General features: G+C 74.3%; 54 protein-coding genes (2 of these 54 running past the window's edge). 42 read left to right on the top strand and 12 right to left on the bottom strand.

Translation table 11 applies throughout. From position 1 onward, the window contains the following. Positions 1–338, top strand: the 3' portion of a protein-coding gene (locus tag Q2K16_RS11250; protein ID WP_088643026.1) for an SCO2097 family morphological protein. It extends 58 nt beyond the left edge of the window; the window shows 338 of its 396 coding nt (coding positions 59–396); its start codon lies off the left edge, out of view; it ends in the stop codon at positions 336–338. Between the two features lie 216 nt (positions 339–554). Here the strand turns inward: Q2K16_RS11250 and Q2K16_RS11245 are convergent, their stop codons facing one another. From Q2K16_RS11245 to Q2K16_RS11235, 3 genes are all read right to left on the bottom strand, one after another. Continuing rightward, entirely contained in the window at positions 555–3,023 is a 2,469-nt protein-coding gene (locus Q2K16_RS11245) for a transglutaminase TgpA family protein (RefSeq protein WP_302745213.1), read from the bottom strand. Positions 3,024–3,149: 126 nt separating this feature from the next. Beyond that, positions 3,150–4,448, bottom strand: a complete 1,299-nt coding sequence (locus Q2K16_RS11240) for a DUF58 domain-containing protein (RefSeq protein ID WP_302745212.1) — start codon at positions 4,446–4,448, stop codon at positions 3,150–3,152. Between the two features lies 1 nt (position 4,449). After that, entirely contained in the window at positions 4,450–5,508 is a 1,059-nt protein-coding gene (locus Q2K16_RS11235; protein WP_302745211.1) for an AAA family ATPase, read from the bottom strand. A gap of 498 nt (positions 5,509–6,006) precedes the next feature. On the opposite strand from Q2K16_RS11235, the gene leuS reads away from it, so the two are divergent. Next, the gene (leuS, locus tag Q2K16_RS11230; RefSeq protein WP_302745210.1) at positions 6,007–8,871 is read left to right on the top strand and encodes a leucine--tRNA ligase; all 2,865 of its coding nucleotides are present in this window, start codon (positions 6,007–6,009) and stop codon (positions 8,869–8,871) included. 253 nt (positions 8,872–9,124) lie between these two features. Here leuS and Q2K16_RS11225 read toward each other — a convergent pair whose 3' ends face one another. Genes Q2K16_RS11225 through Q2K16_RS11215 form a run of 3 tightly spaced genes read right to left on the bottom strand, consistent with a single transcriptional unit; the run spans position 9,125 to position 11,796 of the window. Then, the gene (locus Q2K16_RS11225; RefSeq protein WP_302745209.1) at positions 9,125–9,820 is read right to left on the bottom strand and encodes a TVP38/TMEM64 family protein; all 696 of its coding nucleotides are present in this window, start codon (positions 9,818–9,820) and stop codon (positions 9,125–9,127) included. 16 nt (positions 9,821–9,836) lie between these two features. Next, the gene (locus Q2K16_RS11220) at positions 9,837–10,559 is read right to left on the bottom strand and encodes a type 1 glutamine amidotransferase (RefSeq protein ID WP_145920988.1); all 723 of its coding nucleotides are present in this window, start codon (positions 10,557–10,559) and stop codon (positions 9,837–9,839) included. Further along, positions 10,549–11,796, bottom strand: a complete 1,248-nt coding sequence (locus Q2K16_RS11215) for a MurT ligase domain-containing protein (protein ID WP_302746440.1) — start codon at positions 11,794–11,796, stop codon at positions 10,549–10,551. The genes Q2K16_RS11220 and Q2K16_RS11215 overlap by 11 nt, the downstream gene beginning before the upstream one ends. Positions 11,797–12,150: 354 nt before the next feature. Here Q2K16_RS11215 and mraZ point away from each other — a divergent pair, with 354 nt between their 5' ends. The 25 genes from mraZ (at position 12,151) to Q2K16_RS11090 (ending at position 39,199) form a co-directional block, all read left to right on the top strand. Then, positions 12,151–12,582, top strand: a complete 432-nt coding sequence (mraZ, locus tag Q2K16_RS11210; protein WP_088643033.1) for a division/cell wall cluster transcriptional repressor MraZ — start codon at positions 12,151–12,153, stop codon at positions 12,580–12,582. Between the two features lie 209 nt (positions 12,583–12,791). Further along, positions 12,792–13,901: a 16S rRNA (cytosine(1402)-N(4))-methyltransferase RsmH gene (gene rsmH, locus Q2K16_RS11205; RefSeq protein ID WP_302745208.1), complete on the top strand. Its 1,110-nt coding sequence runs from the start codon at positions 12,792–12,794 to the stop codon at positions 13,899–13,901. Continuing rightward, positions 13,898–14,497, top strand: coding sequence for a cell division protein FtsL (gene ftsL / locus Q2K16_RS11200; RefSeq protein ID WP_302745207.1), 600 nt, complete (start codon positions 13,898–13,900; stop codon positions 14,495–14,497). Before rsmH ends, ftsL begins: the two co-directional genes overlap by 4 nt. 359 nt (positions 14,498–14,856) lie before the next feature. Continuing rightward, the gene (locus Q2K16_RS11195) at positions 14,857–16,851 is read left to right on the top strand and encodes a peptidoglycan D,D-transpeptidase FtsI family protein (RefSeq protein ID WP_489671912.1); all 1,995 of its coding nucleotides are present in this window, start codon (positions 14,857–14,859) and stop codon (positions 16,849–16,851) included. A gap of 52 nt (positions 16,852–16,903) precedes the next feature. Further along, the gene (locus Q2K16_RS11190) at positions 16,904–18,466 is read left to right on the top strand and encodes a UDP-N-acetylmuramoyl-L-alanyl-D-glutamate--2,6-diaminopimelate ligase (RefSeq protein WP_302745206.1); all 1,563 of its coding nucleotides are present in this window, start codon (positions 16,904–16,906) and stop codon (positions 18,464–18,466) included. Continuing rightward, entirely contained in the window at positions 18,463–19,875 is a 1,413-nt protein-coding gene (locus Q2K16_RS11185) for a UDP-N-acetylmuramoyl-tripeptide--D-alanyl-D-alanine ligase (protein WP_302745205.1), read from the top strand. The genes Q2K16_RS11190 and Q2K16_RS11185 overlap by 4 nt, the downstream gene beginning before the upstream one ends. Beyond that, positions 19,872–21,008, top strand: coding sequence for a phospho-N-acetylmuramoyl-pentapeptide-transferase (gene mraY / locus Q2K16_RS11180; RefSeq protein WP_282266939.1), 1,137 nt, complete (start codon positions 19,872–19,874; stop codon positions 21,006–21,008). Before Q2K16_RS11185 ends, mraY begins: the two co-directional genes overlap by 4 nt. 242 nt (positions 21,009–21,250) lie before the next feature. Continuing rightward, the gene (locus Q2K16_RS11175) at positions 21,251–22,657 is read left to right on the top strand and encodes an FtsW/RodA/SpoVE family cell cycle protein (protein WP_302746438.1); all 1,407 of its coding nucleotides are present in this window, start codon (positions 21,251–21,253) and stop codon (positions 22,655–22,657) included. Then, the gene (murG, locus tag Q2K16_RS11170) at positions 22,657–23,763 is read left to right on the top strand and encodes an undecaprenyldiphospho-muramoylpentapeptide beta-N-acetylglucosaminyltransferase (protein ID WP_194823572.1); all 1,107 of its coding nucleotides are present in this window, start codon (positions 22,657–22,659) and stop codon (positions 23,761–23,763) included. The genes Q2K16_RS11175 and murG overlap by 1 nt, the downstream gene beginning before the upstream one ends. A gap of 31 nt (positions 23,764–23,794) precedes the next feature. Next, positions 23,795–25,267, top strand: a complete 1,473-nt coding sequence (gene murC, locus Q2K16_RS11165) for a UDP-N-acetylmuramate--L-alanine ligase (RefSeq protein ID WP_302745204.1) — start codon at positions 23,795–23,797, stop codon at positions 25,265–25,267. Beyond that, positions 25,264–26,088: a cell division protein FtsQ/DivIB gene (locus Q2K16_RS11160; protein ID WP_302745203.1), complete on the top strand. Its 825-nt coding sequence runs from the start codon at positions 25,264–25,266 to the stop codon at positions 26,086–26,088. The genes murC and Q2K16_RS11160 overlap by 4 nt, the downstream gene beginning before the upstream one ends. Before the next feature lie 240 nt (positions 26,089–26,328). After that, positions 26,329–27,444, top strand: coding sequence for a cell division protein FtsZ (gene ftsZ / locus Q2K16_RS11155; protein ID WP_145920978.1), 1,116 nt, complete (start codon positions 26,329–26,331; stop codon positions 27,442–27,444). Positions 27,445–27,550: 106 nt separating this feature from the next. After that, entirely contained in the window at positions 27,551–28,297 is a 747-nt protein-coding gene (locus Q2K16_RS11150; protein WP_302745202.1) for a YggS family pyridoxal phosphate-dependent enzyme, read from the top strand. Positions 28,298–28,487: 190 nt separating this feature from the next. Further along, positions 28,488–29,195 carry a cell division protein SepF gene (locus Q2K16_RS11145; protein WP_302745201.1) on the top strand — a complete coding sequence of 236 codons (708 nt, stop codon included), beginning with the start codon at positions 28,488–28,490 and terminating at the stop codon, positions 29,193–29,195. Between the two features lie 28 nt (positions 29,196–29,223). After that, the gene (locus Q2K16_RS11140) at positions 29,224–29,529 is read left to right on the top strand and encodes a YggT family protein (protein WP_088643046.1); all 306 of its coding nucleotides are present in this window, start codon (positions 29,224–29,226) and stop codon (positions 29,527–29,529) included. A gap of 43 nt (positions 29,530–29,572) precedes the next feature. After that, on the top strand, positions 29,573–30,373 hold the full coding sequence (locus Q2K16_RS11135; RefSeq protein ID WP_302745200.1) for a DivIVA domain-containing protein: 801 nt from the start codon (positions 29,573–29,575) through the stop codon (positions 30,371–30,373). A 70-nt stretch (positions 30,374–30,443) separates the two neighbouring features. Further along, the gene (locus Q2K16_RS33210) at positions 30,444–31,286 is read left to right on the top strand and encodes a hypothetical protein (RefSeq protein WP_302746712.1); all 843 of its coding nucleotides are present in this window, start codon (positions 30,444–30,446) and stop codon (positions 31,284–31,286) included. A gap of 11 nt (positions 31,287–31,297) precedes the next feature. Further along, positions 31,298–31,603 carry a DUF167 domain-containing protein gene (locus Q2K16_RS11125; RefSeq protein WP_302746437.1) on the top strand — a complete coding sequence of 102 codons (306 nt, stop codon included), beginning with the start codon at positions 31,298–31,300 and terminating at the stop codon, positions 31,601–31,603. Positions 31,604–31,625: 22 nt separating this feature from the next. After that, complete coding sequence (locus Q2K16_RS11120; RefSeq protein WP_302745199.1) at positions 31,626–33,128, top strand: potassium/proton antiporter; 1,503 nt, start codon at positions 31,626–31,628, stop codon at positions 33,126–33,128. Between the two features lie 223 nt (positions 33,129–33,351). Continuing rightward, on the top strand, positions 33,352–33,771 hold the full coding sequence (locus Q2K16_RS11115) for a TraR/DksA family transcriptional regulator (RefSeq protein ID WP_088643050.1): 420 nt from the start codon (positions 33,352–33,354) through the stop codon (positions 33,769–33,771). 66 nt (positions 33,772–33,837) lie between these two features. Next, positions 33,838–34,491, top strand: coding sequence for a signal peptidase II (lspA, locus tag Q2K16_RS11110; protein WP_302745198.1), 654 nt, complete (start codon positions 33,838–33,840; stop codon positions 34,489–34,491). Next, positions 34,488–35,429 (top strand): RluA family pseudouridine synthase, encoded by a 942-nt coding sequence (locus Q2K16_RS11105; protein WP_145920972.1) that lies wholly within the window; start codon positions 34,488–34,490, stop codon positions 35,427–35,429. Before lspA ends, Q2K16_RS11105 begins: the two co-directional genes overlap by 4 nt. Positions 35,430–35,431: 2 nt before the next feature. Then, a complete protein-coding gene (locus tag Q2K16_RS11100; protein ID WP_302745197.1) occupies positions 35,432–36,220 on the top strand; it encodes a hypothetical protein in 789 nt (262 codons plus the stop codon). Between the two features lie 364 nt (positions 36,221–36,584). Further along, positions 36,585–38,186: a MinD/ParA family ATP-binding protein gene (locus Q2K16_RS11095; RefSeq protein WP_302745196.1), complete on the top strand. Its 1,602-nt coding sequence runs from the start codon at positions 36,585–36,587 to the stop codon at positions 38,184–38,186. A 56-nt stretch (positions 38,187–38,242) separates the two neighbouring features. Beyond that, positions 38,243–39,199: a DUF2567 domain-containing protein gene (locus tag Q2K16_RS11090; RefSeq protein ID WP_302745195.1), complete on the top strand. Its 957-nt coding sequence runs from the start codon at positions 38,243–38,245 to the stop codon at positions 39,197–39,199. Here the strand turns inward: Q2K16_RS11090 and Q2K16_RS11085 are convergent. Then, positions 39,114–39,812, bottom strand: coding sequence for an LON peptidase substrate-binding domain-containing protein (locus Q2K16_RS11085; RefSeq protein WP_302745194.1), 699 nt, complete (start codon positions 39,810–39,812; stop codon positions 39,114–39,116). The two genes, Q2K16_RS11090 and Q2K16_RS11085, sit on opposite strands and share 86 nt — an antisense overlap. A 106-nt stretch (positions 39,813–39,918) precedes the next feature. Between Q2K16_RS11085 and hisD the strand changes: the two genes are divergently transcribed. The 12 genes from hisD (at position 39,919) to hisF (ending at position 48,260) form a co-directional block, all read left to right on the top strand. Then, positions 39,919–41,241: a histidinol dehydrogenase gene (hisD, locus tag Q2K16_RS11080; protein WP_302745193.1), complete on the top strand. Its 1,323-nt coding sequence runs from the start codon at positions 39,919–39,921 to the stop codon at positions 41,239–41,241. Next, positions 41,238–42,311: a histidinol-phosphate transaminase gene (locus Q2K16_RS11075; RefSeq protein ID WP_302745192.1), complete on the top strand. Its 1,074-nt coding sequence runs from the start codon at positions 41,238–41,240 to the stop codon at positions 42,309–42,311. Before hisD ends, Q2K16_RS11075 begins: the two co-directional genes overlap by 4 nt. Further along, a complete protein-coding gene (hisB, locus tag Q2K16_RS11070; RefSeq protein WP_088643058.1) occupies positions 42,308–42,919 on the top strand; it encodes an imidazoleglycerol-phosphate dehydratase HisB in 612 nt (203 codons plus the stop codon). Before Q2K16_RS11075 ends, hisB begins: the two co-directional genes overlap by 4 nt. 31 nt (positions 42,920–42,950) lie before the next feature. Next, positions 42,951–43,121: a hypothetical protein gene (locus Q2K16_RS11065; RefSeq protein WP_168222542.1), complete on the top strand. Its 171-nt coding sequence runs from the start codon at positions 42,951–42,953 to the stop codon at positions 43,119–43,121. Continuing rightward, positions 43,121–43,762 (top strand): imidazole glycerol phosphate synthase subunit HisH, encoded by a 642-nt coding sequence (gene hisH / locus Q2K16_RS11060; protein ID WP_302745191.1) that lies wholly within the window; start codon positions 43,121–43,123, stop codon positions 43,760–43,762. Before Q2K16_RS11065 ends, hisH begins: the two co-directional genes overlap by 1 nt. A gap of 39 nt (positions 43,763–43,801) precedes the next feature. Further along, on the top strand, positions 43,802–44,125 hold the full coding sequence (locus Q2K16_RS11055; RefSeq protein WP_302745190.1) for a hypothetical protein: 324 nt from the start codon (positions 43,802–43,804) through the stop codon (positions 44,123–44,125). A 16-nt stretch (positions 44,126–44,141) separates the two neighbouring features. Further along, a complete protein-coding gene (gene priA, locus Q2K16_RS11050; protein ID WP_088643061.1) occupies positions 44,142–44,870 on the top strand; it encodes a bifunctional 1-(5-phosphoribosyl)-5-((5-phosphoribosylamino)methylideneamino)imidazole-4-carboxamide isomerase/phosphoribosylanthranilate isomerase PriA in 729 nt (242 codons plus the stop codon). Beyond that, positions 44,867–45,283, top strand: coding sequence for a RidA family protein (locus Q2K16_RS11045; RefSeq protein WP_088643062.1), 417 nt, complete (start codon positions 44,867–44,869; stop codon positions 45,281–45,283). Before priA ends, Q2K16_RS11045 begins: the two co-directional genes overlap by 4 nt. A gap of 92 nt (positions 45,284–45,375) precedes the next feature. After that, positions 45,376–45,819 carry a MarR family winged helix-turn-helix transcriptional regulator gene (locus tag Q2K16_RS11040; RefSeq protein WP_302745189.1) on the top strand — a complete coding sequence of 148 codons (444 nt, stop codon included), beginning with the start codon at positions 45,376–45,378 and terminating at the stop codon, positions 45,817–45,819. 8 nt (positions 45,820–45,827) lie between these two features. Next, positions 45,828–46,259, top strand: coding sequence for an organic hydroperoxide resistance protein (locus Q2K16_RS11035; RefSeq protein WP_302746436.1), 432 nt, complete (start codon positions 45,828–45,830; stop codon positions 46,257–46,259). Between the two features lie 47 nt (positions 46,260–46,306). Continuing rightward, positions 46,307–47,305 (top strand): NADP-dependent oxidoreductase, encoded by a 999-nt coding sequence (locus tag Q2K16_RS11030; protein ID WP_302745188.1) that lies wholly within the window; start codon positions 46,307–46,309, stop codon positions 47,303–47,305. Between the two features lie 187 nt (positions 47,306–47,492). Beyond that, positions 47,493–48,260 carry an imidazole glycerol phosphate synthase subunit HisF gene (gene hisF / locus Q2K16_RS11025; protein WP_088643065.1) on the top strand — a complete coding sequence of 256 codons (768 nt, stop codon included), beginning with the start codon at positions 47,493–47,495 and terminating at the stop codon, positions 48,258–48,260. A 51-nt stretch (positions 48,261–48,311) separates the two neighbouring features. Here hisF and Q2K16_RS11020 read toward each other — a convergent pair whose 3' ends face one another. After that, positions 48,312–48,770: a hypothetical protein gene (locus Q2K16_RS11020; RefSeq protein ID WP_302745187.1), complete on the bottom strand. Its 459-nt coding sequence runs from the start codon at positions 48,768–48,770 to the stop codon at positions 48,312–48,314. A gap of 57 nt (positions 48,771–48,827) precedes the next feature. After that, positions 48,828–49,535 carry a membrane protein YczE gene (gene yczE / locus Q2K16_RS11015; protein ID WP_302745186.1) on the bottom strand — a complete coding sequence of 236 codons (708 nt, stop codon included), beginning with the start codon at positions 49,533–49,535 and terminating at the stop codon, positions 48,828–48,830. A 58-nt stretch (positions 49,536–49,593) separates the two neighbouring features. Here yczE and yczR point away from each other — a divergent pair, with 58 nt between their 5' ends. Continuing rightward, positions 49,594–51,054: a MocR-like transcription factor YczR gene (yczR, locus tag Q2K16_RS11010; RefSeq protein ID WP_088643138.1), complete on the top strand. Its 1,461-nt coding sequence runs from the start codon at positions 49,594–49,596 to the stop codon at positions 51,052–51,054. A 54-nt stretch (positions 51,055–51,108) separates the two neighbouring features. Next, on the top strand, positions 51,109–52,413 hold the full coding sequence (locus Q2K16_RS11005; protein ID WP_302745185.1) for a low temperature requirement protein A: 1,305 nt from the start codon (positions 51,109–51,111) through the stop codon (positions 52,411–52,413). 58 nt (positions 52,414–52,471) lie between these two features. Here the strand turns inward: Q2K16_RS11005 and Q2K16_RS11000 are convergent, their stop codons facing one another. The 3 genes from Q2K16_RS11000 to Q2K16_RS10990 form a co-directional block, all read right to left on the bottom strand. Continuing rightward, positions 52,472–54,298 carry an AMP-dependent synthetase/ligase gene (locus Q2K16_RS11000; protein WP_302745184.1) on the bottom strand — a complete coding sequence of 609 codons (1,827 nt, stop codon included), beginning with the start codon at positions 54,296–54,298 and terminating at the stop codon, positions 52,472–52,474. An 89-nt stretch (positions 54,299–54,387) separates the two neighbouring features. Beyond that, positions 54,388–55,473: a terpene synthase family protein gene (locus tag Q2K16_RS10995; RefSeq protein ID WP_302745183.1), complete on the bottom strand. Its 1,086-nt coding sequence runs from the start codon at positions 55,471–55,473 to the stop codon at positions 54,388–54,390. Between the two features lie 237 nt (positions 55,474–55,710). Further along, complete coding sequence (locus Q2K16_RS10990; RefSeq protein WP_302745182.1) at positions 55,711–56,340, bottom strand: TIGR03085 family metal-binding protein; 630 nt, start codon at positions 56,338–56,340, stop codon at positions 55,711–55,713. 160 nt (positions 56,341–56,500) lie between these two features. On the opposite strand from Q2K16_RS10990, the gene Q2K16_RS10985 reads away from it, so the two are divergent. Continuing rightward, positions 56,501–57,671: the 5' portion of an ABC transporter ATP-binding protein gene (locus Q2K16_RS10985; RefSeq protein ID WP_302745181.1), read on the top strand. Its footprint extends 704 nt past the window's final position; only the first 1,171 of its 1,875 coding nucleotides appear in the window; it begins with the start codon at positions 56,501–56,503; its stop codon lies beyond the right edge, outside the window.

Here is a 57,671-nt window from a genome sequence, read left to right as displayed (position 1 = left end):
AGGACCCCAAATTCGCCTCGGCCGTGCGCGCCAGCGACCCGCGTTTCCACACGCGGCGTCGCCTGCTCGTCGCTGCCGGCGTGGTGGTCGTCGGCCTGGCCCTGTTGGTCTACGGCGCGGTGATCAAGACGCCGCCACTGGCAGTGGCGGGGTTCGTCGTCATGCTGGCCGCGCTGGGCTATGCGGTGCAGTCGCACCGCCGTGGGCAGTCACCGGACCTGCACGTGGTGGGCGGCACGACGAGTCGTCGTCGCCCGCGTGGCCGCGGCGGCCGACGGCCGTCGTTGCTGGACCGCATGGAGGACCGGTGGCGGCAGCGCCCGGAGGGACATCGTTGAACCCCGTCCATCCCTGAGGTGGGCGGGCGACACCGACGACGGTAGGTGCCGGACGTGGTCCGGCCACCTCCGTCACATCACCATGTCCGCACCCCACCCCTTATCCACTCCTGTGGGGCGAGGTAGCGGCATCCACAGCAGTTGATACCGCTACCTCGCCCCACGAGCGACCCGACCCACCCGTCCTCACCGTCCCAACCCGGCCGGGGGCGCGGGTCAGACGCGGCGGGTGGCCAGCAGGCGGCGGGGGTTCCAGCGCAGCAGCATTCGGCGCAGCCGCCCGGAGGCCGTCACCAGCCGCGCCGAGCTGTCGCCGAGCGAGGTACGCCAGCGGAGCAGCACCGACGGTGGCAGCACGGCGGCGACCAGCCGGGTACGCCTGTCGGCCCGTGCGGCGAGGGCGTCGCGTACCGTCCGCAGCGCCGGGTGCAGGGGCTCGCCGGTGAGCGGGTCCCGGGCGTACCTGGCGCGTTCCTCGGCCCGGCCGAGCAGCCGTACCGCCGTGGCGGAGCCGGCGTCCTCGCCGACCGCCTCCCGGGCCAGGCGTTCGGCGGTCGCCCGGGGGGTCTCCGTCCGGTCGATCCGGACCCGGTAGTCGACCAGGGTGTCCAGCAGCTCGTCCCAGGCGGCGTGGGCGTCCGCGCGGGCCCGTTCGGCGTCCGCGCCCAGCACCGTCATCGGGATGCTCGCGCCCGCCCCGTCGTCGGGGGCCACGCCGGCCGCCACCGGAACTCCCCGACGGTGGCGCTGCCGGCGCAGCGCGCGCCGCCGCAGCGCCGGCAGGGCCAGCAGCACCGCCAACGCGAGCAGCGCGCCCACCGTCCACCAGGGCCAGGTCGGGGCCCGCTCGACGGGGCCGCCGGTGGTCGGGTCGAACCCGGCGTCGGTGTCCTTGTCGGCGGCCTCGTCGCGCTGCGGTCCGGTCGTGGCGCCCGGGTCCTCCGGTGCGGCGGGCGCGGCCGTGTCCGACGGCTCCGGGTCCGGGGCGTCGGAGTCCGGTGCCCACGCCGACCGGGTCGACCCCTGGACGCCGTACGCCGGGGTGGCGTCGAACGGCACCCAGCCGAACCGGTCGAAGTAGACCTCCGTCCAGGCGTGCAGGTTGCGGTTGGTCAGGACGGCGGTGTCCCCGTCGACGCTGCTGCCGTTGGTGAAGCCGAACGCCACCCGGGCCGGGATGCCCGCCTCCCGCACCAGCCAGGCCAGCGCCGCCGCGTACTGCTGGCAGTAGCCGACCTTGTTGGTGAGGAAGTCGACGATCTCCTGGCCGCTGGTGCCGCCCTTGGTGCTCAGCGAGTAGCTGAAGCCGTTCTCCCGGGAGAAGTAGTCGTAGAGCGCCCGGACCCGGTCGTAGTCGGTGGACTTTCCCTCCACCAGCCTGTTGACCAGCAGGCTGACCTCGCGTACCTCGGGGGTGCGGGTCTGTTGCAGCCGGATCGGGTGCTCGGCCGGCAGCGGGCGGGCCCGGCGCAGCGCCGCCGGGGTGTACGTCGAGCGCACGTACTCGAAGGAGTAGCGCTTGCCCCGGGAGTTGTCCCGGTTGGAGAAGACCACCCCGAGGTTCTGGTCGTACGACCAGTTGCCGTTGAGCCCGTCGAAGCTGACCGGGTCGGCGTAGACCGGCACGAAGGGCATGTTCAGCGACCGGTTCACCTCGACGGTCGCCCGGTAGGTCTGCTGCTCCACCCCCGCCTGGGCCCGGTCGGCCGGGTCGGGCAGGTCCCGGTTCACCGGCCGGCCGTTGGGCGGGCGCACCCGGAAGCCGTCCGGACGCAGCTCGTCGGCGACGCCGAAGCGCAGGTAGAACGGGTTCCGCTCGGTGGTGGTGACGGTGACCATGTCGGCCACCTCGGACTGGTTGAGCTGCCCGCTGAGCGCTGCGAAGAGGTCGATCCGGCCGGGGCCGCCGCCCTGCCCGAGGCGTCCGTTGCCGGTGCCGTTGCCGGCGGTGTTGAACTGGTCCAGCAGCCCGCCGGACATCCCCGGCACGGCCAGCGGCAGCACCACGGCCAGCACCACCCCGACCACCGCCAGCCGGCGACCGGCGGCGGCCAGCGGGGACGACTCCCAGACGTCCACGTCCCGGCCCTCGCCGGTGAACCGGCGACCGAACCGGCGGACCCGGTCGACGTTGTCGGTCACCAGCAACCAGAGGTAGCCGGCGGCGCCGACCACGAACGGCAGCGCGGGGACGCTGTCGACGTAGACCGCCACCGGCACCGAGTAGATGGCCAGCATGGGCAGCCCGGCCAGGGCCGGACGGCGCAGCCCGACGGCGAGCACGTCGACCACGATCGCCACCGAACCCACCCCGAGCACGCTGATGAACAGCAGCGGGGTGGTGTCCGGCACCTTCACCCCGTAGGAGCGCATGTCCTGCAACGAACTCTGCGCCAGCTCACCGAAGTGGGCAAGCGTCGCCGGGGTGGGCAGGAAGGCGACCAGTTCGCCACCGCCGGGGAAGAGCCAGGTCAGGGCGAGCAGCAGACCGGCGAGCATGCCCAGCACCTGACCCCACAGCGGGGCCCGGACCAGCCGGGTGAGCGCCGCCGCGCCGGCCACCACGGCGACCGCGATGGCCGACTGGATCAGCCAGGTCCACTGTTGGAAGATCGACGACAGCGGGGCCGCGGCGAGCAGGGTCGCCGCGGCGGCCACGAAGCCGATGTTCCGGGACGCGATCACGACGTCACCCTCTCTGTCGTCGGGCGTCGGTGGCGGGGCCGACCGCACGGCGGCCGGCGACGGCGGTACGCCCGTCGGCGACGCGGCGGACCGGCCGGTGGTGCCGGTGCGGGGCCGGCCGACGGCTCACCGGACGGCCCCGGCGACCGTCTCGGCGAGCGCCGCACGCAGCGCGAATCCCTGTGAACCGCGCCCGGCCTGTGGCCAGAGCGCCGGCAGTTGGCCGTCGTGGTCGACCCCGATGACCCGCCAGCCGCCCTGCAACAGGGACAGCGCGGCGGCGGCGTGGGCCTGTTCGGACTCGAACCGGGCCCGCTCGGGCAGGCTGAGCCAGGTGGAGCTGTGCAGCACGAAACCGACGCAGGTCGCCCCGTTGCCACGCAGCCCGCCGAGTAGTTCCGCCTCGCTGGTGGTCAGCGACCCGAACAGCGCGATGATCAGGCCCCCGTCGGCGCGCTGGCGGACCCGCTGCACCAGCGTCGCCACGTCGCCACGCTGGTCGAGCCGGACGTCGGCGAGGTGGTCGAGGAGCAGGCCGTCCCCGGTGGCCTCGGTGGCGTCGACGTCGACCCCGTCCCCGGTGACCAGGCGCAGCCTGTACCCGGCCTGGCGCAGGTGCACGGCGATGCTGGCGGCGGCGGAGACCGCCCACTCGAAACTGGCCGTCGGGCCGTCGCCCCGGTGCCCGTGCGCCCGGGTGTCCAGCACCACCGTGGCCCGGCTCTCCCACGGCTGCTCCTCGCGGCGCACCATCAGCTCACCGGTGCGGGCGGTCGACTTCCAGTGCACCCGGCGCAGGTCGTCGCCCCTGCGGTACTCCCGGGTGGCGGCGTCGTCCTCGCCGTGCACCGCCACCGACCGGGCCCGGCTGTCGCCGCTGCCGGCGTACTCACCCGGCAGCCGCACCGAGGGCAGCGGGGTGACCTGCGGGATCACGGTGAGCTGTTCGGTGCTGGGGAACGCCCGGCTCAGCTCGCACAACCCGAACGGGTCGGTCATCCGGATCACCAGCGGGCCCACCTCGTACCGGCCGCGCACGTCGGCGCGCACCGTGTACGCCACCGAGCTGGCCTGGTGCGCGCCGAGCCGTTCCAGCACCACCCGGGGCCGGCTGCCCAGCGCGTACGGCAGCCGGTCCTCCAGCAGCAGGGTGCCGGTGGGCAGCCGGGACATGTTCTGCAACCGCAGCACCACCCGGGAGCTGGCCCCGACGGGCACCCGGTGCGGGTCCAGCGAGCGGTTGCAGGCCAGCTTGTACCGGGTCCGGCCGACGTAGAGCGCGGCGAGCAGCGGCAGGACGGCGAGCAGCACCGCCACCCGGAGCAGGTCCCGTTCGCCGAGGATGCCGGCCGAGATCGCGGCGGCGATGGCCGCAGCCAGGAACGAACGGCCCCGGGTGGTCAGGCCACGCAGCCCGTCCCGCACGTCACGGCCTCCGCGGCTCGAACGGCGGGCGGCCGTTGCCGGCGGCGGGACGGGGCGAGTCGTAGCCGGTGGGGCACTTGCGGTCAGGCGGCAGGGCCAGCCGGTGCACCAGCTCGGCGACGATCGCGTCGGTGGTGCGGCGGGCCAACTGGGCGTCGGCCGTGGGGATGATCCGGTGGGCCAGCACCGGCACCGCGAGCGCCTGGAGATCGTCGGGGAGCACGTAGTCGCGGCCCTCCAGGGCGGCCACCGCGCGGGCGGTGCGCAGCAGTTGGAGGGTGGCCCGGGGGGACGCGCCCAACCGCAGGTCGGGGGCCTCCCGGGTGGCGGTGACCAGGTCGACGGCGTACTGCTTGACGGCGTCGGCGACGTGCACGTTGCGCACGGTGGCGATCAGGCGGCGTACCGTGTCGGCGTCGGAGACCGGGCGCAGCTCCTGGAGCGGGTCGGCGGCGCCGTGCCCGTCCAGCATGGCCAGCTCGGCGTCCGGGCCGGGGTAGCCCATCGCGATCCGGGCGGTGAACCGGTCGCGCTGCGCCTCCGGCAGGGGGTACGTCCCCTCCATCTCGATCGGGTTCTGGGTGGCGATCACCATGAACGGGGTCTGCAGCTGGTAGGTGACGCCGTCGACGGTGACCTGGCGTTCCTCCATGCACTCCAGCAGCGCGGACTGGGTCTTCGGCGAGGCCCGGTTGATCTCGTCGCCGACCACCAGGTTGGCGAAGACCGCACCGGGGCGGAACTCGAAGTCGTGCGTCTCCTGGTTGTAGACGCTGACCCCGGTGACGTCGCTGGGCAGCAGGTCGGGGGTGAACTGGATGCGCCGCACCGAACAGTCGATGGACCGGGCGAGGGCCTTGGCCAGCTTGGTCTTGCCGACGCCCGGGACGTCCTCGATCAGCAGGTGCCCCTCGGCCAGCAGGACGGCCAGGGCGAGCCGGACGGTCGCTGTCTTGCCCTCGATGACCTGCTCGATGTTGGCCACGATGGCCTCGCTGGCGGCGCGGAACTCGTCGTGCGGCAGCACGCCGCCCACCTCGTCCCAGGTCTGTTGTGTCACGGGCCTTCTCCTCGTCGCGACGGCAGCTCGGTAAAGAGCACCTGGACCCGTCGTTCGGTTCGCAACGGGAAGCCTCGTCTGCCGCAGGAATCGCACTGGTCTCTCAGGCTAACCATGTTTACGGTGAACGCCGAACCCTGCCGGAAGTCGGCCGGTCACGCAGCGGATATTCGTCAGGTCGGGGGACCGGACGCGGCCGGGTGGCCACGGAAGGTGACCGTGGTGCGGTGGATGTGCCGGGCGGTCGACAGACGCCACGGGGTACACTGCGGAACATGGCCGGAGTCTTCCTGCTTCTTACCGGGCCGTGCTGATGCGCTGACGCGCGACAGCACGGCGGCCCCTCCTGCGCGAGGGGCTTTTTCGTGCCTGCGGCAGGGTCTCCCCGGGCCCGATGCTTCCCCGACCCGCCCCGACCGCGCCGGTCCCGCCCGAGGGCACCGGTCCCCGACGACCGCGTCAGTGCGACACGACCGCGACGACCGCCAAGGAGAAGGCATGAGTGAGGCAGCCGCACCGGCGGGCGACATCCCCCCGTACCGGTACACCGCGGCCATGGCCGACGAGATCGAGCGTCGGTGGCAGGACACCTGGGAGCGGGAGGGCACCTTCCACGCGCCGAACCCGACAGGTCCGCTGGCCGACCCGGGCCACCCCCGGGCGGGCGCGGAGAAGCTGTACGTGTTGGACATGTTCCCGTACCCGTCCGGTGCGGGGCTGCACGTCGGGCACCCGCTGGGCTATATCGGCACCGACTGCTTCGCCCGCTACCAGCGGATGGCCGGGCGCAACGTGCTGCACGCGATGGGCTTCGACGCGTTCGGCCTGCCCGCCGAGCAGTACGCGGTGCAGACCGGCACCCACCCCCGGACGACGACGGTGGCCAACATCGAGCGGTACAGGGCGCAGCTGCGCCGGCTGGGGCTGGCCCACGACGAGCGGCGTTCGGTGGCCACCATCGACACCGACTTCTACAGGTGGACCCAGTGGATCTTCCTGCAGGTCTACAACTCCTGGTACGACCCGCAGGCGCGGCGCGCCCGCCCGGTCGCCGAGCTGACCGCCGAGTTCGCCGCGGGCGACCGGCCCACCCCCGACGGCCGGGCCTGGGCCGAGCTGAGCCCGGCCGAGCAGCGGCGGATCGTCGACGACCACCGGCTGGCGTACGTCTCGGAGGCACCGGTGAACTGGTGCCCGGGGCTGGGCACCGTGCTGGCCAACGAGGAGGTCACCCCGGACGGTCGCTCCGACCGGGGCAACTTCCCGGTGTTCAAGCGCAACCTGAAGCAGTGGATGATGCGGATCACCGCTTACGGTGACCGGCTGCTGGACGATCTGGACACGCTGGACTGGCCCGAGTCGATCAAGCTGCAACAGCGCAACTGGATCGGCCGATCGACGGGTGCGCACATCGACTTCCCGGCCGGGACCGCTGACTCCGGTGTCGCGGGCGAGGCCCGCATCAGGGTGTTCACCACCCGGCCGGACACCATCTTCGGCGCCACCTACCTGGTGCTGGCGCCCGAGCACGAGCTGGTCGACGCGCTGACGCCAACCACCTGGCCGGCCGGGACGCGGGATGCCTGGACCGGTGGGCACGCCGGCCCCCGGGAGGCCGTCGAGGCGTACCGGAAGGCGGCGGCGGCCAAGACCGACGTGGAGCGGCAGGCCGACACGAAGGAGAAGACCGGCGTCTTCGTCGGCGCGTACGCCACCCACCCGGTCACCGGCGGGCAGATCCCGATCTTCATCGCCGACTACGTGCTGGCCGGGTACGGCACCGGCGCGATCATGGCGGTGCCCGCCCAGGACGAGCGGGACTGGGCCTTCGCCGAGGTGTTCGACCTGCCGATCGTGCGGACCGTGCAGCCGGCCGACGGGTTCGACGGGAAGGCGTACACCGGGGACGGGCCGGCGATCAACAGCGCCGCGCCCGAGCGCGGCCTGGACCTGAACGGGCTGGGGGTGGCCGACGCCAAGGCGGCGATCATCGCGTGGCTGGAGGCCAACGGCCACGGCGTCGGCGCGGTCACCTGGCGGCTGCGGGACTGGCTGTTCTCCAGGCAGCGCTACTGGGGCGAGCCGTTCCCGATCGTCTACGACGCCACCGGCGCGGCGATCGCGCTGCCCGAGGAGATGCTGCCTGTCGAACTGCCCGAGGTGGACGACTTCTCCCCGAAGACGTTCGACCCGGACGACGCCGCGAGCAACCCGGAGACCCCGCTGTCGCGGCGGCGCGACTGGGTCGAGGTGGAGCTGGACCTGGGCGACGGGCCGCAGCGGTACACCCGGGAGACCAACGTGATGCCGCAGTGGGCCGGCTCCTGCTGGTACGAGCTGCGCTACCTGGACCCGACCAACTCCGAGCGGTTCGTCGACCCGGAGAACGAGGCGTACTGGATGGGCCCGCGCGCCGAGGGCGACTGCGGGGGAACCGACCTGTACGTCGGCGGCGCCGAGCACGCCGTGCTGCACCTGCTGTACGCCCGCTTCTGGCACAAGGTGCTGTACGACCTGGGGCACGTGTCGTCGTTCGAGCCGTTCCGCAAGCTGTTCAACCAGGGCATGATCCAGGCGTACGCGTTCCGCGACTCCCGGGGCACGCCGGTGCCGGCCGAGGAGGTCGTCGAGGTCGACGGCCGCTGGTTCCACGGCGAGCACGAGGTGACCCGCGAGTACGGCAAGATGGGCAAGTCGCTGCGCAACGTGGTCACCCCCGACGACATGTGCGCGGCCTACGGCGCGGACACCTTCCGGGTGTACGAGATGTCGATGGGCCCGCTGGAGGTGTCCCGCCCCTGGGAGACCCGGGCCGTGGTCGGGTCGTACCGGTTCCTGCAACGGGTGTGGCGGGCCGTGGTCGACGAGCAGACCGGAGCGCCCCGGGTCACCGACGCGCCGGCCGACGAGGCCACCCGACGGCTGCTGCACAAGGTGATCGACGGGGTCCGTGGCGACATGGAGGGCATCCGGTTCAACACCGCGATCGCCAAGCTGATCGAGCTGACCAACGCGGTGACCCGGCTGGAGCAGACCCCGCGCGAGGTGGCCGAGCCGCTGGTGCTGATGCTGGCCCCGTTCGCCCCGCACGTGGCCGAGGAGCTGTGGCGGATGCTGGGCCACGACACCTCGCTGGCGTACGCCGACTTCCCGGCCGCCGACCCGGCCCTGCTGGTCGCCGACACCGTCACCTACCCGGTGCAGGTCAACGGCAAGGTCCGGGGCCGGATCGAGGTGCCAGCCGACGCCGCGCAGGTGTCCGTCCGGGCGGCGGCCCTGGAGGCGGTCGCATCCGCGCTGGCCGGCAGGGAGCCGCGCAAGGTCATCGTGGTGCCGGGCCGGTTGGTCTCGGTGGTCGTCTGACGCTGCCGTCCGCCCGTGGCGGGCGGCTCGCGTGGCCGGCCCGGCCGGTCGGCTTGTGGGGCCGCGGTAATGTGCGGTGACGGCGGGCCGGGACAAACTGTCGACGTGGAGCGGTATGCCTGAGAGTCATAAATATGACTCTCAGGCATACCGCTCACCCGACCCGACCATTCCGACGGGACCGTCCCGGGCTGCCGCCGGCCACCTGGCTGTCGCCCGGGGCGCCGCCCACCTTCGGGCCGGTTCCGCCCGGTCAGGGACGCGGATCGGCGACCACGGCCCGGCGGGCGCGTTCGGCCCGCCACCACTGGCACGCCAGCACCCCGCTGGCGATCAGCCCCAGTCCCGCCGGGGCGGCGGCGTACCAGTTGATGCTGCCGGGGGAGCTGGCCGCCGCGCCGATCGCGGCGTAGCCGAAGGCGGTCGGGGCGGAGGCCAGCACGCTGCCGACCAGGAACGGCAGCACCCGCGCCCCGGTGGTGCCGTAGCCGTAGCTGACCAGGCCGAACCCGGCGATCGGCAGCATCCGCACGGTGATCACGCCGAACACGCTCTGCCGGGCGAACCAGCCGTCGAGCCGGGCCAGCCTGCCGCGTACCCGCTCGGCGACGAACTCCCGCCCCAGCACCCGCCCGACGGCGAAGCCGAGCGCGGCGGCCAGCAGCGCCGCGCCGAGCGCGTACGCCGCACCCTCCAGCGGGCCGAACACCGCCCCCGCCGCCAGCGTGACGAAGGTCCGGGGGACCAGCGCCACCAGCAGCAGCGCCCCGACCACCACGCCCACGACCGGGGCGTACCCGCCGAGCGGGTCGGCCAGCCGGGGCAGCTCGCCGACGTCCGGGCGGGGCGTCACCAGCAGCAGCGTCACGAACCCGGCCAGCATGACCACCAGCAGGGCGAACCGACGTGCCGACGGCTGGCGCAGCAGCCGCCGGACGGCGGGGGTCACGGGCGGGCGGCGGACATCACGGGCGGGCGGCGGCGGCCACGGCGGCACGGCGTTCGGTGCGCAGCCGCTCGGCCCAGGTGTCGTCGAGCGGCGGGAGCTGGTGCGCGCCGGTGGCCCAGCGCAGCAGCAGGTCGGCCAGGGCGGGGTTGCGGGCCAGCGCCGGCCCGTGCGAATAGGTGCCCAGCAGCTTGCCCCGCCACGCGCCCTCGGTGACGCCGTCGTTGCCGACCCCGGCACTGACCCGGGCCAGCGGCGACACGCCGGGGCCGAGGTGGGTGCGACCCCCGTGGTTCTCGAACCCGGACAGCGGCGGCACGCCCAGCCGGGGGTCGATCTCGCCGGCCAGCTCGCCGACCGCCCGGGTGGGACCCCGGTCGGAGGACAGGTCGAGCAGCTCCAGCCCGGCGCACCGGGTGCCCTTGGCGAAGAAGGAGGTGCCGAGCAGCTGGTAGCCGGCGCAGACGCCGAAGACCACCGAGCCCTGGGCGACCGCCCGGTGCAGGCCGCCGTCGGCGAGCAGCCGCTGCGCGCCGAGCGCCTGCGGGCCGTCCTCTCCGCCGCCGAGCAGGTAGATGTCGGCGGTGGCGGGCAGCCGCTGGTCGGAGCGGACCTCCAGCACCTCGACAGGCATCCCGCGCTGCTGCGCCCGGCGGGCCAGGATCAGCAGGTTGCCCCGGTCGCCGTAGGTGGAGAGCAGGTCGGGGTAGATCCAGACGATACGCAGGCTCTCAGTTGACACGGTCCAACTCCGCTCGGATGTCCTGGAAGGCGGTGTAGTTCGCGATGACCTCCAGCCGGCCCGGCGGGACCGCCCGGACCGCCTCGCCGAACGCCCGGACGTGCTGGAACGGCACCCCGTTGACGTCGAGCCGGACCGCCAGGTCGTACGCGCGGTCGCCGGTGATCAGCACCTGCCGGCCGCGCAGCGGGGCGAAGTCGACGTCGAACAGCCAGGAGGTGTCCAGCCCGTCGGGGTCACGGGCGTTGATGGAGAGCAGGGTGGGGGCCTCGTCGGCCATGTCGAACGCCTCCAGCCAACTGGCCGGGTTCTTGGCCAGCAGCAGCCGGATGTTGCGCCCGTCCCGGTCGACCTGGGCGTACCGGCCGGCGACCGAGGTGACCGTGTGCAGCCGGGAGACGGCGTCGACGGGGCGTACCCCGAACTCGGCGGCGACGGCCAGCGCGGTGGCGGCGTTGCCGAGGTTGACCTTGCCGGGGAGCTGGAGGGTCACCTTGTGCCAGGCCCCGGTGGGGTCGAGCACGCCGTCGTCCTCCACCGTCCACTGCGCCTCCGGGCGGCGCAGTGGGCAGCCGGTGCACCACCACTGCTCGCCGGAGCGCTGGATGGTGGAGCCGCACTCCGGGCAGACCCAGGAGTCGTCGTGCCAGCGCTGGCCGGCGCTGAACCAGGTGACGTGCGGCGGGCGGACGCCCTGCGCGGGGTCGGCCGGCGGGGTGGCCGCCCAGACCACCATCGGGTCGTCGGCGTTGGCCACCACCCGCACGTCGGTGTGCCGGACCAGTGCCGCGCGCCAGAGCTGCGCCATCATGGCGACCTCCTTGGCCCGGTCGAGCTGGTCGCGGGAGAGGTTGAGCAGGGCCACCACGTGCGGCTCGGTGGCCTCCAGCACCTGCGCGAGGTAGTGCTCGTCGACCTCCAGCACCGCGTACGGGGTGCTGCCGGCCTTGGCCAGCGCCGAGGTGTGCCCGGTGGGCATGTTGGCGCCGAACGAGTTGGTCGCGACCCGGCCGAGCACGCCGACGGCGGCGGCGCTGAGCCGGGTGGTGGTGGTCTTGCCGTTGGTGCCGGAGATCAGCGCGATGGCGCGTCCGGCCGAGAGGTGGGCCAGCAGGTCCGGATCGATCTTCAGCCCGATCCATCCGCCGATCACCGAGCCGTCGCCCCGGCCGGCGGCGCGCGACAGCGCCGCGGCGGTCCTCGACACGGAGCTGGCCACCTTCGCCCGCAGGGGCATCTTCGCGTCCGTCACGCGAGCGAGGTTACCGGACCTCCGCGCCCGCCAGATCGCCGCCGAGGGCGAACCGTTCGGTCGGGGCACGCCGGGCGTCCGGGCGGCGGGCGCTCCACCGGATGGAGTCGATCTATGTCGGGTAGCGGACGCGGCTGCGGCCCGGCCCGCCCCTCCACTCCGCTCCACCGGCTCTGACGTGCGGTTTTAGCCGCGACGGCGACGCGCCGGGGCGGCGTTTCTGGTTGCAGGTGGAGGGAAGTGGAGTAGAGTGGGGCGCAATGGTGAGGCCGGGAGGGCCCACCGGCCCAGGGGGTCAGCGGCGCCGCGAACGCCGCTCAGGGCAAGGGGGTTGGGCCGATGTTTCTCGGCACCCACACTCCGCGCCTGGACGAAAAGGGCCGTTTGATCCTTCCGGCCAAGTTCCGGGACGAGCTGGCGGGGGGTGTAGTGATCACCAAAGGGCAGGATCGCTGCCTCTACGTCTTCCCCACGCCCGAGTTCCAACGGATCGCCGACCAGTTGCGCGCGCAGCCGATGACGAACAAGGCGGCCCGGGCCTACAGCCGGGTCTTCTTCGCCAGCGCGCACGATGAGGTCCCCGACAAGCAGGGCCGGGTCACCATCCCGTCCCACCTGCGGTCGTACGCCGCGCTCGACCGGGACCTGGTGGTGATCGGGGCGTCCACCCGGGTGGAGATCTGGGACCGGACGGCCTGGGAGAGCTACCTCGCCGACAGCGAAGACGACTTCGCCGACATCGAGGAGGGGGTGCTGCCCGGCGGTCTGTAGGGCGCGGCGACGCCCGACGTACTGCGAGATCTCCAGCCGCTTTCGAGTTCCTGGCGCCCCTTCCCCGGTGCCAGGGGCACGATCTCCACTCCGGGTCGTCGGCCCGGAGCCGGGGCGGGAGCGGATGGGGATCTGGCGGTACGACGGCACGGCGTCGTCCGACGAGCAGAACGCGACACGACGAGACGTATTCCACAGTGGGGGTCGACATGGGGGAGCTACGCGGCACGCACGTGCCGGTGCTGCTTGAGCGGTGTCTCGAGCTGCTCGCCCCCGCGCTGGACCGGGGCGGCCGGACGGTCCACGTCGATGCCACGCTGGGGTTGGCCGGTCACGCCGAGGCGGTGCTGCAACGGCATCCGCACACGGTGCTGATCGGCCTGGACCGGGACACCGAGGCCCTGGCGCACGCCCGGGTCCGGCTGGCCCGGTTCGCCGACCGGATCCACCTGGAGCACGCCGTCTACGACGAGCTGCCCGAGGTGGTGGCCCGGTTGGGCTATCCGGGCGTCGACGGGGTGCTGTTCGACCTGGGCGTCTCGTCGTTGCAACTCGACGCGCCCGACCGCGGGTTCGCCTACGCCCAGGACGCGCCGCTGGACATGCGGATGGACCAGACCCGGGGGGTGACCGCCGAGGAGGTGGTCAACAGCTACTCCCACCCGGAGCTGGCCCGGGTGCTGCGGGTCTACGGCGAGGAGAAGTTCGCCGGCCGGATCGCCTCGGCGATCCTGCGGGAGCGGGAGCGGGGTCGGATCACCTCCTCGGCCCGGCTGGCGGAGCTGGTCAGGGAGAGCATTCCGGCACCAGCGCGACGAACCGGGGGACACCCGGCCAAGAGAACGTTTCAGGCTTTACGGATCGAGGTAAACAGGGAACTGGCGGTGCTGGAGACGGCGCTGCCGGCTGCCCTCGACAAGCTCCACGTGGGCGGTCGCCTGGTGGTCCTGTCCTACCACTCGCTGGAGGACCGGCTCACCAAGCAGGCGCTCGCCGACCGGGTCCGCAGCAAGGGCCCGGTCGACCTTCCGGTGGAACTCCCCGGGTCGGGCCCGACGTTCCGGCTGCTCAGCCGGGGTGCCGAACTCGCCGGGGAGGCCGAGGTCGCCGCCAACCCGCGGGCCGCATCCGTGCGGCTGCGGGCGGCGGAGCGACTCGACCCGGCCACCGGGCAGCACGGCCGGACCGACCGCGAACGGTCCGGCCGACGGGTCAGGGCGATGCACCAACCGGGCGCGGGGTCGACGCGGGGTTCCACAGTGGACCCGGAGGCGACCCCGGAGGACGGCAGGACGGACGAACAGGGGGAGGGGACATGAACGTCAACAAGCGTGACGACCGCGACGCGGTCGTCGGGCAGCGCGCACCGCGGTCGGGGGGCCGGACCACGGCGCAGCGCACGGCCCGTGGCACGACGCCGGCGGACCTCGCCGGTCGAGCGGGGGAGGCGCGCCGGGGGGCGCGCGAGTTCCCCACCCAGGGCAGCGCCGCGTTGCGGCCGGCGGAGCAGCCGGCCACCCGTACCGCCACCGCCACCGGGGCGCCCCGGCTGCGGGTGGCGCCGCCGCCGCCGGTCCGGGTGCCCCGGGCGCCGTTCGCGGCACTGATCGTGGTGCTGGTGGTCGGCGGGGTGCTGGGCATCCTCGCGGTCAACACCAAGATCAATGAGAACGCGTTCAAGCTCCAGCAGCTCCAGCAGCAGCAGGCCCGCCTCGACGTCGACCAGCAGCAGCTGGAGAAGGAGATCGAGGAGGCCAAGGAGCCGGGCAACCTGACCGCCGAGGCCCGCAAGCTGGGCCTGGTCGAGGCGGGCGAACCGGCGTACATCCGGCTGCCGGACGGTCGGCTGATCGGCGTGCCGCAGCCGGCCGACGGGCAGCCGGCGATCACCAGCCAGCAGGGCAACGGGGGGTAACGCCCGTGCCACCGAGATCCGACGATCCGCGCCGGGATCCCACGGGCTCCCGGCGCGGATCGGTTCGTGGCGGGGCCGCCCGGGGCGGCGGGCCACGGACGCCGGAGCCACGCACCCCGGAGCCGCGCAGCGGGGAACCCCCGGCCGGCGGACCCCGCGCCGGTGAGCCCCGGGGACAGGGCCGCGCCGGTGAACCCCGTACCGGACAGCCCCGGGCCGGGGACGTCGGGGGAATCTCCGACGCGCGGGCGTACACCCCCCGGGGCCGGACCATCCGGGAGAGCAGCGAGGACCGGGGCGGGCAGCGGCGAACCCCCCGGGCCGGCCGCTCCGGCGACCCGTTCCGCCCCGCCCTGCAGGTGCTCGACGGCGGCCGGGCCGCCCCCGCTCGGGCCGCCGCCAACCGGGCCGGCCGGCGGGAGGCCGCCCCGACCGGGCGCACCGGCGTCATCCGGACCGTGCCGCCCAGGGCCGCCCCCGACGACGACGAGTTCGCCGAGCCGCCCGCGCCCCGTCGCCGTCCCGGCCGCCGTACCGACACCCCCGGCCGGGGCGCCGCGCGCCGGACCGAGGCGCCCCGGCGCACCGACCGGCCCGCCGGGCGACGGCCGGTGCGCAAGCCGCGCCGCCCGCCGAAGCTCGCCGAGCCGCGTCGCCGGCTGCGGCTGGGCACCATGCTGGTGCTCGCGGCCTTCGCCGTGATCGGCATCCGGCTGGTCGTCCTGCAGGCCGTGGACACCCCGGCGTACGCCGGCGGTGGCGTGGACAACCGGCTGACCCGGGTCGACCTGCCCGCCCCGCGTGGCTCGATCCAGGACCGCACCGGCGCACCGCTGGCCCGCAGCGTCGAGGCGCGGTACGTCTTCGCCGACCCCACCATGGTCAAGGACCGCACGGAGACCGCGAAGCTGCTGTCCCCGCTGCTCGGTGTCCCGGCCTCCGAACTGGCCGAGAAGATGAAGCGGAAGGGCGGCCTCCAGTTCCGGTACCTGGCCCGGGGCGTCGACATCGCCCGGGCCAAGCAGATCGAGGCGCTCGACCTGGCCGGCATCGGCACCCACCGCGACGAACGCCGCGAGGTGCCCGGCGGCGACCTGGCCGCCAACCTGGTCGGCTTCACCAGCCAGGACATGGACGGCCTGGAAGGGCTGGAGGCCCGCTACGACGACGTGCTGCGTGGGCAGGACGGCCGCCGGGTGTACGAGGCCGGCCTCGGCGACCTCAACGCGCCCATCCCCGGCGGCTACAGCCAGACCACCGAACCCAAGCCGGGCAGCTCGCTGGTGCTCACCATCGACCGGGACCTCCAGTTCCAGACGCAGCAGATCCTCAGCCGGCAGATGGCGCAGACCCGGGGCGCGATCGGCGCGGCGGTGGTGCTCGACGCCAAGACCGGCGACGTGCTGGCCCAGGCCAGCAACCCGACCTACAACGCGGCGTCACCGGAGCAGAGCCGCCCCACCGACCGGGAGGACGCGGCCACCAGCTTCGTGGTCGACCCCGGCTCGGTGCACAAGGCGATCACCTACGGCGCGGCCCTGCAGGAGGGGGTCATCACGCCGGACAGCGCCTGGCCGGTCGCGAACACCGTCACCCGGGGCGGGGTGACCTTCCGGGACACCCACCCCGCCGACGGCAAGAAGCTCAGCGTGGCCGGGATGCTGGCCTACTCGTCCAACGTCGGCACCATCGAGATCGGCGACCGGCTCGGCCCCGACCGGCTGATCGACTACCAGAAGCGGTTCGGGCTGGGGCAGCCCACCGGCGAGGGGATGCCCGGCGAGGCGTCCGGCCGGCTGCTCCCGGCTGACCAGTGGAGCGGGTCGTCGTACGGGTCGGTGCCGATCGGGCACAGCGTCGACGCCACCCCGCTGCAGATGGCCGCCGCGTACGCCACCATCGCCAACGGCGGCACCTACGTCCAGCCCCACCTGATCAAGGAGGTGGTCGGGGCGGACGGCAAACGCACCCCGGCCGCCGCCCCGGTGACCCGCTCGGTGCTCAGCCCGCAGAATGCCGCCGCGCTGCGTACCCTGCTGGAGGCCGTGACCACGGTCGACGGCGCGACCGGCCTGGCCGCCGCGGTGCCCGGCTACCGGATCGCCGGCAAGACCGGCACCGGGCTGCGCTACGTCGACGGCAAGCAGCAACCGGGCGAGGTGGGGTCGTTCATCGGGATGGCGCCCGCCGAGGCGCCCCGGTACGTGGTGGCGGTCTTCGTCTGGAACCCCGAGGGCGGTGGCGGCGCGGTCGTCGCCCCGGCGTTCCGCGAGATGATGGGCTTCACGCTGCGGCACTACCGGGTCCCGCCGTCGCGCGGGAAATCCCCCAACTTCGAGGTCTTTCCGCGCTGACCGGGAACGGCGGGACATCATCGGTGAGTGCCGACGAACCATCGGGGCGGCTGTGCGGCCGGAACCGGACGACCGGGTAGGGTCTGACGCCGTGCCCGGCAATCCACGCCCCCGTACCGTGCCCGGAGTCCGGCTCGGCGACCTCGCCGACCGGCTCGCTGTGACGCCGCCGGCCGACGCCGCCGCGCTGGTCGTGACCGGGGTGACCCACGCCAGCCAGGAGGTCCGCCCCGGCGACCTGTACGCCGCGCTGCCCGGCGCCCGCCGGCACGGCGCGGAGTTCGCCGCCGCCGCCGCCTCGGCCGGCGCGGTGGCAGTGCTGACCGACCCGGCCGGCGCCGTGGCGGCCGGCGCGACCGGGCTGCCCGTCCTGGTGACGCCCGACCCCCGGGCGGTGCTGGGCGAGCTGGCCGCCGCCGTCTACGGCGACCCGACCGACGGGCTGACCGTGATCGGGGTGACCGGCACCGCCGGCAAGACCTCGACGGCCTACCTGATCGAGTCCGGCTTGCGTGCCGCAGGCCACGTCACCGGCCTGATCGGCACCGTGGAGACCCGGCTGGGCGACCTGGTGACCGACAGCGTCCGGACCACCCCGGAGGCCACCGACCTGCACGCCCTGCTCGCCGCCGCGCGGGAGCGCGGGGTGACCGCGGTGGTCATGGAGGTGTCCAGCCACGCCCTGGCGATGGGGCGGGTCGGCGGGGTCCGGTTCACCGTCGGCGGCTACACCAACTTCGGCTCCGACCACCTCGACTTCCACGCCGACCCGGCCGACTACTTCGCGGCGAAGGCGAAGCTGTTCGACGGGCGCTGCCGGGTCGAGGTGCTCAACCACGACGACCCGGCCCTGCGCCCGCTGTACCGGCCGGCCACGGTCAGCTACTCGGCGGCCGGCGACCCGACCGCCACCTGGTGGGCCGACCGGGTCGGCGGCGAGGGCTACGCCCAGCGGTTCACCGCGCACGGCCCGGACGACCTGGTCCTGCCCGCCGGGGTGGCGCTGCCCGGCCGGCACAACGTGGCGAACGCGCTGCTCGCGATCGCCTGCCTGGTCGCCGCCGGGGTCGACCCGACGACCGCCGCCGCCGGGGTGGCCGCGTGCGGCGGGGTGCCCGGCCGGCTGGAACTGGTCAGCGGGGACGCCCCGGTGCGCGGCGTGGTCGACTACGCGCACAAGACCGACGCCGTGGTGGCCGCCCTGGCCGCGCTGCGTGACTCGGGCACCGGCCGGCTGATCTGCGTCATCGGCGCGGGGGGCGACCGGGACCGGGGCAAGCGCCCGGCGATGGGTGCCGCCGCCGCCCGGGGCGCCGACGTGGTGCTGGTGACCGACGACAACCCGCGTACCGAGGACCCGGCGACGATCCGGGCCGAGGTGCTGGCCGGGGCGTACGGGGCGGACGCGGCCGCCCGGATCGTCGAGGTGCCGGGCCGGCGGGAGGCGATCGCCGAGGCGGTCCGGCTGGCCGGGCCGGGTGACGTGGTGGCGCTGCTCGGCAAGGGGCACGAACGCGGTCAGGAGATCGCCGGCGAGGTGCACCCGTTCGACGACCGGACCGAGCTGGCGGAGGCGCTGCGCGTCCGCTTCGGCGACCTGGCGGGTCAGCGGTGATCCCGCTGAGCCTGGCCGAGGTGGCCTCGGCGGTGGGCGGCCGGCTGCACGCCGCCGACCCGGACACCCGGGTCACCGGCCCGGTCGAGTTCGACTCCCGCAAGGTCGTCGCCGGTGCGCTGTTCGTCGCGTTCCCCGGCGAGCGGGTCGACGGGCACGACTACGCCGCCGGTGCCGTCGCCGCCGGCGCGGTGGCGGTGCTCGGCACCCGGGAGCTGCCCGGGGTGCCGATGGTGCTGGTGGACGACGCGCTGGCCGCGTTGGGCCGGCTGGCCCGGGCCGTGGTGGACCGGCTGCCGGGGCTCACCGTGATCGGGTTGACCGGGTCGTCGGGCAAGACCACCACCAAGGACCTGATCGCGCAGCTCGCCGGCCGGCTCGGCCCGACGGTGGCCCCGCCCGGATCGTTCAACAACGAGCTGGGCCACCCGTACACGGCGTTGCAGGCCACCGGGCAGACCCGGTACCTGGTGATGGAGAAGGGCGCGCGGGGCGTCGGGCACGTCCGCTACCTCTGCGACGTGGTGCCGCCGCGGATCTCGGTGGTGCTCAACGTCGGGGTGGCGCACCTGGGCGAGTTCGGCTCGGTGGAGAACATCGCCCTGGCCAAGGGGGAGCTGGTGGAGGCGCTGCCGGCCGACGGGCTGGCGGTGCTCAACGCCGACGACCCGCTGGTCGCCGCGATGGCGTCCCGGACCGCCGCCCGGGTGGTCCGCTACGGCGAGTCGGCCGACGCCGACGTGCGCGCGGTGGACGTCACCCTGGACGGGCGGGGCCGGCCGGCATACACCCTGGTCACCCCGGAGGGGACGGCCCCGGTGCGGCTCGGCCTGACCGGCCGGCACCAGGTCTCCAACTCGCTCGCCGCGGCGGCGGTGGCCCGGGAGCTGGGCATGCCGCTGGCCGAGTTGGCGGCGGCCCTGGGCGACCTGGGGTTGGTCTCCACCCGCCGGATGGACGTCTTCACCCGTCCCGACGGGGTGACCGTCATCGACGACTCGTACAACGCCAACCCGGCCTCGACGGCGGTGGCGCTGCGCGCGCTGGCCGGGATGCACCGGGGCGGGCGGACGTTCGCCGCACTGGGCTACATGGCCGAGTTGGGCGCGTACGAGGACGAGGGGCACCGGGAGGTCGGCCGGCTCGCGGCCGAACTCGGTGTCGACCGGCTGCTCGTGGTGGGTGAGCCGGCCGCGCCGATCCATGAGGGCGCGACAGCGGTAAGTGACTGGGGAGGAGAGTCGGTGCTGCTCACCGATCAGGCGGCGGCCGTCGAGGTGCTGCGCAGGGAGCTACGACCGGGCGACGTCGTCCTGGTGAAGGGCTCCCGGTACCGGACCTGGGAGGTCGCCGACGCGCTGCGGGCCGACGCCTCCGGTGACGGGGCCGGCGCGGGGGGTGCCGCGTGAGGGCGGTCATCGTCGCCATCGGCGTGGCGTTCCTGGTGTCGTTGCTGGCGACCCCGCTGGCGATCAGGGTGTTCGCCCGGCTCAAGGCCGGCCAGCCGATCCGATCGAACCTCGGGCTCGCCAGCAACGAGGGCAAGAAGGGCACGCCGACGATGGGCGGCGTGGTGTTCATCCTGGCCACGGTGATCGCGTACGTCGCCGGCCACCTCGCCCTGACCACCCTGCCGGACGCGCAGATCGCCCAGGTCGAGCCGACCATCACCGCCCTGGTGCTGCTGGGGCTGATGGTCTTCTCCGGCGCGGTCGGCTTCATCGACGATTTCCTCAAGGTGCGCAAGCGGCACAGCGGCGGGCTCAACAAGCGCGGCAAGCTGTTCGGGCAGATCCTGGTGGGCGCGGTCTTCGGGGTGGTAGCGCTGTACTTCCCGAGCAGCATGACCGACGCCAGCGGCGCGACGACCAACACCGAGACCGTGGGCAGCACCACGCTGAGCTTCATCCGGGACATCCCGGCGCTGGAGATCGGCAAGGTGGCCTCGGTGATCGTGATCATCATGGTGGTGATGGCGGCGACCAACGGGGTCAACCTCACCGACGGGCTGGACGGGCTGGCCACCGGCGCCTCGGTGATGGTGCTGGCCGCGTACGCGCTGATCGCGTTCTGGCAGTACCGGCACTGGTGCGCCGACCCGACGTACACCGCCAATCCGGACAACTACTGCTACGCCGTCCGGGACCCGCTGGAGATCGCGCTGATCGCCGGGGCGGCGGCCGGGGCCTGCGTGGGCTTCCTGTGGTGGAACACCTCCCCGGCCCGGATCTTCATGGGCGACACCGGTGCGCTGGGCCTCGGCGGGCTGATCGCCGGGATGGCGATGTCCACCCGGACGGTGCTGCTGCTGCCGATCCTCGGCGGCCTCTTCGTGATCATCACGATGTCCGTGGTGATCCAGATCATCTCGTTCCGGACCACCGGCAAGCGGGTGTTCCGGATGTCCCCGCTCCAGCACCACTTCGAGTTGGCCGGCTGGAGTGAGGTCAACATCGTGGTCAGGTTCTGGATCATCGCGGGCATCGGGGTGGCCATCGCGCTGGGCCTGTTCTACAGCGACTTCCTGGCCAGCATGGGCTGACCGGCCGGGCGTGCCGGACGGGGGCTCCTCTCTACCGGAGGGGCCCCCGTTTCGTATTTCGACACGCCGACCGGGGGGAACGGCCGGAACGGGCCGCCCGCAGCGGCGATGATGGGCGGGTGGGGGAGGACCGAGGCACGAGCACCGGGACGACGACGGAGACCCAGCCGCGGCGGGCCGCGGGCACGGGACGTACCGCCGACCCGCCCGGCGGGCTGTCCGGGCTGGGCCCGGCCGGCGGCCTGGCGGCGCTGCGCGGCCTGCTGGCCCGCCCGCTGGCCTCCTACTACCTGCTGCTGTCCAGCGCCGGCCTGCTGCTGCTGATCGGTCTGACCATGGTCTTCTCGGCCACCAGCGTGCGCGACTACGCCGAGGCCGGCGACGCCGCCGCCTCGGTGACCAAGCAGGCCATCTTCGCGGTGATCGGCATCGTCGCGTTCTGGGCCTGCCAGCGGCTGCCGGCCACCACCTTCCGCTCGCTGGGCCGGCCGCTGCTCGGTGCCGCGGTGGTGCTGCTGCTGGTGCTCAACCTGCTGGTCGCCCTGAACGCCCTGTTCGGGCTGGAGTCGCTCGGGCCGCTGCGGGCCAACCTGCTCTGGCTCTATCTCGGGCCGATCCAGTTGCAGCCCGCCGAACTGGCCAAGCTGGCGCTGGTGCTGTGGGGGGCGCACGTGATCGCCCGCAAGGGCGCCGCGCTGGGCTGGTGGCGGGAGTTGGCCACCCCGCTGTTTCCGGTGGTCGGCCTGCTGTTCGTGCTGGTCGGCTACAACGACCTGGGCAGCATGCTCTGCCTGCTGGCCATCGTGGTCGGGCTGCTCTGGGCGGCCGGGGTGCGGCTGCGGGTCTTCGCCGCCCTGTCCGCGGTCGGCCTGGTCGGCATCGGCCTGCTGGTCGCGGTCGCCTCGCTCGGGGCCGGCTCCGGGGCGCGCGGCCAGGAGAACTACCGGCTGGCCCGGCTCACCTCGTTCCTCGACACGCCCGACCCGGCCAAGTGCGTCGAGGACGCCTGCTGGCAGATGGTCCAGGCCCGCAACGCCATCGAGCACGGCGGCTGGTTCGGCGTCGGCCTCGGCAAGAGCAGCGTCAAGTTCGGCTGGCTGCCGGCCGCCCACAACGACTTCATCTTCGCCGTCATCGCCGAGGAACTGGGCGTGGTCGGCTGCACCGTCATCCTGGTGCTGTTCGCCGTGCTGGCCTACACGGGGCTGCGGATCGCCCGCCGGGTCGCCGATCCGTTCCGCCGGCTCGCCGCCACCGCCGTCACCGCCTGGCTGGTCGGCCAGGCCGTGATCAACATCGGTGGGGTGACCAAGCTGCTGCCGCTGACCGGCGTGCCGCTGCCGTTCATCTCCGACGGAGGCAGCGCCCTGGTCGTCACCCTGGCGGCGGTGGGCATGCTCGCCTCCTTCGCCCGGGCCGAGCCCGACGCGGCCCGAGCCCTGCACGCCCGTCCGCCCGCCCGATGGGTCCGACTAGTCTGGGCCCCGTTGCCGCCGCTTCCCGGTGCGCGGAGCCGACCGGCGTCGCCACCGGCTGCCCCGGGGTCCGTACCCCGGGCGCGCGGGCGGCGACCCGACGATCAGGCCGTACCGCGCGGCGTCCGGCAGGACCGGACCCGGGGCGGGCCGGCGAGCGAGAGGAGACGCTGATGGGTCCGCTGCGTTCGGTGGTGCTCTGTGGAGGGGGCACCGGTGGGCACATCTACCCGCTGCTCGCCTTCGCCGACTGCCTGCGCCGACACGACCCGGGCGTCCGGATCACCTGCCTGGGCACCCCCAAGGGCCTGGAGAACGAGCTGATCCCGCCGGCCGGCTACGACCTGCGGCAGATCCCCGCCTACCAGCTGCCCCGCTCGGTCAACATGGGCCTGGTCCGCACCCCGGACCGGATGTGGAAGGCGGCCCGCGCCGCCGGCAAGGTGATCGACGAGGTCGCCGCCGACGTGGTCGTCGGCTTCGGCGGGTACGTCTCCGTCCCCGGCTACCTGGCCGCCTGGCGGCGCGAGATGCCGATCGTCATCCACGAGGTGAACGTCCCGCCGGGGGTGGCCAACCGGCTCGGGATGAAGTTCACCAAGAACATCGCCGTCGGTTTCCCGCACCAGCCGGCCCAGGCCGAGGCGCTGCGCGACGCCCGGGTGGTCGGGGTGCCGCTGCGCCGGGGCATCGCCGGGTTGGACCGCAACGCGATGCGGGCCGCCGCCCGCGCCCACTTCGGACTCCGTCCCGACCTGCCGGTGCTCTTCGTCGCCGGTGGCTCGCAGGGCGCCCGGTCGATCAACCTGGCGGTCTCCGGCGCGGCCAAGGAACTGGCCCGCAACGGCGTGCAGGTGCTGCACGTGATGGGCGCCCGCAACGAGCCGGTGCCGATCCCCACCGACCTGCCGGTGCCGTACGTGGCGCTGCCCTACCTGTCCGAGATGGAGCTGGGCTACGCCGCCGCCGACCTGATGCTGGCCCGGGGCGGGGCGATGACCTGCGCCGAGGTGGCCGCCATCGGGCTGCCCACCATCTACGTGCCGTACCCGCACTCCAACCAGGAGCAGAAGCGCAACGCGCTGCCCGTGGTGGAGGCCGGCGGCGGGCTGCTCGTCGACGACGCCGAGCTGACCCCGGCCTGGCTGGAGCGCACCGTGCTGCCCCTGCTGCGCGACCCGCAGCGGCTGTACGCGATGGGTGCCGCCGCCGCCGCGTACGGGCGACGCGACGGCGACGTGGCCCTGCTCAACTTCGTCTACGAGGCGGTGGCCCGGTGAGCCGGTCCAGCGCGACGGGAAGGTACCTGGCATGAACACCGCGCAGTTCACCCCGGCCGGCACGCTCACCGCGGAGGACCTGGGCCGGATCCACCTGATCGGGGTGGGCGGGGTCGGCATGAGCGGCCTGGCCCGGCTCTTCCTCACCCGGGGCCTGCCGGTCTCCGGCAGCGAGCTGCGCGAGTGGCCGTCGCTGGCAGGGATGCGGGCGCTGGGCGGCACCATCCACATGAGCCACGAGGCGGCCAACCTCGACGGGGTGGACACAGTCGTCTACTCCTCGGCCATCGGGCAGGACCACCTGGAGATGGTGGAGGCACGGCGGCGCGGGCTGCGGGTGCTGCACCGCTCCGAGGCGCTGGCGGCGGCGATGACCGGGCGGCGGACGGTGGCGGTGGCCGGCACCCACGGCAAGACGACCACCACCTCGATGGTGACGATGGTGCTCCAGCAGGCCGGGGTCGACCCGTCCTTCGTCATCGGCGGGGAGATCTCCGAGGTGGGCTCCGGGGCGCACCACGGCACCGGCGAGCACTTCGTGGTCGAGGCGGACGAGAGCGACAGGTCGTTCCTGATCTACCGCCCGTTCGTCTCGATCATCACCAACATCGAGGCCGACCACCTGAACACCTACGGCGACCTGGCGACCCTGGAGGCGACCTTCGCCGAGTTCGCCCGGCTCACCGACCCGGCCGGGTACGTCATCACCTGCGCCGACGACCCGGGCGGGCGGCGGCTGGCCGAGACGTTGCGCGCCGAGGGCCGGCGGGTCTGGACGTACGGCGAGGCGGCCGACGCCGACCTGCGGCTGTCCGAGATGGCCTCGTCCGCCCAGGGGGTGCGGTACCTCGCGGCGCTCGACGGCCGGTCGCTGGGCGAGATCCGGTTGCCGGTGCCGGGGCGGCACATGGGGCTCAACAGCGCCTCGGCGGTGCTCGCCGCCCACCTGCTCGGCCTGCCGGTGGCGGCGGCGGAGGCGGCGCTGGCCGCGTTCCCCGGGGTGCGTCGGCGCTTCGAGCGCAAGGGCGTCGCCGACGGGGTGCTGGTTTACGACGAGTACGCCTACCACCCGACCTCGATGACGCTGGCCCTGCGGACGCTGCGGGAGGTGGCCGGCGACGGCCGGCTGATCGTGGTGTTCCAGCCGTACCGGCTCTACCGCACCCGCGATCTCCAGGCGGAGATCGCCGCCGCCCTGGGCATCGCCGACGAACTGGTGCTGCTGGAGGTCTTCGGCCCCGGTGAGCTGCGCCAGCCGGGCGAGGGGTCGGCGGCGTTGCTGGCGGCGGTGCCGCTGGACCCGGCGCACAAGGTCTTCGTGGACTCGCTCGACGACGCGCCGGTGGAGGTGGCCCGGCGGGCCCGTCCCGGCGACGTGGTGGTGACCATGGGGGCTCCGCCGATCTCGCTGCTGGGCGACCAGCTGCTCGACGCGCTGACCGCCCGGGTGACCGGGCCGGCGGCCGCGTCGGGTCGGGACGGCACGGCCTTCACCACCGGATGAGTCCGGGCCCGGCCCGGGGCCGGGCCGGCCGTGCCGCGGGCGCGGACGGCGGCCCCCGACGTGGCCCGGCGCGGCGCTGGCAGCTCGTGCGGGCCGGCAGCGACGCCGTTCCGCCGTCCACCCGACGGTTCATGGCGCGGGCCCGGCAGCGGCGGATGCGGGCCGCCCTGCCCTGGGCGGTGCTGGCCGGGGTGCTGGTCCTGGCCGCCCTGGTGGCCTGGACGGTGCTCGGCTCGGGCCTGTTCGGGGTGCGCGAGGTCCGGGTGGAGGGGGCCCGGCTGGTCACCCCGGTCGAGGTGCGCGACGCGGCGGCGGTGCCGGACGGGGTGCCGCTGGCCCGGGTGGACCTGGCGGCGACGGCCCGGCGGATCGGCGGGCTTGCCCCGGTGGAGCGGGCCACGGTCCGCCGCGACTGGCCGGACACGCTCGTGGTGACGGTGGTGGAGCGCACCGGGGTGGCGGCGGTGCCGCGCGACGACCGGTTCGTGGTGCTCGACCGCACCGGGGTGGTGTTCCGCGAGCTGCCCCGCGCCCCGCAGGGACTGCCGGTGGTGCGGCTGGCCACGCCGGGGCCGGACGACCCGGGCACCCGCGCGGCGTTGCAGGTGCTGGCCGTCCTCACCCCGCAGTTGCGGGCCGTACTGGTCGAGGTGGGGGTCGAGGGGCTGGCCCGGATCGGGCTGAGGCTGCGCGACGGGCGGACGGTGGTGTGGGGCGACGCGACCCGGGGCGAGGACAAGGCGCGGGTGGCGACGGCGCTGCTCGGTCGGAAGGCCGACACGATCGACGTGAGCGCGCCGGACGTGGTGACCTTCCGGTGAGGTCCGCAGCGAACGTGAGTCGTCACGCTCCCGGCGGCGACACGCCGGTGGGGTCCTTGGCTCTCGGCGTGGGGGCGCTTACGTTGCCCCGAAGAGGACCAGTGGTTGACATAACTGTAAGCCTCTAGTAGAGGGTTAGGGTTCACCTCTGATCCTCGCTGGTGACAGCTCGTCGACCACCGGTCTGGGCCACGCCGTACCGGGGCGGTGCGAGCCAATCTCGAAGGGAAAGGACCGGAGATGACACCTCCGCACAACTACCTGGCGGTCATCAAGGTCGTCGGCATCGGCGGCGGCGGCGTCAACGCCGTCAACCGCATGATCGAGGTTGGGCTCAAGGGCGTCGAGTTCATCGCGATCAACACCGACGCGCAGGCGCTGTTGATGAGTGACGCCGACGTCAAGCTCGACGTCGGCCGGGAACTGACCCGGGGGCTCGGCGCGGGCGCCAACCCCGACGTCGGCAAGAACGCTGCCGAGGACCACCGCGACGAGATCGAGGAGGTGCTCAAGGGCGCCGACATGGTCTTCGTCACCTGCGGCGAGGGCGGCGGCACGGGCACCGGCGGCGCGCCGGTGGTGGCCAACATCGCCCGCAAGCTCGGCGCGCTGACCATCGGCGTGGTGACCCGGCCGTTCTCCTTCGAGGGCAAGCGCCGCCAGGTGCAGGCCGAGGCGGGGATAGACGAGCTGCGCAACCAGTGCGACACGCTGATCGTCATCCCGAACGACCGGCTGCTCGCGCTGGGCGACCGGGGGATCAGCATGATGGACGCCTTCCGCACCGCCGACCAGGTGCTGCTCTCCGGTGTCCAGGGCATCACCGACCTGATCACCACGCCCGGTCTGATCAACCTGGACTTCGCCGACGTCAAGAGCGTGATGAGCGGGGCGGGCAGCGCGCTGATGGGCATCGGCAGCGCCCGGGGCGAGAACCGGGCGGTCGAGGCGGCCGAGGCGGCCATCTCCAGCCCGCTGCTGGAGCAGAGCATGGACGGCGCGCGAGGCGTGCTGCTGTCCATCGCGGGCGGCTCCGACCTGGGCCTGTTCGAGATCAACGACGCCGCGCAGCTGGTCACCGACGCGGCCCACCCGGACGCGAACATCATCTTCGGTGCGGTCATCGACGACGCGCTCGGCGACGAGGTGCGGGTCACCGTGATCGCCGCCGGCTTCGACGGGGGCACGCCCGCGTACAAGGCGTCCGAGTCGCCGCGCAAGAGCAACCAGAACCAGCCGACGCCGCAGGCCCCGGCGGTCACCGCGCCGGCGTCCATGCCGCCGCCGCAGCAGTCGCCGCGCCGGGTGCTCTTCGACGACGTCGACGTGCCCGACTTCCTCAAGAACGGTTCCTGATCCCGCCGATGACGGACAACCACGCGGGCGACCACGCCGCCCCGCCCCCGTCGGGCGGGTTCCCGGCTGGTCGCGCCACCGCGTCGCCGACCGGGCGGGCCGGCCGGTGACCGCTGCGCCCGATCCGGTGGGTGCGGACCGTCGCGCCGCGCTCGCGGCCGGGCTGGCCGCGGTGCGGGCCCGGATCGCCGACGCCTGCGCCGCCGCCGGCCGGGACCCGTCCGGGGTGACGATGATCGCGGTGACCAAGACGTACCCGGCCGGCGACGCGGTAGCGCTGGCCGGGCTCGGGGTCACCGACCTGGGGGAGAACCGGGACCAGGAGGCCGCGCCGAAGGCGGCGGAGGTGGCGGCGGCCGGCGTGGCCGTCCGCTGGCACTTCATCGGTCAGCTGCAACGCAACAAGGCCCGCTCGGTGGTGCGCTACGCCGACGTGGTGCACTCGGTGGACAGTGTCCGGTTGGCCCGCGCGCTGGGCACCGCCGCCGACGCCGGACGGGACCGTCCGTTGCAGACGTTGGTGCAGGTCAGCCTCGACGGGGACCCGGCGCGCGGCGGTGCCCTGCCGGACGCGGCCGACCCCGAGCGGGGGCTCGGCCCGGTGGCCGAGGCGCTGGCCGGCGCGGGGGCGCTGCGGCTGGCCGGGCTGATGGCGGTGGCGCCGCTGGGCTGGGAACCGGAGCGGGCGTTCGCCCGGTTGGCCGAGGTGGCGGCGGCGTTCCGGGTCGGGTATCCGACGGCCACCGTGCTCTCCGCCGGGATGAGCGGCGACCTGGAAGCGGCCATCGGGTACGGCGCGACACATGTCCGCGTCGGCAGCGCGTTGCTCGGAATGCGCTCCACGCTGCGGTAGCCTGACCGCGATAGAAGCAAATTACATCAGTGTTGTTCAGGGGTGGCGCCCCCGGTCGGGGGCCACGACGGGCGAGCCGCGAATCGCACGTCGGGGATTGCCGCTCTGATCCGGTGGGCATGGAGTCCACTCGCGATCATGGCGACACGGCACGGGGGTGCGTGCCGCACGGCGGACGGAAGGGCGCGGGATGGGTGCACTGCGCAAGGCGGGGGTCTGGCTCGGTCTCGTCGAGGAGGACGACGAGCGGGGCTACGACGAGGGCTACGACAAGCCCGGCTACCGCGAGTCGCGGTACCGGTCGAGCCGGTACGCCGAGGAGTTCGCCGACGACGACGAGGACGACGCGGAGGAGCCGCCGGCGCCGCGTCCGCGCCTCGGCGACCGGGGCCGGCTGGCCGAGCGGTCGAGCCGGCTCGCCGAGGCCGACCGGGCCGACGACGAGCGTCCGGAGCGCGCCGAGCGGCCGGAGCGCCCGGAGCGGGCCAGCGTCAGGTCGATCACCCGGTCCGGTGGCACGGACACCTCGGGCGCGCTGAGCTACCACACCCGGGACAATCTCGCGCTGGCGCCGCAGGCGTCGCCCCGGGAGCGGCCGGTGGTGGCCGAGGAGGAGCAGCGCTACCAGATCACCACCCTGCACCCGACCACCTACCGCGAGGCGCGGACCATCGGCGAGCACTTCCGCGACGGCGTCCCGGTGATCATCAACCTCACCGAGATGGACGAGGCCGACGCCCGCCGGCTGGTGGACTTCGCCGCCGGGCTGGCGTTCGGGCTGCGCGGTACGATCGAGCGCGTGACCAACCGGGTGTTCCTGCTCTCACCGGCCAACGTCCAGGTCACCGCGGAGGACAAAGCCAAGATCGCTGAGGGCGGCTTTTTCTCGCTGAGCTAAGTCCACCCGACCGAGGGACGTCGCTGCCGTGTTGTCGATCATGTTCCAGCTGCTTTACCTGATCTTGTATGTCTTCCTTATCGTGCTGTTGGCCCGATTCGTTCTCGGTGCCGTCCTCCAGTACGGTCGGCGGTGGCAACCGGGGCGTGGCGCGTCCGCCGGACTTGAGTCCGTGTGGAGCGTCACTGATCCGCCTCTCAAGGCGTTGAGGCGGGTGATCCCCCCACTGCGAATTGGTACCGTGAGCATCGACCTGGCCTCCCTTGTGCTCCTGGTTATCCTGTTCGTGCTGATGAGGTTTGTGTTAGATCCGCTGATCAGGAACTTCTCCTGACCAGCGCGCGCTTTCGCGGCCGCAACTGACCCGAGGAGTTTCGATGCCGCTGACACCGGCCGACGTGCACAACGTCGCCTTCAAAAAGCCGCCGATCGGCAAGCGGGGGTACGACGAGGAGGAGGTCGACGCCTTCCTGGACGAGGTCGAGCGTGAGCTTGCCCGTCTGATCGAGGAGAACAACGAGCTGCGCGCCCAGGTGGAGCGCGGCGGTCGTGGTGGGGCCCCTGCCGGCCCCGGTGGCGATGCCCGGCTGGCGGCGGAGCTCAACGACGTCAAGGCCCAGCTCGACCGGGTGCAGCGCGACAAGGCCGCCGCCGAGCAGGCCGCCCGCGCCATGCAGGCCGAGCTGGAGCAGGTCCGCGCCACCGGTGGCCCGGCCGTCGGCGGCGACGGCGAGCAGCAGGCGCTGCGGGTGCTGATGATGGCCCAGCGCACCGCCGACGACCACGTCTCCGACGCCCGTCGGGAGGCCGACCAGCTGCTCTCCGAGGCGCGTTCCAAGGCCGAGGAGGTCACCCGCGAGGCGCGGGCCAAGGCCGACGCGCTGGAGCGCGACGCCCGTCAGCGGCACCAGGAGGCCATGGGTGGCCTGGACGCCAAGCGGACCGCGTTGCAGAAGCACATCGAGGAGCTCAAGCAGTTCGAGCGCGAGTACCGCACCCGGCTCAAGGCGTACCTGGAGAGCCAGCTGCGGGACCTCGACGGTCGGGGCCAGGGCCTCGAAGCCGAGATGACCCGCGCCGAGGGCACCCGTGCCGTCGGTGGCAACGGCCTCGCCGCGGCCGGCCTCGCCGGCTCGTACGGCGGCGGTCGCTCCGGCGCCCTCGAAGCAGGTCGCTGATCCACGGTCGGCGGCCGTCCCCCGACGGTCGCCGACCCAGCCACGACCCACGACGCGGCGGGGGTGAGCCGTGCTAGTCGCCAGTCTGCTGCTCATCCTCGTCGCGGTCGTCCTGCTGGCGTTCGGTCTCGTCGACGGCTCCAGCACGTTGTTGACCAGTTCCATCGCGGCCAGTCTGCTGGCCGCCGTCGCGTTGGTGGCCGGTGCCCGCCAGGCAGCCGTCACCCGGGCGAGGGCGGCGGACCGGCCGCAGGGGCGGGGCCCGACGGAGTCCGGCCCGACCACCCCGCCGGCCGCGACCACGCCGTCGGATGAACCGACGACGTACCCCGCGACGACGTTCGGTGCCGGTGACGCCGGGTGGCGGCAACCACCCGGCGTGCCGGTGACCGGCGACCCCGGCGGCGTTTCCACCCGCCCCGACGCCGGTGCCTGGGAGCCCGATGCGGAGCCCCCCTGGGAGCCCGTCGTCGTGTCCTCCGCGCCCGACCAGACGAGCCCCGACCCGGCGGCGGCCGAGCACGCCCCGGACCCGGCCGAGCACGCCCCGGAACCGGCCACCGACCCTCACCGGCCCGACCCGGACGGCCCGCGCCTGGACCCGGCGGACGACCCGGCCTGGGCGGCCGGCGACGATCTCGCGCCGCCGTGGGAGCACTCGGACGACGCGGCGTCGCCGTGGGACCCGCCGGCCCAGCGGGTCCCGCCCGCCGACGCCGCCCGGGTGGCCCAGCTCGACGCCGAGGTGCGGGTGGTCGACGGGCACCCCCGCTACCACCTGCTCTCCTGCGCCCACCTGATCGAACGGGACCACGAGCCGCTGCCGGTGCACGAGGCGGTCTCCCTCGGGTTCACCCCGTGCGGTCTGTGCAACCCGGACACCGCCCTGCTCGCCGACACCTACCCCCGCTGAGGCCGGTGTCGATGCCCACAAACGACACGGTGACCGTCGCGGTGCGGGTCAAGCCCGGCGTGTCCCGGCCCCGGGTCGGCGGCTGCTTCGCCGGCCCGCACGGGCCCGCCCTGGTGATCGCCGTGACCGCACCCGCCGTGGACGGCCGGGCCACCGAGGCGGCCCGCCGGGCGTTGGCCGGGGCGCTCGGGGTCCGCCCGGCGGCGGTGGCGCTGCGCACCGGCGCGGCCAGCCGGGACAAGCTCTTCCTGGTGGACGGGGCGACGCCGGAGGTGACCGCGCTGCTGCGGCGGCTGCGCGACGGATCGGCCGGGTGACGACGCCCCGGGCGGGGCGCCCGTGACGCCGGGACTGGATCTGGCCCTGCTCCTCGGGGCGGCCGTGCTGCTGGTGGCGATCGGCGCGGTGCGGTTCTCCACCCGGCTGGGTGTGCCGAGTCTGCTGGTCTATCTCGCGCTCGGGGTGGCGATCGGCGAGGCGGGGCTGGGCATCCGGTTCGACGACGCCGAGCTGACCCGGGTGCTGGGGTTCTGCGCGCTGATCGTGATCATCGCCGAGGGTGGGCTGACCGCCCGGTGGAGCACCCTGCGTCCGGTGCTCGGGCTGGCCGGCGCGTTGTCCACCGTCGGGGTGCTGGTCAGCATCGTCGTCGTCGGTCTGGTGGTGCATCTGCTGCTCGGGCTGGACTGGCGGTTGGCGCTGCTCTACGGCGCGGTGCTCTCCTCCACCGACGCGGCGGCGGTCTTCGCCACGCTGCGCCGGCTGCGGCTGCCACCCCGGCTGGTGGCCGCCCTGGAGGCCGAGTCGGGCATGAACGACGCCCCGGTGGTGATCCTGGTGGTGCTGCTGTCGCGCACCGGGCCGGTGGAGCACCCGTGGTGGTTCGAGATCTTCCTGGTCGGCTACGAGCTGGGGGTGGGCGCCGCGGTGGGGTTGGCCGCCGGGCTGGCCGGCCGGTTCGCGCTGCGCCGGGCGGCGCTGCCGTCGTCCGGGTTGTACCCGATCGCCGCGGTCGGGTTCACCGTGCTGGCGTACGCGGCGGGTGCGGTGCTGCACGCCTCCGGGTTCCTCGCCGTCTACGTGGCCGGGGTGCTGCTCGGCAACGCCCGGCTGCCGCACCGGCAGGCCATCCTGGGGTTCGCCGACGGGCTGGCCTGGCTGGCCCAGATCGGGCTGTTCGTGCTGCTGGGGCTGTTGGCCACGCCGGAGCGGCTGCACACCGCGCTGGTCCCGGCGGTGGTCACCGGGCTGGCCCTGCTGCTGCTGGCCCGGCCGCTGTCGGTGCTGGTGTCGGCGTTGCCGTTCCGGGTGGGCCTGCGCGAGCAGCTCTTCCTGTCCTGGGCGGGGCTGCGCGGCGCCGTGCCGATCGTGCTGGCCACCATCCCGTTGTCGGCCCGGGTGCCCGGGGCGGACCGGCTGTTCGACGCGGTCTTCGTCCTGGTGGTGATCTTCACGGTGCTCCAGGCGGGCACGCTCGCGCCGGCCGCCCGCCGGTTGCGGGTGACCGCCCCGGCCGAGCCGGCCGAGATCCGGGTGGAGACCGCCCCGCTGGAGCGGATGCGGGCGGACCTGCTCCAGTTGGAGGTGCCGGCGGGCTCCCGGCTGGCCGGGGTGCACGTGGACGAGCTGCGGTTGCCGGTGGGCGCGTCGGTGACCCTGGTGCTGCGCGACGGGGTGGGGTTCGTGCCGGGCGCGGACACCCGGCTCAAGACCGGGGACAGCATGTTGATCGTGGCGACCGCCGGGGTGCGGGACGAGGCGGAGCGGCGGCTGCGGGCGATCAGCCGACGGGGTCGCCTGGCGAGGTGGTTCGGCGAGTACGGCGAGGATCGGGAAGGCTGATCTGCTAGTCTTCGTTTTGCCCCAATTAGCGGTTATTAGGGGCTGAATAGCGGTACGACAGTGCGGCACGTTGTCGGACGCCTGTACGTTCCGTATTCTTGCCAACCTCCGGAGTGCGCGGCCACCGTTGCCGTGCGCCCGTTTTGTTACCCGGGGACGCCACGTCGGCGGACCCTGTCCGGGCACCGCCGAGCGCCGCGTCCCGCGGCTGAGGGAGCTGACGATGGCGAAGCCAGCCGACACCAGGACCGCCGGTCGCAAACCGACGGCGAAGGCCACCCGCAGCACGGCGGAGACCGAGAAGATCCGGGCTGCCCTGGCGGCCCGACGGGACGAGCTGCGCGCCGAGTACGATCAGACGCTGAGCGAGATCACCGAGCTGCAGCGCGACCGGCTGACCGACTCGGCCGGGGACGACCAGGCCGACACCGGCACCAAGACGTTCGAGCGCGAGCAGGAGATCTCCCTCGCCAACAGCATCCGGGAACGGATCACCCAGGTCGAGCGTGCCCTGGAGCGGCTCGACGAGGGCGGCTACGGATGGTGCGAGCGGTGCGGGAACCCGATCCCGGTGGAGCGGCTCGCCGCCTTCCCGTCGGCGACCCTCTGCGTGACCTGCAAGCAGCTGGAGGAACGGCGCTGACGTCCGCTCCCCGGTGACCTCGCGAGACGGCGGACCTGCGTCGTCGGGACAGTCGATGGGGAGTCGATGACCACAGCACCGACCGCCGGACCCGGCACCACCGAGCCGGCCGGCCGTACGCCCCGCCGCAGGGCGGTCGTGCTCCTCGTCGGCATCGCGCTGTTCGCGCTGCTGACGGATCTGCTCACCAAGCACCTCGCCCTGCAACTGCTCGACGACCGCCCGCCGGTCCGCCTGCTCGGCGGGGCGGTCTACCTCACCCTGACCCGCAACAGCGGCGCGGCGTGGAGCATCGGCGCCGACCACACCTGGGTGTTCCCGCTGATCACCATCGGGGTGGTCGGCTGGATCACCTGGATGGCGCTGCGGCTGCGCTCGCTGCCCTGGGCGGTCTCGCTGGGGCTGGTGCTGGGCGGGGCGCTGGGCAACCTCACCGACCGGATCTTCCGCGCGCCAGGCCACTTCGTCGGGCACGTGGTGGACATGGTCAGCCTCTTCGACCCGTACGGCCAGGTCTGGCCGGTGTTCAACCTGGCCGACAGCTGCCTGGTCTCCGGGGTGCTGCTGGCCGTGCTGCTGGAGCTGACCGGCAGGCAGCGCGACGGGCGGCGGATCGGGGCCAAGGGCGACGACGCCGCCCCGGCGACGACCGGGCCGCCCGCCGGGCCGGTGCCCGCCGAGACCGCGCCGACCGACGCCGAACCCCGGGAGCGGGCATGACCTCCACCGCCACCGGTGGCGACCACCGGTCCCTGCCCGTCCCGGACGGCCTCGACGGCATGCGGCTCGACCAGGCGGTGTCCCGACTGTTCGGGCTCTCCCGCACCGCCGCCGCCGCGCTCGTCGACGCCGGGGACGCGCTGGTCGACGGCGCGGCCCGGCAGAACTCGCACAAGGTACGGGCCGGCTCCTGGCTGGAGGTGACGCTGCCCGCCCCGGTCGCGCCGCCGACCGTGGTCCCGCAGGCGGTCCCCGGGCTGACCGTGGTCTACGCCGACGACGACATCGTCGTGGTGGACAAGCCGGTCGGGGTGGCCGCCCACCCCAGCCCCGGCTGGACCGGCCCGACCGTCATCGGCGGCCTGGCCGCGATCGGACACCGCATCTCCACCAGCGGGGCCGCCGAGCGGCAGGGCGTGGTGCACCGCCTGGACGTGGGCACCACCGGGATCATGGCGGTGGCCAAGAGCGAGCAGGCGTACACCGCGCTCAAGCGGGCGTTCAAGTACCGCGAGGTGGAGAAGCGCTACCACGCGGTGGTCCAGGGGCACCCCGACCCGTCGCGCGGCACCATCGACGCCCCGATCGACAGGCACCCGCACCACGACTACCGCTGGGCGGTGGTCTCCGACGGCAAGCCGAGCATCACCCACTACGACACGATCGAGGCGTTCCCGGCGGCCAGCCTGCTCGACGTCCGGCTGGAGACGGGGCGTACCCACCAGATCCGGGTGCACTTCTCGACCCTGCGGCACCCCTGCGTCGGCGACCTCACCTACGGTGCCGACCCGACCCTGTCGGCCCGGCTCGAACTGCGCCGGCAGTGGCTGCACGCCAGGTCGTTGACCTTCGCCCACCCGCGCACCGGCGACGACGTGACCTTCGTCAGCGAGTACCCGGACGACCTGGCCCGCGCGCTGACGATCCTGCGCGACTGACCGTGCGGCACGATCCGTCGGGTGGCCCCGGGCCGGACGGCGGCGACGCGCCGGCGACCGGCGAACCGGCCGCCGTGGCGTCCCGGCCGGCCCGGTGGCTGGTCACCGCAGCGGTGTTCGCCGTCGGCGCGGTGCTGCTCGCCGCCGGTTGGTCGGCCCGCCGGCCGGCACCCGTCGGTGACCGTACGGTCGGGCAGGTGACCCGGGTCGGGGTGCTGCCCGGGGACTCGCTGCCCGGCTACGCCACCGCCAGCCGGGCCGAACTCGCCGCGCTGGCCGCCGGGGCGTACGCGCTGGTGAGCTTCGACAGGTACGTCCCGCCGGACCGGCTGCCGGCGCTGCTGGCCGGCGTCGAGGTCACGGCGGTGGTGGTCCGGGTGCCGCTGCCCGACCGGCAGACCGAGGTGGTCCGGCTGCCGGCGCAGCGGCTGCCGCAGGACGTCACCGCCGGCATGGCCGGCCTCGCCGACCGCAAGGACCGGGAGGCCGCCGACCAGCGCGCCCGGGCCGCCGCCAGCACCGACCCGCCGACCCGCCGGGGGTACGAGACCGGGGCGCAGGTCGCCGCGCGGGAGGCGGCCGGCTACCGGTCGGCGTGCGCCTGCGTCTACGCGGCGGTGGTCCGGGCCGAGCCGCCCGCCCTGCGCGCCACGGCCGGACGGGACGGGGTCCGGGCGGTCGACCCGGCTCCGGAGGTGACCCGGCTGGACCGGACGGTGTTCCTGCCGCCGCTGCCGGAGCAGCGGGACGTGGCCCGGCCCCCCGCCGACACCGCCCAACCACCCGCCTGACCGGCTCCCGCCGGCCCGGTGGGGACGGCGACCGGACCCGCCCGGGACGTCCCGCCGGGGCGGGTGGACGTCCCGTTGATCGGTCCGGACGTCCGGTGGCGGGTCCCGGCGGCGGGCGCGGCGATGGGCGATTCGTCGGAAGGAGCACCCGGTGTGATCGCCCCGGCACGGTCGCCGACCGGGGTGGGGCCGGGCCGGCCGGTGCCGACCCCCGCTCCCACCTCCCCGGACTCCCGTCGCGGTGAGTCGCCCGTCCGATCGCGGTAAGTATTGTCCCCGGGAGATGTGTGCAGACCGGTGTGGTCCGAATAGGGTTTCGTTCGTAGCCTGTCAGGCGGAGATCGACGGCGCGGGAGGGCGAGCCTTGGACGGCACCGAGACCGGCTGGGGCCGGTCGGCCGAACCGGCACCGCGATGGCGGACGCTCTTCGAGCGCGCCCGCCTCGGTGGGCGCGCCGCCGAACCGGCGGAGCCGGACCGCCGTGGCGAGGACGCGTCCCGGGAGCCGCTGCCCGGCCGGGTGCCAGGTGGTGGCTGGTCCGGCCGGGGGTCGGCCGCCGTGCCGCCACCGCCCGAGCCGGGCTACGGCCCCGATCCCGGTTACGGCCCCGATCCGGGCTACCGCGTCGGGGCCAGCTACCGGGTGGACCCGGGCCACCGGGCCGATCCGGGCTATCCCGTCGACCAGGGTTACCGGGCCGGCCAGGGCTATCCGGCCGATCCCGGCCACCGCGCCCCCGGCGGCTACCCGGCCGACCCCGGATACCTGCCGGAGCCGGCCCGGCCGCCGGAACCGCCTGTCGTCCCGTCCCGCTACGCGCTGCTCGACAACGGCTACCGTTCCGAGCCGCCACCCCCCGAGTCCCGGTACGCGCTGCTGGACAACGGCTACCGCACGCCCGGCTACGCGCCTCCAGAGCCGACGTACCAGCCGCCGCAACCCGCCTATCCCGAGCCGGCGGCGTATCCCGAGCCCGGCTACCAGGCGACGCCGACGTACCAGCCGGAGCCGGTCTACCAACCCGAGCCGACGTACCAGCCCGAGCCGACCTACCAGCCCGAGCCGGCGGGGTACCCGCCGGCGGTGACCGCCGACCGGGGCTACCCGGCCCGGATCGAGCCGGCCCGTATCGAGTGGCGTCAGCAGGGCCCCCAGGACGAGCAGGAGCGGGCCGCCGGCATCCTCCGCCGCGACCTCGGCACCCCCCGGGTGCTCGCGTTCGCCAACCCCAAGGGCGGGGTGCACAAGACCACCGCCACGGTGCTCGCCGCCGCCACCGTCGGCAGCGTCCGGGGCCGGGGCGTGCTCGCCTGGGACGACAACGAGCTGCGCGGCACCCTCGGCCTGCGCGCCGGCAGCGCCCGGCACGCCCGGACGATCCGGCACCTGATCAGCGACCTGGCGCACATCGAGATCCGGGACGGCGCGGAGCTGCTGGAGTCCCTCGACGACTACCTGCGGCACGCCTCCGACGGCTCGTACGACGTGCTGGCCGGGGAGGAGAGCCCCCGGTTCGCCCAGCGGCTCGACCAGTTCACCGTCAAGCGGGTGCTGGAGCTGCTGCGCCGTACCCACGACGTGGTCTGCGTGGACACCGGCAACAACGTGGAGAGCCCCAACTGGCGGACCGTCATGCACGCCGCCGACCAGCTCGTGGTGACCACCGTTCCCCGCGAGGACGCCGCGTTCAGCGCCGACTGGATGCTCGACCTGCTGCACGAGGAGGGCATGGGCGAGCTGGCCGACAACGCGGTCACCCTGATCTCCTGCCCCACCCCCGGCCGGTCGACGCTCCAGGACGACCTGGAGCGGCACTTCGCCACCCGCACGCGGGCCGTCGCCGTCGTGCCGTACGACCCGGTGCTGGAGACCGGCTCGTCGATCGAGTACCACCAGCTCCAGGCGGAGACCCGGGCCGCGTGGCTGCGGGCCGCCTCGGTGATGCTGGAACCGTTCGCCCGGTGAGGGGTGGTACGGGCTCCGCCGCCCCGCCGTACCGCCCCGCCTGAGAGGATCATCGGGTGAGCCCGGACACCCCCGATCCGCACCGCCCCGCCGACACCCCGGCGGGTGCCGCGCCCACCCCGCACGCCGTCCCGACCGGGACACCGGCCGACGGGCCGCCCACCGAGGGGCCACCGACCGGGCCCGGGTACGCCCCGACCGTGCCCGAACCCGAACCGACCGTGCCCGGCCACGACCCGGGCGGGTCGTACCTGCCGTGGCCGCCGTCCGGCTGGCCGGCGCAGCCGGGGGAGCAGCGGCCCCGGCACACCGGGGCGGTGGCGGCCGGCCTCGTGCTGGGCCTGACCGCGCTGGGGGTGCCGCTGGGGCTGCTCTGGGCCGCGCTCGCCCCGGACACCCCGGTGCTCAAGACCGCCGAGGGTGCCGTCTACGCCCAACCCCAGCCGGAGCAGCCGATCGCCGCCGACGGCTGGTTCAGCCTGCTCGGGCTCGGTTTCGGGCTGCTCGCCGCGATCGCGGTGTGGACGCTGCTACGCCGCCGCCGGGGCCCGGTGACCCTGGTCGCGCTGACCGTCGGCGCGCTCGGCACCGCCCTCGTCGCCTGGCAGGTGGGTCGCCGGATCGGGCTGGACGGCTACCAGCGGCTGCTCGCCACCGCCCCCGCCGGCACGTCGTTCGACAAGCCGGCCGACCTGCGGGCCGGGGGCATCGACCGGCTCTTCGGGGTGCTGCCCGTGCCGTACGGCAACCTGCTGCTGGCCGGGTTCGCCGCCGCCGTCACGTACACCCTGCTGGCCGGCTGGTCGCGGTGGCCGTCGCTGCGCCCGGAGCCGGAGCCCGACGGGCCCGGCTGGCCGGGAGCGCCGGGTGCGGTCGGTGCGCCCGGTGGGGTCGGTGCGCCGGACGCCGTCGGCCCGGCCGGCGGGGTCAGTTGGGGGCCGGCGGGGACGCCAGCTCCGACAGCGGCACCGGAACCGCCCGCACCTGGCGCAGCAGGGCCGACTCGCGGTTGAGCAGCCGCAGCTCGGCGCGGAGCCGGGCGGCGGTGTCGTCGATGGCGAGCAGCCGTTGCCGGTCGGCCAGGGTCAGCACGGCGGTGGCCGCCACCAGGTGCGACAGCACCGTCGGGTCCTCCGGGAGCTGCTCGGACAGCTCCTGCGGGTCGTCCCGGATCAGGCCCAGGTACTGCCGGAACACCGCGATCACCCGGGCCGCCAGCAGCTCGGCGGCCTCGTCCGGGCCGGTCGGCTCGGGCAGCCACTCGACGTCGGCGGTCAGGTAGGGGGCGGCCTCCCGGTCGACCCCGGCGACCCGGAACCGCCGCCGGCCCACCGTGACGATGTCGAAGCCACCGTCGTCCAGCTCGGTGACCTGACGCAGCTCGGCGGTGCAGCCGACCTCGTGCAGGGTCACGTCGCCGCCGCCCGGGGTGGCCCGACCCGCGCCCGGGGCGACCTCCCAGCCGGAGCGGATGGCCAGCACACCGAACTCGCGGGGCACCCCCTCGGGGCGCCCGACCAGGTCCCGCACCAGGTGGCGGTACCGCTCCTCGAAGATGTGCAACGGCAGCACCAGACCCGGGAAGAGCACCGTTGCGAGGGGAAACACCGGCAGCCTTGCGGTCACGCGTCCGAGCGTAGCCCGATCCGGCGCGGTCGGCGTGTCCCGGCTCACCGTCCCGCGGTACGGGCGGCGGGGGCCGCCCCCCGGGCCGCCGCCTAGACTCGGGGGCGTGTTGAAACGGATCGACCTGCGCGGCGGGGTTTCCGACCCGCGTCGTCTGCTGCCCCGTGCCCAGCTCGACGTCTCCGTGGCGGTCGAGCGGATCCGCCCGCTCGTCGAGGCGGTCCGGGACCATGGGTACCCGGCGATCCGGGAGGCCAGCGAACGGTTCGACGGCATCTGCCTGCCGGTGCTGCGGGTCCCGACCGAGGCGATCACCGACGCCGAGGGGGTGCTCGACCCCGACGTGCGGGCCGCGCTGCTGGAGTCGATCGCCCGCGCCCGCCGGGTGCACGACGACCAGCGGCGCACCGACCACACCACCCAGGTCGTGCCGGGTGGCACGGTCACCGAGCGCTGGGTGCCTGTCGACCGGGTCGGCCTCTACGTCCCCGGCGGGCTGGCGATGTACCCGTCGACCGTGGTGATGAACGTGGTGCCGGCCCAGGCGGCCGGGGTCCGCTCGCTGGTGGTGGTCAGCCCGCCGCAGCAGGACAACGGCGGTCTGCCGGACGCCCGGGTCCTGGCCGCCTGCGCGCTGCTCGGCGTCGACGAGGTGTACGCCGTCGGCGGCGCCCAGGCGGTCGCCATGCTGGCGTACGGGTCGACCGTCGACGCCGCGGGCACCCGACGCTGCGCGCCGGTCGACATGATCACCGGGCCGGGCAACATCTGGGTGACCGCCGCCAAGCGGCTGCTGCGCGGCGTGGTCGGCATCGACGCCGAGGCCGGCCCGACCGAGATCGCCGTGCTGGCCGACGACACCGCCGACCCGGCGCACGTCGCCGCCGACCTGATCAGCCAGGCCGAGCACGATCCGTTGGCGGCCAGCGTGCTGGTCACCCCGTCGGTCGAGCTGGCCGACGCGGTCGACCGGGAGCTGGCCCGGCAGGTGCCGGCGACCAAGCACGCCGAGCGGGTCGGCACCGCGCTCGGCGGGGAGCAGAGCGGCGTCGTGCTGGTCGACGACCTGGCCGACGGGCTGCGGGTGGTCGACGCGTACGCCGCCGAGCACCTGGAGATCCAGACCCGCGACGCCCGCGACTGGGCGCTGCGGGTCCGCAACGCCGGGGCGATCTTCATCGGGCCGTGGGCGCCGGTGTCGCTCGGCGACTACTGCGCCGGCTCCAACCACGTGCTGCCCACCGGGGGCTGCGCCCGGCACTCGTCGGGGCTGTCCGTGCAGTCCTTCCTGCGCGGGGTGCACCTGGTGGAGTACACCCGCGAGGCGCTGCGCGACGTTGCGCCGCACGTGGTGACCCTGGCCACCGTGGAGGACCTGCCGGCGCACGGGCAGGCGGTCGCGGTGCGGTTCGCCGGGGAGGCGTCGTGACCACCCTGGACGACCTGCCGATCCGCGACGACCTGCGGGGCCGGTCGCCGTACGGGGCGCCGCAGCTCGACGTGGCGGTCCGGTTGAACACCAACGAGAACTCCTACGCCGTGCCCGAGCCGGTGGTGGAGGCGATCGGCAAGGCGCTCGCCGCCGAGCTGCGCGACCTCAACCGCTACCCGGACCGCGAGGCGGTGGCGCTGCGCGCCGACCTGGCCGGCTACCTCGGGCACGGGATCACCGCCGACCAGGTGTGGGCGGCCAACGGCTCCAACGAGATCCAGCAGCAGCTGCTCCAGGCGTTCGGCGGGCCGGGGCGCAGCGCGTTGGGCTTCGTGCCGGCGTACTCGATGCACCCGTTGCTGGCCCTGGGCACCGGCACCCGGTGGGTGCCGGTGCAGCGGGGGGTGGACTTCGGGCTGACCGCCGACGAGGCGGTCGCCGAGGTCCGGGCGCACCGCCCCGACGTGGTCTTCCTCTGCTCGCCGAACAACCCGACCGGCACCGCGCTCGACCCGGCGGTGGTCGCCGCCGTGCTCGACGTCGCCCCCGGCATGGTGGTCCTCGACGAGGCGTACGCCGAGTTCGCCCGGCCCGGCTCGGCCAGCGCCCTGACCCTGCTCCCCGGGCACCCCCGGCTGGTGGTGACCCGGACGATGAGCAAGGCGTTCGGGTTCGCCGGCGGTCGGCTGGGCTACCTGGCCGCCGACCCGGCGGTGGTGGCGGCGGTGCAGCTCGTCCGGCTGCCGTACCATCTCTCGGCGCTCACCCAGGCCGCCGCCCGCGCGGCGCTGGCCCACCGCGACGTCCTGCTGGGCACCGTCGACGCGATCAAGGAGCAGCGGGACCGGATCGTGGCGACCCTGCGGGCCCGGGGGCACCGGGTGGCCGACAGCGACGCCAACTTCGTGCTGTTCGCCGTCGGCGACGACCAGTCGGCGGCCTGGCGGACCCTGCTCGACGCCGGGGTGCTGGTGCGCGACGTCGGCCTGCCCGGCTGGCTGCGGGTCACCGCCGGCACCCCCGCCGAGACCGACGCCTTCCTCACCGCGATGGAGAAACTGTCATGAGTCGCACCGCTCGGGTGGAGCGGATCACCAAGGAGACCAAGGTCCTCGTCGAGATCGACCTCGACGGCACCGGCCGGGCCGAGATCAGCACCGGGGTCGGCTTCTACGACCACATGCTCCACCAGATCGCCCGGCACGGCGGCTTCGACCTGACCGTGCGCACCGTCGGCGACCTGGAGATCGACGCCCACCACACGATGGAGGACACCGCGCTGGCCCTGGGCGCCGCGTTCGACCAGGCGCTGGGGGACAAGGCCGGCATCCGGCGGTACGGCTCCGCCACCGTCCCGATGGACGAGGTGCTCGTCCGGGCCGCCGTCGACCTGTCCGGCCGCCCGTACGTGGTGCACGACGAGCCGGCGCTGTCGCCGTACATCGGGCCGGTCTACCCGACCAGCATGACCCGGCACATCTGGGAGTCCTTCGGCCAGGCGGCCCGGGTCACCCTGCACGTGGACGTGCTGCGGGCGGCCCGGCCGGGCGGCCACCCGGACGCGCACCACGTGGTGGAGGCCCAGTTCAAGGCGGTCTCCCGCGCGCTGCGGGAGGCCACCGCGCTCGACCCGCGCACCGCCGGTGTGGTGCCCAGCACCAAGGGCGCGCTGTGAGCGGCCCGGTCCGGGCCGGAGGGCGGCGCTGATGGGTCCGGTGCTGCCGACCCTGCTGCTCATCCTCGCCGGCATCCTGGTCGGTGGGGCCTGGTCGTTGTACCGGCAGGACGCGCCGCGCGGTGCGATCGTGGTCACCGGGCTGCTCGCCGTGCTGGCCACCGTCGGCGGGGTGCTCTGGCTGCTACCCGGGGAGGGCTGATGGGCGCGCACGGCACGGGCAGGCGGATCGTGGTGCTCGACTACGGCTCGGGCAACCTGCGTTCGGCCGAGCGGGCGTTGGCCCACGCCGGGGCGGACGTGACGGTCACCGCCGACCTGTCCGCCGCCGCCCGGGCCGACGGCCTGGTGGTGCCGGGTGTCGGCGCGTACGCGGCCTGTATGGCCGGGATCGAGGCGCTGGGCGCCGGCCCGGTGATCGCCGAACGGGTCGCCGCAGGCCGCCCGGTGCTCGGCATCTGCGTCGGCATGCAGGTGCTCTTCGCGCACGGCGACGAGCACGGCGTGGTGACCAAGGGATTGGGGCTGCTGCCGGGCGGGGTGACCCGGCTGCCCGCCGACCGGCTGCCGCACATGGGCTGGAACACGGTGACCCCGCCGGACGGGTCGGTGCTCTTCGCCGGGCTGCCCGCCGACAGCCGGTTCTACTTCGTGCACTCCTACGGGGTGCTCGACCGGGCGGCGCTGGACGAGGTGGGCGCCCGGGTGACCACCGCCCGCCACGGTGCCGACTTCGTCGCGGCGGTGGAGCGGGGCCCGCTGTCGGCGGCCCAGTTCCACCCGGAGAAGTCGGCCGAGACGGGTGCGGTGCTGCTGCGCAACTGGCTGGCCACGGTTGACTGAGCGCCGGGGCGGGGCCGGCCGGCGCGGGCCGGGTGTGCGGTGAGCAAGGAGCGGGCCCGGCGGCGGGCCGCGCGGGAGGCGCAGGCCGCCCGCGAGCGGGTGGTGCGGGAGCGCCGGCTGGCCCGGCGTCGTCGGCGGCGCGCCCTGGTCCGCCGGGTCACCCCGCAGTGGCGGCGGGGCCGGACGGGTCGGCTGGCCCGGCGCACCCGGGGCGAGCGGGCCGCCATCGTCGGGTTGACCGCGGCGGCGCTGGCGCTGATCTGGGTGTTCGTCGACGATCTCGCGCTGCGGGTGGCGCTTGTCGTGCTGTTGCTTCTGGTCCTGCCGGCGATCGTGGTGATCGCCCTGGACCGTCGGATCTGAACGAGGAGTAGGAAACGTGAGCCTGACCCTGTTGCCCGCCGTGGACGTCGCCGACGGCCAGGCCGTCCGGCTGGTGCAGGGCGCCGCCGGCAGCGAGACCGCCTACGGCGACCCGCTCGACGCGGCGTTGGCCTGGCAGAACGACGGCGCGGAGTGGATCCACCTGGTCGACCTGGACGCCGCGTTCGGCCGGGGCTCCAACGCCGCCCTGCTGGCCGAGGTGGTCGGCAAGCTGGACGTGCGGGTGGAACTCTCCGGTGGCATCCGCGACGACGCGTCGCTGCGCGCCGCGCTGGGCACCGGGGCGGCGCGGGTGAACATCGGCACCGCCGCGTTGGAGGACCCGCAGTGGTGCGACCGGATCTGCGCCGAGTACGGCGACCGGGTGGCGATCGGCCTGGACGTGCGGGGTCGTACCCTCTCGGCGCGGGGCTGGACCCGCGACGGCGGTGATCTGTGGGAGGTGCTGGCCCGGCTGGACGCGGCCGGCGCGTCCCGGTACGTGGTGACCGACATCACCAAGGACGGCACGATGCGCGGGCCGAACCTGGACCTGCTGCGTGAGGTCTGTGCCCGTACCGACGCCCCGGTGATCGCCTCGGGTGGCGTGTCGACCCTGGAGGACCTGCGGGCGCTGGCGACCCTGGAGGAGGCCGGTGTGGAGGGTGTGATCGCCGGCAAGGCGCTGTACGCGGGCGCGTTCACGGTGGCCGAGGCGTTGGCGACGCTGCGGGCCGCGGGGTGACCGACGCGGCGGACCCGGACGACGGGACCGTCACCCGGCTCGGCTCGGGCGGCCCGTGGGAGGCCCGGTACGGCTACTCCCGGGTGGTCCGGGCCGGCCGCTCGGCTTGGACGTCGGGCTGCACGTCGACGGTCGACGGGGTGGTGACGCACGTGGGCGACGCGGCGGCGCAGACCGCCCAGGCGTTGCGGATCGGCCTGTCCGCGCTGGCCGAGGTGGGTGCGGGCCCCACCGACGTGGTGCGGACCCGGATGTACGTGACCGACCGGCTCTTCGTCGACGAGGTGGGCCGGGCGCACCAGGCGGTCTTCGGCGCGGTCCGGCCGGCCGCCACGATGGTGGTCGTGGCCGGCCTGCTCGATCCGGACCATCTGGTCGAGATCGAGTTGGAGGCTCACCTCCCGCCGTCCTGACCGGCCCGGACGGTCAGGACGGGCCCGGAGACGGCTGTCACTCCCGGCCCAGATAAGTTGTGCACAATTGAATTGCGAGCTATCTTTTCCGGGTGAGTGACCATCTGGTGTTGCGCGACCAGGTCTGCTTCGCGCTCTACGCGGCGTCCCGGGCGCTCACCGACGTCTACCGCCCCCTCCTCGACGAGTTCGGGCTCACCTACCCGCAGTACCTGGTGCTGCTGGTGCTCTGGGAGCGCGGCGACGACCCGCCCACGGTCTCCGAGCTGGGCGCCGCGCTCCGGCTCGACTCCGGCACCCTCTCCCCGCTGCTCAAGCGGCTGGCGGCGGCGGGCCTGGTGGTCCGCACCCGCTCCGCGCACGACGAGCGCCGGGTGGAGGTGGGGCTGACCGCCGACGGCGCGGCCCTGCGCCAGCGGATGACCGACGTGCCGCTGCGGGTGGCCTGCTCCACCGGCCTCGACGAGACCGAGCTGGTCGCGTTGCGCGACACCCTCACCCGGGTCACCGAGACGATCCACCGACAGAAGGAGTAGTGATCCCCATGCAGGTGCTCTACACCGCCTCCGCGACGGCCACCGGCGACGGGCGCGACGGCCACGTCCGTACCTCCGACTCCACCCTGGACCTGGACCTGGCCGTGCCGAAGGAGATGGGCGGCACCGGTGGCGCGGCCAACCCCGAGCAGCTCTTCGCCGCCGGCTACGCGGCCTGCTTCCACTCCGCGCTGCGGGTGGTCGCCCGCCGGGCCAAGGCCGACGTCACCGGCTCGGTCGTCGAGGCCGAGGTCGGCATCGGCGCGAACGGCAGCGGCGGCTTCGGCCTGGCCGTCACCCTGGTGGTGGACCTGCCGGCCGTCGAGCGCGCCGCCGCCGGGCAGCTCGTCGAGGCGGCCCACCAGGTCTGCCCCTACTCCAACGCCACCCGGGGCAACATCGAGGTGACCCTCACCGTGCGCGGGGCCGCCGCGGCCTGACCGCCGCACCGGACCAACGACCATCGGGTACGAGAGGACGACACCGCATGAGCAGCAACCGTGAGATCCACCTGGCCTCCCGCCCGCAGGGCTGGCCGACCGCCGACAACTTCCGCCTCGTCGAGACCGGGGTGCCCACCCCGGGACCGGGGCAGATCGTGGTCCGCAACCAGTTCATCTCGGTCGACCCGTACATGCGGGGCCGGATGAACGACGTGAAGTCCTACGTGCCGCCGTTCGCCCTCGACGCGCCGCTCGACGGTGGCGCGGTCGGCGAGGTGGTGGCCGGCGGCGGCGACGGGATGAGCGTCGGCGACACCGTGCTGCACGGGCTCGGGTGGCGGGAGTACGCGCTGCTCGACGCCGGGTCCGCCCGCCGGGTCGACCCGGACCTCGCCCCGGTCACCGCCTACCTGGGCGTGCTCGGGATGACCGGGCTGACCGCGTACGCCGGGCTGCTCGACGTGGCGGCGATGCGGCCGGGGGAGACGGTGTTCGTCTCCGGCGCGGCCGGCGCGGTGGGCAGCATGGTCGGCCAGATCGCCAAGCTGCGGGGCGCCGGCCGGGTGGTCGGCAGCGCCGGCTCGCCGGCCAAGGTGGCCCGGTTGACGGAGCTGGGCTTCGACGCCGCCTTCGACTACCACGACGGCCCGGTACGCGACGCGCTGAAGGCCGCCGCCCCGGACGGGATCGACGTCTACTTCGACAACGTGGGTGGCGAGCACCTGGAGGCGGCGATCGGCGCGATGAACCTGCACGGCCGGGCCGCCATCTGCGGGATGATCGCGCAGTACAACGCGGCCGAGCCGCCGGCCGCGCCGCGCAACCTGGCGCTGGTCATCGGCAAGCGGCTCACCCTGCGCGGCTTCCTGGTCGGCGACCACGGCGGCCTGCGCGAGCAGTTCGTCACCGAGGTCGGCGGCTGGCTGCGCGAGGGGCGGCTCTGCTACGACGAGACGATCGTCGACGGCATCGAGAACGCCCCCGAGGCGTTCCTCGGCCTCCTGCGCGGCGAGAACCTCGGCAAAATGCTCGTCCGCCTCTGACCCCCCGCTGCCCCTGCCCGCCCGCCGCCGCTGACAGTGGTGATCAAGAGGTTTGCGTCATCCTTCGAGATCGAACTGACGCGAACCTCTTGATCACCGGCGCGGTGGCGGGGCGCGGGGCGCGGGCGGCGTGGGGCGGGGCGTACGGGGCGGTCGTCGGGGTGGGGGCGTTGGATAGGCTCGGCACATGACGGTGGCGGTACGGGTGATCCCGTGTCTGGACGTGGACGCCGGTCGGGTGGTCAAGGGGGTCAACTTCCTCGACCTGCGCGACGCCGGTGACCCGGTGGAACTGGCGGCGGCATACGACCGGGCCGGCGCGGACGAGTTGACCTTCCTGGACGTCACCGCCTCCTCCAGCGACCGGGGCACCATGCTCGACGTGGTGCGCCGTACCGCCGAGTCGGTCTTCATCCCGCTCACCGTCGGCGGCGGGGTACGCCAGGTCGCCGACGTGGACACCCTGCTGCGTGCCGGGGCCGACAAGGTGGGGGTGAACACCGCCGCCATCGCCCGCCCCGAGCTGATCGCCGAGATCGCCGACCGGTTCGGCCGGCAGGTGCTGGTGCTCTCGCTGGACGTCCGGCGGGCACCCGCCGGCACCACCCCCAGCGGTTTCGAGGTGACCACCCACGGTGGCCGCCGGGGCACCGGGCTCGACGCGGTCGAGTGGGCGGCGCGCGGGGCCGAGCTGGGCGCGGGGGAGATCCTGCTCAACTCGATGGACGCCGACGGCACCAAGGCCGGCTTCGACCTGACCCTGATCGAGGCGGTCCGCGCGGTGGTCGACGTGCCGGTGATCGCCAGCGGTGGCGCCGGCCGGGTGGCGCACTTCCCGCCCGCGATCGGCGCGGGTGCCGACGCGGTGCTGGCCGCCAGCGTCTTCCACTTCGGCGAGCTGACCGTCGGCGAGGTCAAGGACGCCCTGCGCGACGCGGGCCACCCCGTCCGCTGACCCGCGCCACGCGGGCACCCCACGTGCGTCGACCCGTGTCCACGCGGGCGGTCAGCGCCCGCTCTGCCCCTCGGGCGAGCGGCGGGGGGCCGGGATCGAGCGGACCACGTACTCCTGGACGGCGGCGGCGTGCTCCTCCTCCGCCAGTTGCCAGTCCGCGCTGCCCGGGGCGTGCCGCCGGACGAGCACCCCCTGCATGCTGTCGACCGTGCCACCCACCCCGGCCCGGGGCCGGGTACGCCAGAGCTGCTCACCGTCCGGGGTGATCCGGAACCAGCCGTCGGAGACGGTGACCAGCCCCGCGCCGACCAGCCGCCGGACCGCTGTCTCCACGTCCTGCCGTTCGGGTATCGCCTGGTTGAGGTGGTCGGCGGTGGACAGCACGTCGGCGAGCCGTACCCCCTCCGGGCGGCGGGAATCCGCCGCCCGCCGGTGCCGTCCCGCCCCGCTGGCGATCACCAGTGACACGAAGATCCAGGCGTCCGTCCAGCGCCACGCGTTCTCCCCCATGCACGAATGATGCCCGTAGGTGTCCGTCGAGGAAACACCTACTTTCCCCCTGTCGTGTCAGTGCAGCTCAGCGTGCTCACTTCCGGACGCAGCGCCGCGCGGCGGGGCGGACACCGGTGCCGGGGCACCGGATCGTGGGTCGGCGGGGGTCGCCGGCCCGTCGGGGAGGGCGAAACGGGGGATGAAGAAGTGGGCCAGCGGGCCGATGCCGAGCGCGTACGCGACGGTGCCGACGCCGACCGTGCCGCCGAGCAGCCATCCCAGGGCCAGCACGGTGATCTCGATCATGGTGCGGACGAGCCGGACCGAGCGGCCCGGCCGGCGGGCGACGTAGCCGGTCATCAGGCCGTCGCGGGGGCCGGGGCCGAGCCGGGCGCCGAGGTAGAGCCCGGTGGCGACGCCGTTGGCGACGATGCCGCCGAGCAGCAGGGCGATCCGGGCGGGCAGCGGCCACCCGGCCGGCAGCAGGGCCACCGTGGCGTCGACCACCAGCCCGATCACCACGACGTTGCTCACCGTGCCGAGGCCGGGGCGTTGCCGCAGCGGAATCCAGAGCAGCAGCACCAGCGCGCCGACCGCGATGGTCACGGTGCCGAACGACAGGCCGGTCTGCCGGGACAACCCCTGGTGGAAGACGTCCCACGGGTCCAGACCGAGCCCGGAACGGATCATCATGGCCATGCTGACCCCGTAGAGGACCAGCCCGGCGTAGAGCTGGGTGAGCCGGCGGCCGGGCCGGTGCCGGAGATTGCCAAGTGGAGCCATGCATGCCACCCTAGGGTCCAATATCGCCCACTGAAGAGCCAATTCCGAAGGGGTGGCCGTGACCAGCCAGGTGCGAGGAGTCCAATTGGCGCGGTTGCTCGGGCAGTGGCACGCCCTGCCCGGTCGCCGCCGCAGCCCCGACTACGCCGCGCTCGCCGCCGCCGTCCGGGGCCTGCTCGCCGACGGCCGGCTCCCCCTGGGGGTACGCCTACCGGCCGAACGGGAACTGGCCGAGGCGCTGCGGATCAGCCGTACCACGGTCACCGCCGCGTACCGGCAGCTGCGGGAGACCGGCCACCTGGCCAGCCGGCGCGGCGCGGGGAGCTGGACCATGCTGCCCGGCACCCACCGGGTCGCCAGCACCGGCCTGTGGACCCCGCTGGACGACCGCGACATGATCGACCTCGGGGTGGCCGCGCTGGCCGCCCCGCCCGAACTGGTCCCGGCCGCCCGCGCCGCCGTGGAGGACCTGCCCCGGTACCTGTCCGGCGCGGGCTACCACCCGACAGGCATCATCGAGCTGCGCGAGGCGGTCGCCCGGGCGTACACCGAGCGGGGGCTGCCCACCAGCGCCGAGCAGATCATGGTGACCAGCGGCACCCAGCACGCGTTGGACCTGGTGCTGCGGCTGGCCCTGGTGCCCGGCGGGAACGTCCTGGTCGAATCGCCCACCTATCCGAACGCGCTCGCCGCGCTGGCCGCCCGGCGGGCCCGGATCACCACCCACGGCCTCGCCGTCGACGGGATCGGGTGGGACGCCGACCTGCTGCTGGGCAGCGTCCGGCAGACCCGGCCCAAACTGGCCTACCTGATCCCCGAGTTCCACAACCCGACCGGGCACCTGATGGCCGCCGAGCTGCGCGAGCGGCTGGTCGCCACCGCCCATGCCGCCGGCACCGACCTGGTCGTCGACGAGTCCTTCGTGGACCTGCCGCTGGACGGCACGCCGCTGCCCCCGCCGATGGCCGTGTTCGACAGGCACTCCCGGGTGATCTCGATCGGTGGGATGAGCAAGCCGTACTGGGGTGGCCTGCGGATCGGCTGGGTCCGCGCCTCCGCCCCGCAGGTGCAGCGGCTCGCCGCCGCCCGGGTCGGGGTGGACATGGCCAGCCCGGTGCTCGACCAACTGGTGGCGGTGCACCTGCTCGCCCAGGCCCCGGCCATCGTCGCGGCCCGCCGGGCGCAACTGGTCACCCAGCGCGACGCGCTGCTCGCCGTGCTCGCCGAACGGCTGCCGGACTGGCGCTTCGACGTGCCCCGGGGCGGTGTCACCCTCTGGGTCGAGCTGGACGGCCCGATCTCCAGCGCACTGGCCCGCGCGGCCGAGGAGGTCGGCGTACGGCTGGCGCCCGGTCCCCGGTTCGGCCTGGACGGCACCCTGGAACGGTTCCTGCGGCTGCCGTTCACGCTGCCCGTCGCCGATCTGGTGGAGGCGGTCGGCCGGCTGGCCGCGATCCGCTACGACCTCGACCGGGGCGCGGGCCGCCCGCGCTGGCGGGAACCGGCAGTCATCGCCTGAGCCGGTCGGGGCGAACCGGCCTGACCGGGCGGCCCCGGCTGGGAGACTGCCGGTGTGGGTGGCCCGGGACGGTGGTACGGGATCCGGCCCGGTGCGCCCGGCTCCCGGACCACCCGGCTGGAACTCTTCTACGACCTGGTCTTCGTCTTCGCGTTCTTCACCGTCACCGCGCTGACCTCGCAGGAGCCCACCGTGGCCAACCTGCTGCGCTGCCTGCTGGTGCTGGGCCTGCTGTGGTGGTGCTGGACCGGTTTCGCGGGCCTGGGCAACGCGGTCCGCGCCGACCAGGGGTCGCTGCCGCTGCTCGGCTTCCTCACCGTCACCGGCACCTTCCTGCTGGCGCTGAGCATGCCTGGGGCGTTCATCGACGAGCCGGGCGGATTGGACGGCCCGCTGGTCTTCGCCGGCTGCTACTTCCTCGTCCGGGCCTGCCAGTTGGCGGTCTTCGGCGTGCTGGCCCGGGGCGACCCGGCCCGGTGGCGGCAGTGGATCCGGCTCGCGCTGCTGCCGGTGGTCGCCACGGCGCTGCTGGTCGCCTCCGCGTTGCTGTCCCACCGGGTCGCCGCCGAGGGCACCGCGACCGTCCTGCAACTCACCCTCTGGACGATGGCCCTGCTGCTGGAGTACGTGGCCGGGGTACGCGTCGGCGGGGCCTACTGGGCGGTGCTCTCCGCCGGGCACTGGGCCGAACGGCACGCCCTGATGGTGCTGATCGCGCTGGGCGAATCGATCATCGCGCTCGGCGTCGGCCCGAAGTTCGTCACCGGCCTGCCGTTGACCTGGCCGGTGGTGATCGCCGCGGTGCTCGGCATCGCCATCGCGTCGGTGCTGTGGTGGGCCTACTTCGACACCCTGGCGCTCGCCCTGGAACAGGCGTTGCACCGCAGCCGCGATCCGGCGCACCGGGCGCGGTTGGCCCGCGACGCCTACACCTACCTGCACCTGCCGATCATCGCCGGCGTCATCTTCTTCGCCCTCGGCCTGAAGGATCTGCTCGCCGAGGTGGCCGACCCGGGCACCCCGCACTGGGGGGTGCCGTTGGGGGGATTCTGGGTCCTGGTGCTCTACGGCGGGGTGGGCCTCTACCTGCTCAGCCTCGTCGCCTGCGAGCTGCGGGCGACCCGGGTGCTGCGCTGGCCGCCGGTGCTGGCGGTGCTGGCCCTGGCCGCGCTCGCCCCGGCCGGGGCCCGAGTGCCCGAGGTGGGCGCGCTGGCCCTGCTGGCGTTGGTCTGCGTCGCGCTGGTCGCGGTGCAGACCCGCAGCCAGGTCCGGCATCGGCGGCGGGTGCGCCGGCTGGCCCTGGCGCAGGAGGAGGCCGTCGAGGAGGCGCAGAGCCGGTGGCGTCAGGACCACCTGTGACCGGCCGGCGGCCGTGTCCCGGGACGGGGGGACACGGACACCGGCCGGTCGGCGGGGATCAGATCTCGGCCAGGCTGCCCTCGTACATCCGGTCGATCTCGGCGGCGAAGTTGCTCTCCACGCCACGCCGCTTGATCTTCAGCGAGGGGGTCATCTCGCCGTCCTCGATGGTCAGGTCGCGGGGCAGGACGGTCACCTTCTTGATCGTCTCCCAGCGGTTGAGCTTGGTGTTGAGCTGGGCGACGTGCTCCTCGACCATCGCGCGGGCCTCGGGCGAGGCGACGATCTCGGCGTAGTCGCGCCCCTCCAGCGGGCCGCCCGCCGCCCAGCCCCGGATCGCGTCCGGGTCCAGGCTGACCAGCATCGTGCAGTAGTTACGGGCCTGGCCGATGACGATTGCCTGCGAGGTGTACGGGCAGATGGCCTTGAACATGCCCTCGATGTGCGACGGCGCGACGTACTTGCCGCCGGAGGTCTTGACCAGGTCCTTCTTGCGGTCGGTGATGCGCAGGTAGCCGTCGTCGTCGAGGCTGCCGATGTCACCGGTACGGAAGAAGCCGTCCTCGGTGAACGCGGCGGCCGTCTCCTCGGGCAGGTTGTGGTAGCCGCGCATCACCGGCCGGCCGCGTACCAGGATCTCCCCGTCGGTGTCGATCCGGCACTCCAGGTCGCCCATCGCCCGGCCGACCGTGCCGATCCGCAGCCCGTCGGGCGGGTTGACGAAGTTGCCGGCGCTGGTCTCGGTCAGGCCGTACCCCTCGGAGATCGGCAGGTTGGCCGCGGCGAAGAAGGTGGCGATCTCGGCGCTCAGCGGGGCCGCGCCCGAGACGAGCACCCGGACCCGGCCGCCGAGGCGGGCCTGGAGCTTGCTGAACACCAGCTTCTCGGCCACCGCGTATCTGGCCTTCAGCATGCCCGGCACCGGCCGGCCGGCCTGCTCCAGGGCGACCTTCCGCTTGCCGACCTCGACCCCCCAGGCGAAGATTCTCGCCTTCGCGCCCCCGGCGTCCTGCGCGGTGGTGACCGCCTTGTTGTAGACCTTCTCGTAGACCCGGGGCGCCCCGCACATCAGCGTCGGCCGGATCACCCCGAGCATGTCGACGAGCTTGTCCACCCGGCCGTCGACGTAGGTGGGCAGGCCGACGTGCGTCGAGCCGCAGAGCAGCGTCTTGCCGAACGAGTGCGACAGCGGCAACCACAGGTACTGCACGTCGTCGTCGCGCAGCAGGCCCGTCTCGGCCTGCACCACCCCCTCCCAGCACCAGCCACCGTGCAGCAGCTCGACCCCCTTCGGCCGGCCGGTGGTGCCCGAGGTGTAGATCAGCGTGGCCAGGTGGTCGGGGCCGACCGGGGCGATCAGCCGGTCCACCAGGCCCGGGTCGGCGGCGAGCGCCCGCGCGCCCTGCTCCTCCAGCTCGGCCAGGGTGAGCTGGGGAACGGCGGCGGCCGGGTCGGGGGTGCCGTCGAAGAGCACCACGTGGGTCAGCGCCGGCAGCTGCGCGCCGGCCACCTTCGCCGCCTGGGTCGGGTTCTCGGCGAACAGCACCCGGGACCCGGAGTCGGCGATGATGTACGTGGCGTCCTGCGGCTCGGTGGTGGGGTAGACGGTGGTGGTCGCGCCCCCCGCGCACATGATGCCGAAGTCGGCGATGATCCAGTCCAGCCGGGTGTTGGCCAGGATCGCCACCGGGTCCTCCAGCCCGACCCCGAGCCCGTGCAGGCCGGCGGCGACCGCGTCGGCCCGCTGGCCGACCTGCGCCCAGGTCAACCAGACCGGCCCCGAGTCGTCCGCCGCCGGGTGGGCGAAGGCGCGCTGGTCGGGGGTGGCGGCCACCCGCTTGCGGAACATGTCGGGGATGGAACGGTACGGGACATCGAGAGCCATCGAGGTTGCCGCCTTCGGGGGTGGGTGACGTGACGGGGGTCACGTCGCTCTGCGGTTACCGAAGGGTATTGCCTGCACCCGGGCATCGGCTAGCCCTGCGACCTGTGAGGCGGCTGAGTCCCGCCGGGCGCACCGGCCGGGCCGGCGTACCGGTCCGCCCGCAGCGACCAGTCGTAGGTGGCGCGCAGCCAGGCACGGCGGGCCGCCAGGTAGGGCGTCACCGTCGGCCCGGCGTTCGCGACCAGCGCCGCCTCCCGCGCCAGGTAGCCGGCCAGCCCGTCGTTGAACCACCCGACGGCCAGTTGGAACGCCGCCGCCTCACCCCGCCCGTGCTGCGCGGCGAGGACGGTCACCAGGTTGTGCGGGTCGGCCACCGTGTCCCGTTCCTTGCGGTAGGAGAACAGGTCGTTGCACCAGCAGACCAGGTCGACGGCGAGGTCGTCCAACGCGACCAGCTCCGGATCGACCCGCCGGGCCGGGCCGGGCGGCCGGCCGTACGCCAGGTCGGTGAGGGTGAGACTGGGGCGTACGCCGCCGGTGTGCCGGCGCATCTGGCGGTACTCGGCGAGCCCGGGGACCCGCCGGCGCTCCCGGTTGGCGGCCTCCCACAGCAGTGCCAGCAGGTACTCCCGCAGCTGGCTCACCAGGCGCAGCAGCAGCGTGGGCCGGCGCTGGTCGAGCACCCGCCGGCACAGGTCGGCCAGCGCGACACCGAGCGCCCCGGCCGGCGCGTCCCGGTCGGCCGGGGGGACACCGTCGCCGGCTTGCCCGCCCCGGCCGGCCCACGCCCCGGCCGGGGCGCCCCGGCCGGCCCAACCCCCGGCGTCGGTCGGCCCGCCGTGCCGGTCGAGCACGTCCAGCAGCGCGGCGACCGTCGGCGCGAGGGTGGCCGGCGCGCTGCCCAGCCCGTCGTCGTCGCAGACGTCGTCCATCACGAACAGCCAGGAGAACAGGTCGGTGAGCAGACGCAGCCGGGCCACCGGGGCCTGTGGGCAGGCGCGTCCGGCCAGTTCGGCCGCGCCGGCCCGGTGCAGCCGGGAGGTCGACGGTCCGACCCCGATCAGGCCCTGCGTGCGGGCCCACTCCAGGCTCTCCGCCGCCACCCGGTCGGTGGCGACGTGCCGGCGGCTGACGAACGGTGGCTCGTGCAGCGCCGAGACGTCGAAGCTTCGCATGGCGTCCTTAGTCGGCCACCCCCCACGAGCGGCGTCGCCGGAGAGTACGGCATGGAGATCGACAACAGTCATTGCTGGGGTGGTCGGGGTGACCGATTCCACCCCTGTCGCGAACAGCGACGTGCCTCACTGCGCCACGTGATCACCGGGCTGCGTAGGGTGTCCGCCATGGCGGGGACCCGTCGGCGGTGCCGCCGCGCGGCGGCGTTGCGGGAGGCGATGCCGGCGCACCGGAGCTCACAACCCCAGCGCGGCGGTCCGCAGTCGTTCGGTAAGCGCCGGCGGGCCGTCGAGCTGGACCCGGGCCACCCGTTGCCGGCCGGACAGGAAGAGCACCAGCTCACCGGGGGGACCGACGAGCCGTACCCGGTCACCGCCCCGGCCGGCGGTCAGCTCGCCGTGCCCGGGGGCCTGCACCAGCAGGTGCGCCGGAAAACGCTGGGCCCGGGTCCGGGTCAGCAGGGACACCGGCTTCCACAGCCGGGCGGCCAGCCCCGCTGGGACGTCCCGGGGGTGCCAGCCCGGGCGGGCCCGCCGGACGTCCTCGTGGTGGATGAAGAACTCCATCGTGTTGGCCAGCTCGTCGGTCAACGGGTTGCTGACCGGGCTCCACACCGGGGGCCGGCGCACCTGCCCGACCAGGTCCGGCCAGGGGCGGGCGGCCACCCGCAGCCGCACCCGCTCGGCGTACCCGTGCAGGGGCGGCAGCAGGATGCCACCGGCGGCGTCGGGCCGGCGCTCCCGCACCACCAGGTGGGCGGCGAGGTCCCGGGTGGTCCACCCCTCGTTGAGCGTGAGGGCGTCCGGGCCCACTTCCAGCATCAGGTCGGCGAGCGCCTCGCGCTCCGCTCGGGCGTACCGCGGCATGCAGCGATCGTAGGTCGGCGGGCCGCCGTCGGCGCGGCGGACGACCCGCCGGGTCCGGTGGCGGGCGCGACGTGACGGTGGACATAGACGGCCGGGCGGCGGCGGTGGCCGGGAACGGTAAGGATAGGGGAGATAATTGCGGCTTACGGCGGGGGAGAGCGTGGCGAGCGGTACGAGTCGGGACGTGATCCGCCGGGGGTTGTGGGTCCTCGGCCGGGCGATCCGGGAACAACCGCGCATCTTTGCGGTGGCGGTCGCCGGCAGCGTGCTCTTCGGTGGACTGGTGATCGCCAGCGCGTACGTGGTCGGCGCGGTCGTCGGCGACGTGGTGGTGCCGGCCGTCGAGGCCGGCGAGGTCGGCACCGGCACGGTGGCCCTGGCCGCCGTGGCGCTGTTCGGGATCAGCGTGCTGCGGGTGGTGGGCGTCTTCGGCCGGCGGCTCGGGGCCGGGTACATGCAGTTCCGCCTCCAGGCCGCCTACCGTCGCCGGGTCACCCGCCGCTACCTGGACCTGCCGCTGGCCTGGCACCACCGCAACGCGACAGGCACGTTGCTGTCCAACGCCAACTCCGACGTCGAGGCGACCTGGTACCCGATCGCGCCGCTGCCGTTCGCGGTCGGCACGCTGGTGATGCTGGTCGGCGCGGTCGGCTCGCTGTTCGTCACCGACTGGGCGCTCGCCCTGGTCGGGCTGGCCGTGTTCCCCGCCCTGTTCGCGCTCAACGTGGTCTACTCCCGCCGGATGGCCCCCCGCCAGGCCCGCGCCCAGCGGCTGCGGGCCGAGGTCAGCGGCATCGCCCACGAGAGCTTCGACGGCGCGCTGGTGGTCAAGACCATGGGCCGGGAGGCCCAGGAGACCGCCCGGTTCGCCGGCCGGGCCCGGGAACTGCGGGACTCGCTGATCGCGGTCGGCCGGCTGCGCGGCGTCTTCGACCCGCTGTTGGAGACGCTGCCCAGCCTCGGCACCCTGGCCGTGCTGGTGGTCGGCACGATCCGGCTGCGGCAGGGCGCGATCACCGTCACCGAACTGGTCAGCGTCGCCTTCCTCTTCACCGTGCTGGCCTTCCCGGTGCGGGCGATCGGCTGGGTGCTCGCCGAGCTGCCGCGCAGCGTGGCCGGGTGGGACCGGGTCAGCCGGGTGCTCGACGCCACCGGCGAGATGCCCTACGGCGAGCTCACCCTCGACGACGACGCCGGGCCGGCGACCCTCGCCTTCGACGGCGTCCACTTCGGCTACGAGCCCGCCGAGGCGCACCTGCCCGGGACGTCTGTGCTCGGCGAGGTCGCCTTCACCGTGCCCGCCGGGCGGACGGTGGCGCTGGTCGGGCCGA

Origin of the sequence: Micromonospora cynarisoli (assembly GCF_030518815.1) — a bacterium.
Classification (GTDB): Bacteria; Actinomycetota; Actinomycetes; order Mycobacteriales; family Micromonosporaceae; genus Micromonospora; species Micromonospora wenchangensis.
Note: the sequence above shows the minus strand (reverse complement) of the source record. Positions and strands in the feature narration are given on the sequence as shown.

Bases quoted from the DNA above. Each gene is read 5' to 3' on its own strand.
- leuS (WP_302745210.1), top strand. From the start codon at position 6,007: ATGAGTGAGGCAGCCGCACCGGCGGGCGACATCCCCCCGTACCGGTAC.
- Q2K16_RS11215 (WP_302746440.1), bottom strand. From the start codon at position 11,796: ATGCCCCTGCGGGCGAAGGTGGCCAGCTCCGTGTCGAGGACCGCCGCG.
- mraZ (WP_088643033.1), top strand. From the start codon at position 12,151: ATGTTTCTCGGCACCCACACTCCGCGCCTGGACGAAAAGGGCCGTTTG.
- rsmH (WP_302745208.1), top strand. From the start codon at position 12,792: ATGGGGGAGCTACGCGGCACGCACGTGCCGGTGCTGCTTGAGCGGTGT.
- ftsL (WP_302745207.1), top strand. From the start codon at position 13,898: ATGAACGTCAACAAGCGTGACGACCGCGACGCGGTCGTCGGGCAGCGC.
- murG (WP_194823572.1), top strand. From the start codon at position 22,657: ATGGGTCCGCTGCGTTCGGTGGTGCTCTGTGGAGGGGGCACCGGTGGG.
- murC (WP_302745204.1), top strand. From the start codon at position 23,795: ATGAACACCGCGCAGTTCACCCCGGCCGGCACGCTCACCGCGGAGGAC.
- Q2K16_RS11160 (WP_302745203.1), top strand. From the start codon at position 25,264: ATGAGTCCGGGCCCGGCCCGGGGCCGGGCCGGCCGTGCCGCGGGCGCG.
- ftsZ (WP_145920978.1), top strand. From the start codon at position 26,329: ATGACACCTCCGCACAACTACCTGGCGGTCATCAAGGTCGTCGGCATC.
- Q2K16_RS11145 (WP_302745201.1), top strand. From the start codon at position 28,488: ATGGGTGCACTGCGCAAGGCGGGGGTCTGGCTCGGTCTCGTCGAGGAG.
- Q2K16_RS11135 (WP_302745200.1), top strand. From the start codon at position 29,573: ATGCCGCTGACACCGGCCGACGTGCACAACGTCGCCTTCAAAAAGCCG.
- Q2K16_RS11125 (WP_302746437.1), top strand. From the start codon at position 31,298: ATGCCCACAAACGACACGGTGACCGTCGCGGTGCGGGTCAAGCCCGGC.
- Q2K16_RS11115 (WP_088643050.1), top strand. From the start codon at position 33,352: ATGGCGAAGCCAGCCGACACCAGGACCGCCGGTCGCAAACCGACGGCG.
- lspA (WP_302745198.1), top strand. From the start codon at position 33,838: ATGACCACAGCACCGACCGCCGGACCCGGCACCACCGAGCCGGCCGGC.
- Q2K16_RS11105 (WP_145920972.1), top strand. From the start codon at position 34,488: ATGACCTCCACCGCCACCGGTGGCGACCACCGGTCCCTGCCCGTCCCG.
- hisB (WP_088643058.1), top strand. From the start codon at position 42,308: ATGAGTCGCACCGCTCGGGTGGAGCGGATCACCAAGGAGACCAAGGTC.
- Q2K16_RS11065 (WP_168222542.1), top strand. From the start codon at position 42,951: ATGGGTCCGGTGCTGCCGACCCTGCTGCTCATCCTCGCCGGCATCCTG.
- hisH (WP_302745191.1), top strand. From the start codon at position 43,121: ATGGGCGCGCACGGCACGGGCAGGCGGATCGTGGTGCTCGACTACGGC.
- Q2K16_RS11035 (WP_302746436.1), top strand. From the start codon at position 45,828: ATGCAGGTGCTCTACACCGCCTCCGCGACGGCCACCGGCGACGGGCGC.
- Q2K16_RS11030 (WP_302745188.1), top strand. From the start codon at position 46,307: ATGAGCAGCAACCGTGAGATCCACCTGGCCTCCCGCCCGCAGGGCTGG.
- hisF (WP_088643065.1), top strand. From the start codon at position 47,493: ATGACGGTGGCGGTACGGGTGATCCCGTGTCTGGACGTGGACGCCGGT.
- Q2K16_RS11020 (WP_302745187.1), bottom strand. From the start codon at position 48,770: ATGGGGGAGAACGCGTGGCGCTGGACGGACGCCTGGATCTTCGTGTCA.
- yczE (WP_302745186.1), bottom strand. From the start codon at position 49,535: ATGGCTCCACTTGGCAATCTCCGGCACCGGCCCGGCCGCCGGCTCACC.
- Q2K16_RS11000 (WP_302745184.1), bottom strand. From the start codon at position 54,298: ATGGCTCTCGATGTCCCGTACCGTTCCATCCCCGACATGTTCCGCAAG.
- Q2K16_RS10995 (WP_302745183.1), bottom strand. From the start codon at position 55,473: ATGCGAAGCTTCGACGTCTCGGCGCTGCACGAGCCACCGTTCGTCAGC.
- Q2K16_RS10990 (WP_302745182.1), bottom strand. From the start codon at position 56,340: ATGCCGCGGTACGCCCGAGCGGAGCGCGAGGCGCTCGCCGACCTGATG.